Raw genomic sequence first — 56,899 nt, forward strand, 5'->3', positions numbered from 1 at the left:
TTGACCACCACGTCCACGCGCTGTCCGTTGATGAGGCCAGGAATGCCGCGCACGTCGTACTGCTTGCCACGGAAACGGATGATGCAGTCACGCACCGTGCATGCCTTCGGCGTGCTGGTAGCCAGCTGCCGCAGCACCTGGACGTCCGGAGCAATGCGCAGCTGTTCCGGGGTGATGCGCAGCCATCCATCGCGCCTGGTCATGCCTGTGCGGGTGTGGATGCGGGTAGCGTTGTACGCCCGCGCCCACTGCTGGGCCAGGGTGTTCATCTCCTCCAGGCTGGTGACCGGCGACCTGGCCTTGAGCATCGCTTCGAAGTGGGTCTCGATCAGGTAGTTCGCGTTCTCCACCTGGCCCTTCGCACGGGCATTGCCGACCTCGTTGATGATCACTTCGATGCCGCAGGCCGACAGGAAGCTGCGCGTCGTCGCCGCAACCATCGCGCTGCCCGGATCCATCATCAGCAGCTTCGGGATACCGTGCATCGTGCCCATCTCCCGCCGCGTCATCGCGTGGATCAGGGCCGACAGCAGATTGGCGCTGCTCTCGGCGCCCAACACGTAGAACACCTCGATCGCGCCACTCGCGTGGTCAGTGATCGCATAGCGCCACAGGCGGTTCTCGGCGATCTTGGTGAAGTTCTCCGGCTTGCCGCGATAGAAGCGGCGCTTGTCCATCACCTCGGTGCCATTTGCTGCCAGATAGAACTGGCGGCTCACCGAGGCGTCGATCTGCCAGAGGTGGTTCGGATGCGGCGATGCCAGGCGTGCAGCCGGAGTCGGTGCCGCCAGCTGGTCGCGATGGAACCCGTAGGCGCGAATGGCGCGGCAGATTGAGGACACGCTCAACGGCACCAGCTCGCCGGTTGCCTTGTCGACGCGCAGCGCTTCGATGCGGTCATTGGCGCGCAGAATCTCCACGGCATCCTCGACCGGCAGGGTGCCGGTGCCGGTAAGGCGCCGGGTCTCTTCGACCAGGGCCGCGATGGCGGCGGCTTCGTCGCGGGTAAGCGCGAGTTCACCGGCATCCGATCGCTTCTTGCGGGGCTTGATGCCGCCCGTCACCTGCTGCAGGCGACGGTAGGCGGTCTGAACCGAGCAACCCATCTGCTCGGCCAGCTCGGCCGCGATGCGGCTCTTGCTACCGTGCGGCGCCGCCAGCAGTTTGCCGGCCGCCGCTTGGATGAGGGCTTCGGCGGACATGCTCAGGCCTCCGAGCCGTCATGTACCAGCGGCAGGGAGAGCGGCAGCTCTTCGTCGTCACGCACGGTGCGCACTGCATTGAGCAGGCGGCCGATGGTGTCGCTGAGGAAAACCGCTGCGTCGGTATCCTGGTCGGTCTCGGAGGCGTGCGTGGCGCATGCACGGACTGCTGCCATCAAGCCGGCCTTGCCATTGCCCAAGGCAGCGAGGACTGCCTGCTCGGCTTCGGTGACGGCCTGCTTGAGGATGATCAGCTGTTGATCGGTTTCGGCAGTCTTCCAGCGGCGTTGTGCCTTGGTCGTCTTCTCATGTTCCCTGTTCAGGTCATCGGACAACTTGCTGATTCGCTGGTCTTTTGCCTCGATATCGGCGCGAGCGTTACGGACCGCGTCGCGCAGTTCGCGCACGGACATGTTGCCGACGTCATCGAGTTCCAGTTCGCCGGTCTCACCGGTCTCCGCCAACTCCTTGAACTGTTCCTCCGGCAGCGAAAGCAGCTCGATGAGCTTGCTCTCGCTCTTGATCGCGGTGACCAATTGCGTCGACGTCGACGCATTCGGCAATGCGGCCACGCGCCGGGCCGCTTCCATCATCCGCTGTGCCTGACGCGGTTCCATGCCCAGGCGCTGCAGCATTCCCGACCACTCACCGTGGACGCTGCACTCGCGAGCCACCAGCAGGTAGCTGCCAGCGCGCAGGAACGCTTCGCACCCACGATGCAGCTCGCGGCGGATCGCCGCTTCGTAGTGGTCCGGATGCCATGCAAGGCCCTCGCCGAACTGTTCAACCAGCGCAAGCTGACGCTCACGCATCTGCTCCATCTGAGCCGCGTCATTGGCGTCGGTCTTGCCAATGAACTCCGGCCCCACTACCTCGGCCTGTGCCACTGCCTTGCGGCCTGCGGTGTCTTTCTTGGTCATTGCTGTCCTCGTCGATCAGTTGGGGTTGCGGGAATAGCGCTGCTCGGTCTCTTCCAGGCGTTGGCGCACGCGCGCCAGCTCCTGTTCGTGAGCGCGAGCCAGCTGGATCAGTCGGGGGGAAAGGCGCCAGTACTCATCGCGGCCGGCGATGCGCTCTGCGATGCCTTCGTCGGCCAGCACCTCCAGATCACGCAGAACCGTCGAAGGCGTTGCCTTGATCGAATCGGCCAACTGCTTGAGGCGCAGCCCGTCGAAGGCGTGCCCCTGCAGGGCGAAGATCAGGCGCAATGCGCGCCGCACAGGCTGCTGTGCCGGGGCGTTCATGCCTGCACCTTGTCGATGCGGGCGGCCTTCATGATGCGGCTGCGCATGGCGCGGCCCTTGGGGCCATCCCAGGTGCCGAGCAAGGCGCCTCGGGCATTGGAAATGTGGGTTCCGTTCTCGCGGCACCACTGAGTGAGGGTGGTGCCCTGGAGCAGGAAGCCGGCGCGCACACGTTTGTGAAGATCAATGCCGGGGTCAGTGGAACGCATTGGGTTATCCTTCGGTTCTTATTGCCGGGGTGTAAAAGGGCCGTTGACGACTCCGGAACAATCCTAAGTGTAAAAAGTACACCTTGCAAGGGGTTCGTGTGGTTTCTTCACTCATCCGCCAGATCATGGAAGACGGGGGATTCAGGCAGGTCGACCTGGCTGAAAGGCTTGGTATATCTATCGATCGCGTAAAGAACCTGACCTCTGGACGGGTCAAGAAGCTGTCTTCGGACGAGATGCGCGGCTTGGTGGAAAAATTACACGTTCGCGCCGAGTTCCTCGCCACAGGCGGCGGGCCGGTGTTCGCCCAACCAGCAGAAGTCGAGCTGGGCCGTCGAGTGAAGCTGCTTTCGGATGCGTCACAGAAGGCATCGACCTTGGACCTTCCAGAGAGCTACCAGGCGCTCGTCCGCGACATCCTGGTCGGTGCGGCGCTGGGCCAGTCGGATCTGCTGCAGTCCACCATCGATGGTTTCGTTCACGACGTCCGTTCCGCTACGGATGAGTCCAGCGTCGCCGTCAAGCCCCGCAAAAAGACAAGGAGAAAGTCACCATGAAGAAGCTGTACTTCGCAGTCATCGCTCTGCTGCTACTGACCGCTGCAAAGGCGACGGTTGGGCAGGATTTCAACGCTGCCAACCTGGCTCAGTTGGAAGTCGGAAAGACCACGCTCACCGAAGCTGTCGCGCTGCTCGGTGCGGAGCCGCAGAGTTCGACCGTGGGCAGGAGCGGAGCAACCGCGTACCTATGGCAGCACGTCCAGTCGAAGTCCAGTGTTTGGACTGGGCGCTCTGACACCCAGCTCAAGCACGTGATGCTGGTGTTCAACACGGATGGAACCTTCCAGCGAATCCTGCAACTGCGCGGCATCGATCTTGATCCGGATGCGCGAAAGCGATTGATGGAACAACCTGCGGCGCTGCACGCCGCGAACTGACAGAAGGCCACCTCCGGGTGGCCTTCTTCGTTTCCTGCCCACTATCTCGCGCGCGCGCGAGGAAGGCTTGGAACGCGTGCAAATGACCTGAGCGCTGTCGAAATAGAGACTGCATCCCATCGATTCGGCGCGTTCGGGGCGCGCCTGGTCGACGGGCGCTCCTCGTCGTGTCCCGTCGGCCCTTCTATTCCAGGAGCAGGCCATGACGAACAAGATCGCGCGCGGTATCCGAAACAACAATCCGGGCAACATTGAGCGCAACTCCGCCAACAAGTGGCAGGGACGCATGCCCCGCGAGCGGATGACCGAAGAGCAGCGCAACGAAAAGCGCTTCGAAGTGTTCTCGACACCGGCCTGGGGTATCCGCGCAATGGCCCTGCTGCTGATCAACTACCAGGACAAGCACGGCTGCAGCACCGTGCAGCAGCTGATTGATCGCTGGGCGCCTCCGAGCGAGAACAACACGAATGCCTACGTCCGCGTCGTCGCCAATGCAGTGGGCGTCGCCCCGACGCAGTTCATCAACACCCACGAATACCGTCGGATGCGCCCGATGGTCGAGGCCATCATTCGCCACGAAAACGAGCAGCAACCTTACAGCTCGGACGTGATTGAGGAAGGCCTGCGCCTGGCCGGCGTCGTCAACCCCGGCGCGAAGCCGCTGGTTGCCGTGCCTGCGTCGGTCACCACGGCAGCCGCTACTGCAGCCGCTGCGGGCGGCACGATGGCCGCCGTGGAAGCAGCGCAGCAGTTGCAGCCGGTCATCCAGGGAGTGCTGCCAGCGATCCAGCAGGTCAATGCTGTGGCGCAGGCCACCACCGGCATGCCCAGCTGGTTGCGCCTGGCGATCGCCATCGGCGTGATGGCACTGGCCGGCGCCAGCATCTTCACCTGGTGGCGCCTGCGCCGTGCCCGCAAGGCGGTGAGTGCGTGAACCCGCACCTGACCGCCAAGCACGTCGTGGGCGCTGCCACGGGTCCGGTCGTGGTGCGGTTCGCCCTGGCCGTGGTGGTTGTCGCCTTCTTCTTTGGGCTCTGGCTGGGCCACCGGTGGGGCTCGGGAAACCAGGTCGATCGGGTCGACGCTTTGTCCGACCAGGTCATCGCACTCAGCGCGGAGCGCGACACCGCGCGCAGCGTCGCCGCCGGCAACGCCGATGCCGTTGCCACATTGCGGGCCGCCCTCAAACGGGAGGCGGACACGAAGCTGGCCCAGCAGCGCGCAGCAATCGCCGAGCTGGATGCCCGAGCAGACCGCATCGCTCAACTCGAACGCCTGGCGGCACAGCGCCAGCAGGCCCTGACCAAGAAGGTGGATTCCGATGAAGACTGCAACGTGCTTCGCACCACTCCTGTGTGCGCTGCTCTTGCTCGCGGGCTGTGGGGAGACCAAGCAACCGCTGACCCGCACTGAACTGGTCGAGTGGCCGGTGATGGTCTACGTCGAGCTGCCCCCGGCACTCACCGATCCGCTGCAGGCCCCGTCTCCACCGCAGCCGCTGTGCCGTCTGCACGACGGCACGCTCACTCCATGCGCGATCGACGCGATCGTGCGAGAGGCCGCGTGGCAGCAGCTGCTGCAGCGGGCCAACGACGATCGCGCGACATCGGGACGGCTCAGTGGCGCCAGAAAAATGTCACAGCCCAATCTCAGTGGCGGAGACGCCACGAAATGAAGATCCAACTGGAACTTTGGCAGGCCCTGTCGTTGGTGATCATGCTCCTCGGCACGCTGGTGGGCTTGGTCAAGTGGGGCATAGGCCAGATCAAGGCGAGCATTGATCAGCGAATGGCCGGGTTCGAAAAGGCGGCAGAGGGCTGGCGCAAGCAGGAGCTGGAGCTGGTAGGCCTGCGGGCGGAGTTGGCGGAAAAGTACGTGCGCAGGGACGACCACATCCGAAGCCAGACGGTAATCGAGGCGAAGCTCGACGCAATCAACTCAGAGATCAAGACGATTCAGATCCAAGGAGCAAGACGTGAGCATTAATTTGGACATGGATAAGGTTCGCCGGGAAAACCTGCGCTGGGTGATGCTGCTCGGGTTGCACAACGCCTCGCCATACGGCGCATATGAGGCGGTGCTGCTCAGCATTGCGCAGGCGTTGTACCCGGACGCCACCCAGCTGGAGCTGCGTCGTGCCCTGGACTACCTAGAAGACCGCCGCATGATCGAGCTGGACAAGCGCCCGGACGGGCGCTGGCATGCCGACATGACCCGCCTTGGCACCGACATCGCCGAGTACAACGCGAAGTGCGATCCGGGCATTGCCCGGCCCGAGAAGTGGTGGTGACACGATGCCTCCGGCCAGCAAGATCGATCAGCTTCCCCAGGACATCCGCGCCGAGCTGGACACCCGGCTGATTGCCTCCGGCTTCGGCGGGTACGTCGGGCTGGCCGAATGGCTCACGGAGAAGGGCTTCAGCATAGGCAAGAGCGCCGTCGGCGCCTATGGCCAGAAGCTGGAGCGGCGCCTGGCCGCAGTCAAGGCCAGCACCGAGGCGGCGCGCCTGATCAGCCAGGCTGCGCCCGATGATGCCGACGAGCGCAGCAACGCGATCATCAGCATCGTTCAGACCGAGATCTTCGACGCGCTGCTGGCGTTGCAGGAATTGGAGGAAGGCGACGCCGAGGGCATGGACCCTGGCAAGCGCATTGCTCTCCTGGGCAAGGCGGCCAAGAACATTGCGACCCTCAGCCGGGCCAGTGTGAACCGTCACAAGTGGGCAACCGAAGTGCGCGAGAAGGCACTCCTGGAGGCCGCCAGCCGAGTCGAGACTGCCGCCCAGGCGCGTGGCCTCTCCGCCGAGGACGCTCGATTCTGGCGCGAACAAGTGCTGATGGGGATTTGACCGTGGTCGACAGCTTGCGACCACTGCCGGATACCGAACGCCTCGTTGAATGGGACGAGCTGCCCGACTGTGTCCGCGAGATTCCGGCCGACTTCGATCCGCTGGCCGCCGGCGTGTTGATGGCTCACCAAACTGCGTGGCTGCGCATGCAGGCGCTGCTCGACATCGCAGTTTGTGAGAAAGGGCGTCGTACCGGCATTACCTTCGCCCAGGCGCTGGACGACACCATTACGGCCGCCACTTCGAAAGAGGACGGCGGTGACAACATCTGGTACATCGCCGACACCAGGGAAAAGGGCCTGGAGTACATCGGCTATGTCGCCAAGTTCGCACCGATCATCGCGCGTGGCCAGGCCACTCGGATCGAGCAGCACATCTTCCATGACCAGCTTTCCGACGGCACCAGCCGCCAGATCCAGGCATTCCGTGTTCGGTTTGCCAGCGGCTTCCGCATCACCGCCCTGTCTTCGCGGCCAGAGAACATCCACGGCCTGCAGGGCCGCGTGAACATCGACGAAGCGGCACTGCACAAGGACGTGGCCAAGGTGCTGGAATCGGCCACCGCGCTGCTCATCTGGGGGGGGCGCATCCGCGTTTGGTCGACCCATCGGGGCAAGAAGAACCCGTTCAATCAGCTGGTGCAGGATGTCCGCGCCGGCCGCTACGGCGCCAAGGCGGGGGTCATTCGGATCAGCTTCGACGATGCCGTGGCCAACGGGCTGTATGAGCGCGTCTGCGCCATGCGTGGCAAGGTGGCCACCGCCGAGGGCAAGAAGGAGTGGTACACCGGCATCCGTTCTGCCTATGGTCCTCGCAAGGCCGCCATGCGCGAGGAGCTGGACGTCATTCCCCGCGACGGTGATGGTTCGGCCATTCCTTCGGTTTGGCTGGACCGCGCTATGACGGAGACCCGCACGGTGCTGCGGATCGTCTTCGACGACGACTTCCCCAAGCGTCCCGAGAAGGAGCGCGAGGTCTGGTGCGCGTCCTGGATTGGCACCCAGCTGCTGCCGGCGCTCAAGGCCGCCGCCAAGGGCTTCAGTGGCCGCTGGGCGGTTGGCATGGACTTCGCGCGCCATCGCCACTTCTCAGTGATCATGCCGGCGCGAATCGAGCAGGATCTCCGCCGCGTGGTGCCGTTCCTGATCGAGATGGCCAATGCACCCACCCGCCAGCAGGAGCAGATCCTGTGGGCGCTGCTGGACTTCCTGAAGATGGAGGCTGCAGGCCGCTGGTCGTTTGCCGGGGATGCCACCGGCCCCGGCCAGACGCTGATGGAGTACACCGGAGACCGGTACGGCCGTGCCGAGCTGGACAAGGAGACCGGGCGCTACAAGGGTGGCCCCGTCCACGAGGTGACGCTGTCGCGGCCCTGGTACGGCGAATGGATGCCCAAGTACATCGCGCTGTTCGAAGACGGCTTCATCATCCTTCCCAGGGATGCCTCGCTGGAGGATGACCACCGCGCGGTCGAATACGTCGATGGCATTCCGATGGTCCCTAAGTTGGAGCGCAAGGATCTGCAGGATCCAGAGCTGGTGCGGCACGGAGACGGCGCTATCGCTGGCGCCCTGATGCAGTTCGCGGCGCTCAACCACGTGGCACGCGTTCCAATCGAGTTTCTGTCTACGGGTGCGCGAGAGAGTTTCGCCGGGTTGGGCGCTGGCCCCGTGCGCGTTGGCGACGACGGCTTCGGCACTGTGGCAGGTGGTAATGACTTTGGAGGGTTTGTATGAACCAGGCGCGCCCTGAGATCGGCCGGGAGATCGCTACCACCGCGGATGGCATCGACATCACTCGCGGCTACAGCGGCCCACTGCTGCGTCCCTACGACAGCGTGCTTCGCTCGCGAGGTACCAGTGACCTGCTGATCTACGAGCAGGTCTTCTCCGATCCGGAGGTGAAGTCGACCTTTGGCCAGCGCCAGCTGGCAGTTACGCAATGCGAGTACCAGGTCGACGCTGGCGGAGATCGCCCCATCGACCAGGAAGCCGCCGACTTCCTCAAGGCGCAACTGGACAAGGTTGGTTGGGACAACGTGACGACGAAGATGCTGACCGGCGTCTTCTATGGCTATGCCGTGGCCGAGTTGATTTACGAGCGCGTGGGCGATCGCATCGGATTCAAGGCGATCAAGGTGCGCAATCGCCGTCGATTCCGTTTCGGTAAGGAAGGCGATCTGCGCATGCTGACCATGAACAACATGTTGGAAGGTGTGCCGGCGGAGGCGCCTTACTTCTGGAGCTTCTGCGCCGGCGCCGATCACGACGATGAACCCTACGGCCTGGGCCTCGCACACTGGCTCTACTGGCCGGTGCTGTTCAAGCGAAACGGCATGAAGTTCTGGCTCATCTTCCTGGAGAAGTTCGGGATGCCCACCGCCGTGGGTACCTATGATTCGGATGCCACCGATCCGGAGAAGGCCAAGCTACTGCAGGCTACTCGCGCCATCACGACCGATGCCGGCGTGATCATGCCGGAAGGGATGAAGCTGACCCTCCTGGAGGCCGGCCGTAGTGGCACGGCCGACTACAAGGCCCTCCAGGATGCGATGGACGCGGCCATTCAAAAGGTCGTCCTGGGTCAAACAGCCAGCACCCAAGGCACCGCCGGACGGCTGGGGAATGACGACCTGCAGGCCGACGTGCGCGCTGACATCATCAAGGCCGATGCCGACCTGGTGTGTGAGTCCTTCAACACTGGTCCCGCCCGCTGGATCACGGAGTGGAACTTCCCCGGTGCTGCAATCCCTCGCGTGTACCGCGTCACAGAAGAGGCTGAGGATCTGGAAAGCCGAGCGAAGCGTGAAGAGACGGTATCGCGCCTTGGCTTCAAGCCCACCCTCAAGCACGTCCAGGACACCTATGGTGGTGAATGGGTCGAGGTGGGCGCTCCCGCCGCAGTGCCGCCTCTTGATTCCAGCGCGATCGCCGGACCGGCATTCGCGGACCCTTCTGCGTCCATCCTCTCACTGCTGCAACGCCATCATCCGGCCGCTTTCGCAGATGCGGTTGGCAGGGCGGCCGATAGCATGGCTGCCCAGCTCGATCGTGTGACGCGGCCTGCTGGTGAGCAATGGGTGGCCACCCTCCGTGGGCTTACGGAGGAGTCGACATCTCTGGAGGATCTGTACGAACAGGTGCTGGCACGGGCGCCGGATATGAGCCTGGAGGAGTTTGCGACGGCTACAGCCCAGGGCCTCGCAGCCGCGCACCTGCGCGGCCGCGATGACGTCCAGCAGTCGATCGGGAGCTGATCGATGGCTGGTGTTGGCTACGGCACAGTTCCCTTCGCCCAGCAGATCGCGTTCTTCCGGCGTAAGCGAAACATCGTCACGGAAAGCTGGCTGGACGTATGGGAGTCGGAACATGACCAGGGCTTCATGGTCGCCGGTGCCAACCGCGACGAGCTGGTGGCCGACTTCGCCGCTGCCATCCTGAAGGCTAAAGAAGATGGCACTACCCTGGAGCAGTTCCGCCGCGACTTCGACAGCATCGTGGCCACGCATGGCTGGGACTACAACGGTGGACGCAACTGGCGCAGCCGCGTCATCTACGAGACCAACCTCCGCCAGAGCTACAACGCGGGCCGTTGGCATCAGCTGCAGGCTCTGAAGAAGTCCAGGCCCTGGTGGCGCTACCGCCATAGCGACGCAGTCGAAACCCCGAGGCCCTTGCACCAGGCTTGGGATGGGATGGTCCTGCATTGCGACGATCCCTGGTGGCAGTGGTACTTCCCCGCCAATGGCTGGGGCTGCCAGTGCTATGTCGAGGCGCTCAACGACCGCGATCTGGCGCGGTTGGGCAAGGATGGGCCGGACAAGGCTCCTCCTATCGAGTTTGAGCAGCGCCTGGTCGGGCAGCGCAGCCCAGGCGGTCCGTTCCTGGTTGAAACGCCGATCGGTGTGGATCCAGGCTTCGGCTATGCCCCTGGCCGCAGCTTGGATGGTTGGCCGAGCAGCAGAGGCGGACCGCAGACACCGCCTGCGCTGGGCAGCGGCATCGAAGAGGCGCTGCAGGGTGCGCTGCGCAGGAATGTGCGCCTGCCTGCAAACCCGGCAGCACGTACTGCTGCCCAGGTGCTGGAGCGCCCCCGTGCGCTGGGCGCGATACAGGCCGGCCTGGCCGAGTGGCGTGCAGCAGCTGCAGCTGGCCGCACACACGCAGGCCAGTACCTCGTCGGTGCCCTACAGGCGAGTGCAGTCGATGCGCTGCAGGGCAAGGCGGCAGAGCTGGGCTCGGCGGCGATCGCCATCGAGTCCGCCGACGTACTGGACAAGGTGCCGCCGTCCCACTTCCCAACGCTGGCCAGCGCAATGCGCTCACCCTTTGCGCTGTTGTACGACGCTGCCGCCAGCATCGTGCGCTTTGTTCTTCAGGGGGATCGGCAGCGACAGCGCTTGATCGTTGACGTCAAGATCCAGGCAGAAGCAGGCGTTCCAAATCTGATCAAGCAGGCAGAAATGGTCGCAGCGAGGAAGCTCTACCGCCTGGTCGACGACGGGAGCTGGCAGCTGATTCAAGGTGAGATCCCCTGATGGCCGCGCGCGTTGAAATCACCAAGGACACTGCCGGCCCCGCGTTGCGTAATGCTGCCAAAGGGCTGCGCAACGACGCGTTGCAGCCGATGCTGGAGGATATCGGCGAGTACCTATTGCGCTCTACGCGCGACCGTGCCGCACGCCAGGTGTCGCCGGACGGCGCCCCTTGGGCACCACTCTCGCCAAGCTACCGGCGGTACAAGGAACGCAAGCGTCCGGGCGTTCCGATGCTCCGCTTCGACTTCCACATGCTCGGTGACCAGCTCGCGCATCAAGTGGTGGGTGACACGCTGCTGGTAGGCACCAACGCACCTTACGGCGCTATCCACCAGTTCGGCGGCGCGATCAACAGGCCTGCACGCTCTACCCAGGTGTACTTCCGTCAGGGCCGGGATGGCGAAGTCGGAACGCAGTTCGTGAAGCGGCGCCAATCCAACTTCGCTCAGTGGGTGACGTTGCCGGCGTACACGATCGGCATTCCCGCGCGCCCGTGGCTTGGCCTGTCCACCGAGGACGAGCAAGAGGTCATCCTCATTGCCTCCGATCACGTGGCAGGGTTGTTTTCGGAGTGAGCGCAACAGCGCGCCGCTGCGCCCGATGACGTGCTGAGTGGCACGGTGATGCATCGCTAATGTGCCGCAAGTGTCAGACACCGCTTTCTGCGCGATCCTTCCCGCTTCGAAGGCGATGATGCGGGTGGCCTGCCTACAGTCGCGCGCGTGCGACCCGAAAAAGCTGTGAACCCGTGCAAATGACCTGACGCGATCGCGACAGGAACATGGCGGCATGAACCAGCCCGCCGCCGCACTGCAAATCTTCAAGGCAGGAACCCACGTCGCCGAAGACGGGAATTCCTACACCTTCACCGAAGAGGACGTTCAGCAGATTGCACAGACGTACAGTGTCGATCTGCACGAAGCGCCAATCGTCGTTGGTCATCCCAAGGCTGATCTGCCGGCATACGGCTGGGGCAAGGCCCTGGAGTGCCGCGATGGCGTGCTGTTCGCCCAGCCGCACCAGGTCGACCCTGACTTCGCCAGCATGGTCAACAAGGGGCGCTTCAAGAAGATCAGCGCGTCGATCTTCCTGCCCAATACCCCAGGCAATCCGACACCAGGCAAGTTCTACCTGCGGCACATCGGCTTCCTGGGCGCCCAGCCGCCGGCGGTCAAGGGCCTCAAATCCGCGTCCTTCGCTGACGGCGAAGAGGCCGTCTGCTTCTCGCAGCCGCTCGCGCGCCTGGGCTGGACGTTTGGCTCCTTGCTGCAGTCGTTGCGCGACTACCTCATCGACCGTGATGGGCTGGAAACCGCCGACAAGATCATCCCGCAATGGCAGATCCGCGAGGTCACTGAAAGCACCCGTGAGCCGGACGACAGCGCGGGTCTTTCGCCGACGTCTTTTGCGGCACCCATTGATGAAACAACCTCGGAGAATCCCATGTCACAGCAGACCCCGGAACAGATCGCCCAGCGCGAGCAGGAAATCCAGGCGCAGACTGCCGCCCTGGACACGCGCGAGAAGGCGCTCGCCGCCCGTGAAGAAGCCGCGCGTCGCGAGGATGCGGCGAGCTTCGCCGAAACCCTGGTCACCGAAGGCAAATTGCTGCCGCGCCAGAAGGCGGGCGTCGTCGAGCTGCTGCTGGCGATGCCTGCCGGCGGCCAGGCGCTGAACTTCGCCGAAGGTGACAACCAGGTCTCCAAGCCGGCGGAACAGGTGCTGCGCGAGCTGCTCACGGCGATGCCGAAGGCAATCGACTTCTCCGAGAAGTCGGGCGACCAGGGCGTCGAATCGCCGGCCAACTTCTCGGCGCCGCTCGGCTCCACCGTGTCGCCGGACCGAGCGGTGCTGTTCAACAAGGCCAAGGCCCACCAGCTGCAGCACCCCGGCACTTCGTGGGCCGATGCGGTTGCAGCGGTTGGCGGCTAACCCACTTTCCCAGGAGAGAACCATGTCGCAGAACATCGCCCTGCTCACGTTGTCCGTGAAGGCCACCGCAGCGCTCATTGCCAACCGCTTCGTTTCGCCCGCCGGTGGTGTGGCTGCTGCCGGCGGCAACAGCTATGGCGTCACCCGCTCCAATGCCGCCATCGGCGAGCTGGCGCCGGTCGACGTCCTCGGTACCACCCAGGTGGTGGCCGGCGGTTCCATCGCTGCCGGCGCATCCATCCAGGTCGGTGCCGATGGCAAAGCGCTGACCGCCGACACCGGCAAGGTCGTCGCCCGTGCGGCGCCCGGTTCCAGCGCTACCGCCGATGGCGACGTGCTGGAAGTGATCCTCATCCCGAATTGATCGGCACCTCGCCGTAGGAGACCAAGTAATGTCCGCACAGATGACCCCCGGCCAGGTTCGCGTCGTTGACCCGATCCTCTCCGAACACGCCCGTGGCTACCGCCAGGCGCAGCTCGTCGCATCCGTCCTGTTCCCCTTCGCCGACGTTGCTGCCTACGGCGGCCGGGTCATCGAGTTCGGCAAGGAGTCCTTCAAGGTCTACAACTCCAAGCGCGCACCGGGCGCGGCCACCAAGCGCGTCCGCTTCGGCTATGAAGGCAAGCCGTACAGCATCATCCCCAGCTCGCTGGAAGCGGTGGTGCCGCGCGAACACATGCGCGACGCCAACGCAGTGCCGGGCATCAACCTGGCGACCCGTGCCGTCAATGTCGTGCTGCGCTCGCAGCTGCTGGAGTACGAAGTCGAATGTGCCGGCATCGCCACCAATGCCAGCAACTACGACAACGACCACAAGGTGACCCTGACCGGAACCGACGTCTGGTCGAACGATGCCTCCGACCCGGCCAGTGACGTCGAGACCGGTAAGGAAGCTGTCCGCGCCAGCATCGGTCTCTATCCCAACACGATGCTCCTGTCGGCCACCGCCTTCAGCAAGCTCAAGCGCCATCCCAAGATCATCGCGCGTTCGGCCGACAGCGGTATCCGCAAAGTCACCCTGGATCTGCTCCGTCAGGTGTTCGAGATCGAGAACATCGTGGTGGGCGCGGGCGTCGTCGCTGGTGCGAACGACGAGTTCGGCGACGTGTGGGGTACTTCTGTGGTGCTGGCCTATGTCAGCCCCGGTTCCGACGTGAATGCCAATGCCGAGGAGCCGAGCTACGGCTATGGCTACCGCATTGAAGGCATGCCGCTGGTCGAGGAGCCGTACTACGACAAGAACGCCAAGAGCTGGATCTATGGCGTCAGCAACGATGCGTCGCCGGTCCTTGCCGGAATGGCCGCCGGCTACCTGATCCAGGGCGCCGGCCTGTAATACGCCGCCGGCAACAGGACGTCGCCGGATTGGCTGTCGCTCATCCGTACAACCCAGCGAGCGGCAGCAGCAGGCGAACGCGGGCCTGATCGTGCACAGCACGAAGAACCATGCGTGACAGCCGGAGAGAACGGCACCACACCTATTCGGAGACCCCGTCGTGGCCAAGCCCCGCACCGCGCCGTCCAGCGCACCCAAGACCGTCCAGGACAGCAAGCCGGCCGCCGCGCCGGCCGTCACGGAAGAGAAGCCCGCAGAGGCCGCCACGGCACAGCTGGATCCCCCGGCCGATGCCGATGCCAAGATCGACGTCGACGCGGCCGCATCGACGAGCTTGGCCGCCGATGCGGCGCTGGCACCGGCCGAGAACGATCAGGCTCCTGGCGCCGACGGCGACATTTCCGCCTCTGCACCGCTGGCCACCGCTGAAGCCAGTGGCGCGGACGATGCCGCTGCTGGCCTTGGCGCCGACGTGAATTCGCACGACGACGATGCGCCGGCGCGCGTCTGTTTCGAGGTGCTGGCTCCATTCAAGTTCCGGGGCAGCGTCCGGAAGCCTCCCGCCTGGATCGAAATCTCCGAGGACGACGCGGCGATCTACCAGGCCGCTGGCTTGCTCGGCACCGAACCGGCCGAACCCTTCGACCACGTCTGAGGGCCGCCATGTCCTACTGCACGCTGCCCCTGCTGTCGGCCGCCAAACTCGCCAGGGAACTGGCCGAGGTGGCCACCCCGGAGCGCTTCCGCATCGTCGATGAGGCACTGATGGACGCCACGCTCCTCGGCGAGGACCGCAGTGCCTACGATCCTGCAGACGTTGCGATCGCCGATCAGGCTGCAGCGCACGTGCAGCGCGCCTTGGACGACGCCGACGGCGTGATCAATGGCTACCTGGTCGTGCGCAAGCCGGTGCCTTACACCGTGCCGCTCAACCCGGTGCCGACGATCGTCCCGACCTGGGCACGCTGGATCGCCCGCTACCTGCTGCACAAGGATCGGGTCAACACCGAAGACCGGACGGATCCGGTTGTGCGCGACTACAAGGAAGCACTGCGCTTTCTGGAACTGACGAGGGACGGCAAGTTCTCGCTCGGCGTTGACGATCCGCTTCCGCCTCCGAGCAGTGGCTCGCCTGAGTGGTGCGCGCCGGCACGACTTTTCACCCACGCCACGCTGGAGGACTACGGCAAGTGAGCGCCGCGCCCTTCGACGTCGAGCTGGTCCGCGAGCGCCTGGTGGCGGCCAAGTTGCTGGAGAACCAGACGCTGCGGTCTATCAAAGGAGCGGCCGACTACCACGCTGTGCAGTCGCTCCAGGACTTCCCGGCACCGTGCGCCTACCTGGTGCTGGCCCGAGAAAAGGCGCCTTCGCAGCAACAGGGCGTCGCCCCGCCGGGTCAGCAGGTGCCGAGCAGTCAGATCGCCTACGCCAGCTTTGGCGTGGTAGTTGCGGCGCGGAACTACCGCGATCAGCGCGGCGAGCAGGTCGCCCAGGATCTGCAGTCAGTGCTGGCCGCCATACGCGGAGCGCTGATTGGCTGGGTTCCGAACCTGCCGGGCGCACGCGCCTGCCAGTTCGTCCAGGGCGACCTGCAGGACTACAACGCCAGCATCGCGCTGTGGGCCGACATCTATCAAACGCAGCACATCATCAAAGGAGCAGCGCGGTGAACGAAGCACCCGTCCAGAAGCTGGTCGAGGTCACCCTCGACAAGCCCCACACCCACGCCGGCGTTCAGTACGACGCCAAGGCCAAGATCAAGGTGTCCGAAGCCGATCGCGAGTGGTTGATCGCGAACCGCGTGGTCGCCGATACGAAGGAGAAGTGACGATGTCCGGTACCGGTTCCCTTTTCTCGCTGCAGGGCTACATCCGCAGCGCCGACGTCCAGCCCGATGGCAAGATCGGCAAGCTGCGCTGGCTCGGCAACGTTCCCGAAGCCACCCTGGAGCTGTCCACCAACAGTACCGACAAGACCGACTCGTTCTCCGGCAAGCGCCTGCAGCTCGGCCGCCTGGACACCGGCACGACCGCCGCGCTGAACCTGACGCTGGACTACTGGTCCTCCGCCAACCTGGCGCTGGGCTTCCAGGCAACGGTCGCGGACATCGCCGGTGCTACGGTGACCGGCGAGGCGTTCCCCACCGGCCTGGTGGTGGGTGACCAGGTGCGCCTGGATCATCCGTTCGCGTCCGCCCTGATACTGACCGACAGCGCCACCACCCCGGCTACTGTGCCGCCGGCCAACTACGAGCTGGTCGGCCACAGCAAGGGCGTCGTCGAGCTGAAGAACATCGGCACTTTCCAGCAGCCGTTCAAAGCGGCCTACAGCTATGAGAGCGTGGAGAACACCGTGCTGTTCTCCGCACCAGGAAAGGTGCAGTTCCTGCAGTTCGACGGTATCAACACCGAGACCGGCGACGCCGTGGTCATCGAGCTGTGGCGCTCGCGTTTCGCGCCGGTGCAGTCGTTGGGCCTGATCAACCAGGAGTACGGCAACCTGGCACTGTCGGCCGCGATCCTGTTTGATCCGGCCAGGGCCAGCGATCCGGTGCTGGGCGGCTTCGGTCGCCTGCTGCAGAAGAAGGCCGCCTGATGGCCAAGAAGGTCGAGGCCCCGGATAAGAAGGGAGCGCCCAAGACGGGCGCTCCCGACGACCTGGCCATCCTGCACCCGGAGAGCATGGCGGTGATCGGTGGGCGCGAGATCACTGTCCGTGAGTACGGCTTCGTCGAGGCCGCACGTCTGGACCGTCACATTCGTCCGCTGGTCGAAGGGCTGCACCGCGTCTTCGGCGATGCGTCCGTCATCCCGAGCATGGAAGCGGTGGCCGAGGTTCTGGCCAGCAACATCGATGACGTGTTGGTGCTGATCGCCGCAGCGACCGACCAGGACAAGGACTGGATCAGCGGTCTCGGCTACCGCGATGGCGAGCAGCTGCAGCTGCTGTGGTGGCAGGTGAACGGCCATTTTTTCATCGAACGCCTGATGCGAAAGGCAGCGGCCGAGCGGCTGGCAAGGTCATTGGCTGGGCCCAGCTCTACTCAACCCTCATCCGGGCAGGGTACGGACGAACCCCCGCCGACATCGGGCGATATACCCAGCGGCAGCTGATGCTCTTCCTACGGGAAGAAGACAGGCGCAGCCGTAGGGAGCGCCGCGCCAGGCTGCACGACATCAACGCCGCATTCGCCGGCGGCGCCGTAGCCAAGGATCTATCCAAGCAACTGGAGTAATCACGTGAACCGCAACGCCGGCAACATGGAACTGGCCCTCAAGATCCGAGCGGACCTCGGCCAGGCCGGCAGCGCGGTCCAGGCCCTCGACAAGGATCTGGAGAAGATCGGCGGCTCGGCGCAGAAGGCGGCCGATGGCCTGGCCAAGGTCGGCAATGCCAAGGGCGTCGCCGAAACCGGCAAGGCGGCGGAGACCGCAGCCGCCGGCCTGCAGCGCCAGGGTGAGACGGCCGAGCAGGCGGCCAAGCGCATCCAGGACATGGTGCAGGCCTCGCTGGACTACAAGCGGGCACTGGACGCCCAGGTGCAGTCGAGCCAGTCCAACAGCGAAGCGGCCTCCCGGCATGCCGCCGCCACCGCCGCGCAGGCGCAGGCCTCCCGCGAGGCAGTTCAGGCTGCCTACGCCTCGCAGGCCACCACCACCCAGCAGATCCAGTCCATCTCTGAGCTGCAGCAGCGCGTCGAGCGCGGTGCCCGCTCGTTCGAAGACCTGGCCGAAACCGAGCAGCTGCTCGATCGGGTGATGCGATCCAACCTGATCTCGGTGGAGGAGCAGTCCGAGATCTTCGGCAAGCTGGACAAGCAGGAGAAGCAACTGCTGGCCAGCAAGGAACAGGCCGCTTCCGCCCGCGCCAAGGAAGAGCGTCAGATGCAGCAGCTGCTGCGCGTGTACGACCCAGCCCACGCTGCGCTGGTCCGGCTCGATGCCGATGAAGCCAAGCTCAAGCGATCGGTCGATGCCGGCACCATCTCGCGCGAGGCCTACAACCGGGCAATGGTGGGTATCGCCAGCCAGCGTGCCCATTGGCAGCAGCTCAGCGACGGTGTCGACCTTGCCGATCGGCGCATGCGCAATCTCAGCCTGTCGGCCCGCGAGGTCCGAACCAGCCTGGCTGGTGTCGGCGCCAACTTGCTGCAGGGTAATATGTCCGGCGCCGGCAGCATGCTGCTCAACCTGGGCAGTCGCAGCGCGGCCGGCTTTGGCGCTCTGGGCGTGGCCATTGGCGGTGCCGTGGCCACGATGGGACTGTTCGCGGCCGCCGCATACAAGGGCTATCAGGAGAACCGCGCCCTCGAGCTGTCCCTGATCGCCACCGGCAATGCGGCGGGGACGACGGCTGGGCACTTGGCCGAGCTGCGCAACCAGGTGGGCGGCGCCACCGGCGAGTACGGGAAAGCCCAGCAGGCCTTGAAGGGACTGGCCGGCTCCGGCCAGGTCGCCAGCGATTCGCTGGCGGAGGCAGCCCAAGCCGCTGTGGACATGTCCACGCTCACTGGCGACAGCATCGAGAAGACGACCGCCAAGGTCATCGAGTTGGCCAAGGCCCCGTCGGCGACGCTGGCCGAACTGAACCAGCAGTACAACTTCCTGACGCTGGAGGTGTACGACCACGTTCGCGCTCTGGAGGATCAGGGGCGCCAAACCGACGCCGCACGTCTGGCCATCAGCGCCTTTGCCGAAGTCCACAAGCAGCGTGTAGAGGAGGCCCGCCAGTCGGCCGGCTTCCTGGAACAGGCATGGGAAGGCGTCAAGGGCGCGGTGCTGCGCACCTGGCAGGCAATGAAGGACGTCGGCCGCACTGACGTCGAGGCGCGCCTCAGCTCGCTGCGTGAGGATCTGGCCTTCTTCCAAGCCTTGCGCAACAGCCCGATTCCGGGTGACGCCACCCGAGGCGCGGCGGGCGAACAGCAGACCAAGGCTCGCATCGCCGCGCTGGAGTCCGAGAAGGTTGCCCTGGAGCAGCGGGCGGCGGCCGATAAGGCCAACCAGGACGTGCAGAGCAAGGCTGTGGCCGCATCGAAGGCCATCCAGGACCAGCTCGATAGCGGCGCACCGAAGGCCGAGAAGCTGGCAAAGGCCGTCGACGAACTGGGCAAGAAGTTCCGCGCATTGCGTGACGGCGCTGCAGCTGGCAACACGGATCCGGCGCTGCTGCGCGACGTCGTCTTCGGCGCCGATGGCAGCATCAAGGGCGGCGCCTATGACAAGGCACTCAAGCAGCTGCAGGAGCAGTACAAGGATCGTAGCCGCACGCGCAAGCCGGGCAAGACCGAGGGCGAGAAGGCCGAAACCGCAGCCCAGCGCGAGCTGGACAACCTGGCCAAGCAGGTGTCCATGCTGGGCGACCTGCAGGAGGGCGAAACCAAGGCCGGCGAGGCCGCGCGTATCCGCTATGAGATCGAGGAAGGCGCCTACAAGAACGCCAGCGAGGGTCTGAAGTCCCAGCTGGTCGACCAGGCGCAGCTGCTCGACAGCGAACGCCAGCGCGTGGAGATGGCCAAGAAGATGGTCGACGTGCGCCTGCAGCTGGCGCAGCTGCAGGGCACCGGCACCGATGCCGAGGCGGCCAAGACGGTGAAGGAGCTGGGCCGCCTGCAGCAGCAGCTCGACAACGTAGGCAAGAGCGCCGAAGCGGCCGACGTGGCCAAGCTGATGAAGCTCACCGAGGCCAGTGCCCAGCTCAGGGGCCTGCAGGAGACCTACAACCGCACGATGGGCCAGGTTGCCTTGGAGCAGCAGCGCATCCAGGTCGAGCTGCAGGCCGGTCTCATCACCGAAGCGGATGCGCAGCAGCGCATCGTCAACCTGTACCAAGCCAAGCTGGTCACGTTGCGGGAACTGGTTCCGAAAATGCGGGAAGCCGCGACGGCCTTGGGCAACCCCGAGGCGCTGGCGGCGGTCGAACAGATCGAGCTGAAACTGCGGGAGATGGCGCAAACCACGGACCTCCTGCAGCAGAACGTCCGTACCACGTTCCAGAACGCCTTCAAGGAGGCGTTCATGTCGCTGGCCAGCGGCAGCGCCTCCCTGGGTGACATGGTGCGGGGCTTCTTCGTGACGGTGTCCACTGGCCTGGCCGAGTTCGTCGCCGATCAGTGGTCGCAGGCCCTGGCCAGCAAGATCACCTCGATGGTGTTCGACAAGGGCGTGGACGTCGGCGCTGACGCTGCAGCTGCAGCCGCCACCCAGGCATCGGCGGCGGCGCTGTCGAGCGCAGCTGCAGGCGTCACCGCCGGGGCCACGGCGGTGGCCACCAGTGCAACCGCGCTCGGCACCTCCGGTGCCGGCTTGATCAGCGGTGCGGCGGCGGTGACCGCTGCGGCCATCCAGATGCAATCGGCAGCAGCTGCGATGGCTGCCGCAAATGCGATCGGGGCCGCTTCCAGCTTTGCGGTCGGCGGCTACACCGGTCCTGGTGGCAAGTACCAGCCCGCCGGCATCGTTCACGCCGGCGAGTTCGTCCATCGCCAAGAGGTAGTCCGCCAGCCCGGCGCACTGGCATTCCTGTCGGCCTTCAACCAGGTCGGCATGGCGGCCATTGACCGGTGGCGCGGCTATGCCGAGGGCGGCGCGGTCACGCCGATGATTGCAAGCACCCCCATCTTCACCGCCGCGTCGCCCACGCCAATGGCCGCTGCCACGCAGCTGGGCTTGCGCGTCATCAACCAGGTATCGCCGGACCTGCTCGATCAGTACCTGGACGATCCAGGCAGCGACACCACCGTCATCAACAAGATCAGCCGCAACGCTGCGGCTGTCCGCCAAGTACTGGGACTCTGAACATGGCCTGGGTAACTGACACCGCAGCCGACATCACCGACCTCATGGCCCGCTTGCGGGACTTTCTGACTACCAACGCCGCCCTGGTGGCAGCGAACCAGCAGTGGCAGGTGGTGGGCGGTGTGGCCAGTGGACCGATCGTGGCTAACGATTTTGTGTCGCTGAAGGGACGCGGGCTCGCCGGAGAAGATGAGATCTACCTCTCTTTGCAGGCATGGGTCTTGCCGGCGAGCAACTACTACAACATGGCCCTTCGCGGCCACGTTGCGTACAACCCCGCGCAGCCGAGCATCGACCCGCCTGGCACCAATTCGAACTACATCTCGATCTTGGGCGTGAACTCGCCCATCAAGTACTGGTTCATCGCCAACGGCCGTTGTTTCAAGGTGATCACCCGCATCAATGGTCGCTACGACGCCATGTATGGCGGTTTCATCTTGCCTGAGCACCTTCCGGGGGATTGGAGCTATCCGCTGTTCATCGGTGCGTCCTTCCTGGGGAGGAACGCTCAGGCGTCACTGGACACCTACCAGCATTCGAACTTCTGGAACGCGAACGCGGACAGCAGCGGCAACCTGTCGTTTAGTCAGGCGTATCTGTTTAGTCCCGTCCAGGCGTGGATGCCGATTCGCAACTTCAACAGCGGCAGCACTCTGACCACCGCGCGCATGACCTTGCCGTGGTCACGCGGTGTCCGTCAGCAGAACTTCCGGAACTGCCTTGACGGTCAGCGCTGGCTGCAACGCGGCCAGCTCGTCGGCATTGGCTGGGTGCCTGGCAACTACGACCGAGGCGGGCAGGTCGGCGACATGCCCGAGCGCGGGCAGTTCTTCGGCAGCTTCGATGGCGTCTTCTACACACCATCCTTTGGCGCCACGGCAGAGCAGATCGTGACTGCGAATGGCGTGGACTACTTGCTGGTGCCGAACGTGTATCGAACCGGCGACGGCGAATACGCCGCCTTCGCTCTGGAGTGAAAAATGGCATACGCCGAGTTCAACAACATTCCGAACGTCCAAACGCTGATCGACCTGATTGTGCAGTTCGCGCAGGCCAATGGCTGGGTGGTCGAGCGAAACACGCTTGCCGGTGCCAACCGCACAGCCACGGTCCGCATTCCTGGGATCTCGGACTACGTGCACCTTTTCAATACCGACCAGCTGAGCCTGCGGTCACGAATCTCCATTGGCTACGATGGGAACGCGACTCCCGCGTTGCAACCGTTGGTGTCTCCACGCGACATTTCTTCCTATGAGCTGACTGGCCCCTTCCCGCGCCTGAAGCTCTTCTCTAACGGCACTGCAATCCACGTCGCGGTGGCCCAAGCCGTTGCCGGTGAGTATCGCCATCATGCCTTTGGCGTGCTGGAGAAGGCTGGTGCGTACGCGGGTGGAACCTATGTCGATGGGACCTACTGGGCGCGCACTGGCGGTTGGAGTGGCGTTCTCATTCCGAATGGAAACAATGTCGTGCTGTTTGGTAACAACTTCAACGGCACCGGCTGCGGCCACGTTCGCGCGGACTCTATTGAGGACAATCGGATCAATTGCTACCACCAGCTGTGCAACTACTTCGGTGGATCCTTGGGTGTGGAAGGTCAAGCTGGCAGCGGTGTGGGGTCGATTTACCAGGCAACAACATCCGACAGCTACGACAGCATGTGGCTCGGCTATGTTCTGGCCGGTGCAGATGACAACACGTTCTCTGGCCGCAGCGTCTTTCAACCCATCCATCTGACCGTCCGGCGCCCTGGCACCACACCTTATCTTTCTCCGATCGGTCAGGTCATCGGCCTGCGCGCCTGCTACATGGATAGGCTTGAGCCAGAGCAGGAAGTGACGATCGCGGACGAGACTTGGGTGGTGTTCCCTTGGCTGCGAAAGCTGGCGATGAACGACAGAACCGACTCACCGCCGGCGAGCGGCAACTACGGTTGGGCCGTGAGAAAGTCCTGATGACGGTCTTTCTCTCGACTCAGAGCAGCATGGGGCCAAACTGGCGCAGCGCCAACCTGGGTATCCCGCGCACCAGGATCCCGTTGCAGTTCCGCTCTGCGCTGGCCGGCGTTGGCTTCTACGTGGGGCCTGGCCATGAGGCCACGGTGGTGGAACCCGAGCAGCGGTCAGCTGGTCCGAACCTCCGCAGCTCGTTCGATGACTGGTACTACAAGATCCACGTCCTGCCTCTTCGCATTGACATGGGCAACCTGGTCACCAACCAGGTGCGCTACGTTCAGGTCTGGAACTCATACCTACAGCAGCAGACCCTGGCCTCGGTGACCCTTGAGAACGGCGAAGGCGTCGAGCTGGTAGGTCCTGGCGCGCCGCCGTTGGCATTCTCGGCCCTGCAGCTGCGCCGTTGGCAGCTGTCGGTCACGACAGAAGGTCCGCCGGTAATCGCGGCGTCGCTGTCCTACGACTTCGTGGCCCTGGGGCGCCGCACCGTCACGATTACCGGAAATCGCATGTCGGCGTGGATGCTGCCGCCGGATTGGGAGCGGCCTGTCACCGAAACGCTGGCCTGGGCGACCGACGTCCAGCAGTCGATCGGCGGCGGCGAAGCCCGATTCCCATTGCGTGGCTCGCCGAGGCGCTCTTGGGAGTTCAGCGTGCTGGCCGACCGGCGCGAGCGCCAGGTGCTTGAACACGCGCTGTTCGACTGGTCGGCGCGTACCTGGGCGCTGCCGGTCTGGAACGACGTGTCGTGGCTGAGTGCGCGCCTGGCGCTGGGTGTGCAGTCCATCCCGGTACAGGCCGCTACGCAGCGCGACTACCGCCCCGGCGGCCTGGCCATGCTTTGGAAGGACGTCACCACCTACGAGCTGGTGGAAGTGGCCGACATTGCCGCCGACAGTCTGCAGCTGGCCCGCCCCACGGCCAACGCCTGGGCACCTGGCACACGGGTGCTGCCCTGCAGGACAGCTCGCATTGCCGAGACCCCCAGCCTGGAACGCGTGACCGACCAGATCATGCGGTCGACCGTGCGCCTGGCTGCGGTGGAGACCTGCGACTGGCCAGCAACGGCGCCGGCGGCGGTCTATCGCGGTCGACCTGTGCTGGAGCAGCGCCCCGACCTCGACCAGGCGCAGACGGCCGAGTTCGGCCGGCAGCTGGTGGTGATCGATGGCGATATCGGCCCTGTTGCCGTCGATGACATCACCGGCAAGGCATGGCCACTGCAGTCGCACGCCTGGCAAACCTGGGGGCGCACCGAGCAGGCCAACCTGCGCAGCCTGCTGTACTGGTTGCAGGGCCGCGCGGCTGCGCTGTGGGTGCCGTCTTGGGCCGATGACCTGGAGCTGGTCGAGCCAGCCCTAACTACCTCCAGCGGCATCGTGGTGGCTTGGGCAGGCGTGGCCCGCTTCGGGCGCGCCCAGGCAGGTCGTCGTCACCTACGCATCGAGCTGTTCAGTGGCCAGGTGCTGTACCGGCAGTTGATTGAGGCCACGGAGCTGGATCCACAGCGGGAGTTCCTGCAGCTGGACGCGCCGCACGGCATCGCCCTGCAGCCGAGTGCCATTCGCTTGATCAGCTGGATGGTGCTGGCCCGCCTCAGTTCCGACACCGTGGAGCTGTCCCATGAAACCGATGGTGAGGGTGTTGCGCGTTGCCGCGTGTCCTTCGCCGGCATTGGTGCTGAGGAGAGCGAACCGTGAGCCTGTTCTCCCGCCATGTTGAGCTGTATGAGTTTGGGCGCGGTTCCCAGCGCTGGCGCTACACCTCCAGCGATCGAGCCGAGATCTACGATTCGCAGACGTTTACCCCCGAGGCGATCAAGCGCGGCCGGCTTGGCCAGTCTGCCCAGGAAGCCAGGTCAAACCTGGAGGTGACCGTACCGTTGTCCCTATCGCTCGCGTCAGTCTTGCGCCCCTATCCGCCGACTGATCGCATCGTCGTCCGGTGGCGGCGGGTGCGGAAGAGCGACGGCGCGATCCGTGGCACCTGGAATGGCATCCTGAGCGACTTCAGCGAGCGTAAGAACGATTTGCTCCTGACCTGCCAGAGCAACGCCGGCGCCGCCGCGACCAACGGACTGCGCCGATGCTGGCAGGGCCAGTGCCCATTCGCTCTCTTCGACGCAGACTGCGGCTTGAACCCGGAGCTGTTCCGAGTCGACGGCGTATTGTCGGCGGCTTCCGCCCAGACGGTCACGTCCAATGCCTTTGCGGCAAAGCCGGACGGCTGGTTCGTGGGTGGCTTCATCAAGTGGGTCCAGGGCACAGCGGTCGAGTACCGCTTTGTGGTTGGCCATGTCGGGCCGACCCTCACGCTGCTGACCGCAACGCCGCTCGCTGCCGGCGGGCTGGTATCGGCCTACCCAGGGTGTGGCCACGCCCTGCAGATCTGCCACGAGAAATTCAACAACGCGCTGAACTACGGCGGCCAACACACCATTCCGCCGAAGAACCCTTTCGGCCCAGATCCCATCTTCTAGAGGAGCCTTCCCGTGTGGGTTCAAATTGTCCTGATCATCGTTGCGCTGATCATCAGCTATGTGTACCGGCCCAAGCCCACGGTGCCGAAGCCGGCCGCGCTGGAGGACTTCAATGTCCCCACCGCCGAGGACGGTCGCGAATGCAGCATGATCTTCGGCACGGTGTGGATCGATGATCCCAACGTCCTGTACTACGGCGATCTGCGTACTACGCCGATCAAGGTCAAGGGCGGCAAGAAGTGATGGAGCGCCCTGTCCTGGTTACCGTCGATCACGCGCGCGCGGCCAAGCTGGGCGAGCAAAGTGGTGTCCTGTGCGCCGCCGGCATCCGCACCTGGATGGATCGTCATGGGCTCGATCTGCGCCAATTCCTGGACGAGGGCCTGCCGGTGGAGCAGTTCGAGGCGCTGGAAGACGCTTTCGCACAGCGCCTGGCAGCGATCGCTCGCGAGGAGGCCTGCCGTGGGTAGTGGCAAGAAGCAGACCGTTGGCTACCGCTACTACATGGGGCTCTACATGGGCGAGTGCCTTGGCCCGGTCGACGCGCTGCGGGAGATCCGCGTGGGCGATCGCAAGGTCTGGGACGGTAGCGCGCAAACGGCGTGGACCCAGATCCTCGGGATGAACATCCCCAGGACTATTCCTGCCACCGGTCCGATCACAGCGTCCCGCTCGATCACCATCCTCGCGCCAGAGATCTTCGGCGGTGACAAGGGCGAAGGTGGCATCGTCGGCACGCTGGAAGTGCGCATGGGTGAACCTACACAGATGCCCAGCACCTACCTGCAGTCGCTGGTGCCCGGCCCGTGGCCAGCCGCACGTGGCCTGTTTACCACGGTTTTCAACGGCCAGGTATCGGCCATGAATCCCTACATCAAGAACTGGACGAAGAAGGTCTCGCGCTGGCGCCAAGGCTGGAAGAAGGGGCTTTGGCAGGGTGACCTGGTGCAGATCGACGAGGGGATGAACCCGGCCCACATCATCTATCAGGTGCGCACTGAGGGCATGGGCCACCCGATCGACGTGATCAACGATGAGAGCTTCCGCAAGGCGGCGCAGACGCTGAAGAACGAGGGCTTCGGCCTGTGCCTGAAGTGGTCCCGATCGGTCCCTGCAGGCGAGTTCATGGACATGGTCTGCGACCACATCGGTGGCATGCGCATCGAGGATCCGGTGACGGGCTTGACCGAGCTGGTGCTGGTGCGGCCGGACTACGATCCGGCCACCCTGGAGGAAATCGGCCCGGCGAGCATCATCGAACTGATGGAGTGGCAGCAGCCGATGCTGGAGGGCAGCGTCAATGAAATCACGGTCGTCTACCGGGATATCGCCACCAACAAAGACGCGGCTGTCACCTACCAGAATCTGGCCAGCGTCCAGGCCCAGGGCCGCGTGGTCAGCACTCGGAAGAACTATCCCGGCCTGTGGAACGCTGCGCTCGCGGGGCGGGTTGCGGCGCGCGAAGTGGCCGCCGTGAGCAGCCTGCCATGCAGGGTCAAGATCCGGGTACGCCAGGATGCCGGTCCCTTTAAGCGCGGGCAGGTGCGCGCCCTGTCGTGGCCACGGCGCGGTGTGGCCCGCATGCCGGTGCGTATCCTGGACGTCGACGAGGGCACACAGACCGAAACGGCTGTGGTGCTGACCGTCGTCCAAGACGTCGCTGGCATGGCTTCGGCCAGCTACATCCAGCCTTCAGACAGCGCCTGGGTGGAGCCCGATACCAAGCCCAAGCCGGTCACCGTGCAGCGCCTGCAGGAGGCCAGCTACCGCGATCTGGCCACCACCCTTGGGGCAACGGAGCTGGCCGCCGTCTCGGCCGACGCCGGCTACCTGACCTCGATCGGCGTGCGGCCGTCCTCGGTGGCATTCGGCTACACGCTGCAGACCCGGCTGGGTAGTGCGGCGTTCGCCGAGGCAGGCGCGGCCGACTTCGCCCCTACCGGCTTGCTGATCACCGCAATGACGGCTACCACGACGGCCATCGCGCTGTCCGCCGGCATCAGTCTGGACATGATCGAGGTCGGCACCGAGGCGCTGATCGATGACGAGCTGGTACGGGTGGTCTCGATCGATCCGGTGGCGGCGACGCTTACCGTGGCGCGGGGCTGCGTGGACACTGTGCCGGTTCCGCATGCCGTGGGTACGCGGGTGTGGTTCACCGATGAGTATGTTGGTTTCGACGGTCGCGAGTACCTGGCCAACGAATCCCCCCAGGCCAAGCTGATCACCCGCACCAGCCAGGGCCAGCTGAACCCGGATCTGGCCACGGCGATCGCGCTGACGATGCGCCGGCGCCAGATCCGGCCGTACCCGCCGGGCCGGCTGCGTATCAACGGCGACGCCTATCCTGCCGAAGCGTGGGGCACTGGCGGCACCGTGGTGGCCACCTGGGCACATCGCGATCGCCTCCTGCAGGCCGACCAGCTGGTCGACTCCGAGCAGTCCAGCATCGGCCCAGAGCCAGGCACCACGTACATCGCCCGCTGGTACCTGCAGGACGCCCTGGTGCGCACGCAGACGGGCATCACGGCCGCAACCGACAGCTACCTACCGCCGGTCGGCAGCGGCGGCAAGACCCTGCGGGTTGAGATCGAGGCTGTCCGCGACGGCTTCACCAGCTGGCAGCGCCTGCAGCACACCTTCCTCTACCGCGCCCAGCTGGTGACCGAAGCGGGCGACCGCATCGTCACGGAAGCCGGCGACCCGATCATCCTGGAGTAACCCCAATGCCTGACGTCAAACTCTCCCAGCTCGCCGCCGCCAGTGCGGCCTCGGTCGCGGCCGGGGCCGGCCTGTGGACGATGGCTGGCCACATCCTCGGCCTGCGCATGGAGTACGTGGGGCCGGCTTCCATTCGCGTTTCCAGCGGCAGCGCGTGGATTCCGTCGTTGCAGCAGGCCATTGAGGTGCCGGCCGCGCTGACCCTCAGCGGCCTGACGCTTGCGGCGAACACTTGGTACCACCTCTATCTGTACCTCAACGGCTCGACGCCGGCGATCGAAGCCGTTACGGATGTCCCGGCCGCTCCCTACAGCGGAACAGCCCGCACCAAGGCGGGCGCCGCATCGCGGCGCTACATCGGAAGCTTCCGAACCAATGCAGCAGGACAGATCATTCGCTTCGTCCACGGCACCGGAAGCAACGCAATCAAGTACATGCAGGACATCAACACGGCGCCACTGTACGTACTGAACGGCGGCACGGCGGTGACCAGCACTGACGTGTCCTGCTCTGCGGCGGTACCCGTCACCTCGCGGATCATGTACGCATTCGCAGAGAACAATTCGACGGCCGAAACGGCAGTTGCATTCATTGCCAACTCCGAGGCCGGCCCCGCTAGCAGCACCGTCATTTTGGAGTTCCTACGCGTCGGCAGGATCATGTTCGGGGAGATGATCCTCGACGCCACCCAGCGGTTTAACTACTCGCGTAGCGGGCCGGTCGCAGACGGCGGCTTGGCCGTATGGTGCACCGGGTACCTCTACGAGAGGTGAGTAGCCGACCGTCCATCTAAGAACAGGGCGCCGGGCAGACAGCTGCAACTGCCTGCCCGGCGCCGCAACACACGCGTACAGCCCGCGTGCTATTGGCCGAGGCCCTGCTCCCCGCGCGGGGAAGACAAGCCTCGCCCAGACCCATCGCAGAGGCTGAGAATGAAGACGACCACGCTGTTCCCCTGGCCGGGCGGGAAGACCCGCCTGCTGCCCCACCTGCTGCCCCTGGTGGGCGATACCCCTCATCGCACTTACGTCGAGGCCTTCGCCGGCGGCGCTGCTCTTCTGTTCGCGAGGGAGCCAGCCAAGGCCGAGGTGCTGAATGACTGTCACGGCGAGCTGGTGCGCCTCTACCGGGTGGTAGCCAACCACCTTGAGGAGTTCGTTCGGCAGTTCAAATGGGCTCTGACGAGCCGGGAAATGTTCCGCTGGTGCCAGCTTCAGCACCCTGACACCCTCACGGATATCCAGCGAGCTGCGCGTTTCTACTACCTGCAGCGGCTTGCCTGGGGCGGCAAGGCGACTGGCCAGACCCCTGGGTTCGGCCGGGGCGGCAAGGGCCTCAATCTGCTGCGCATCGAAGAGGATCTGAGCGCTGCGCACCTCCGGCTCCACAAGGTCACCATCGAACACCTCGCCTGGCAGCAATGCTTGGCCAAGTACGATGCCGCCGATACCCTGTTCTTCCTGGATCCACCGTACTGGGAGACCGAGGGATATGGCACGCCCTTTGGGATGGAGCAGTACCAGGAGCTGGCGCGTCAGATGGCTCGGGTGCGTGGCTCTGCCATCCTGACGATCAACGACCACCCGGCCATGCGGGAAGTGTTCGGCCAGTTCAGGGACCGGGTGGTGCCAATCCGCTACACGATCGGCCGGCAGGCGGTGCAGCGGCGCGAGCTGATCTACACGACCTGGTAGTCCAGCCGGGGCACGGGGCGGTTTCCGCCCCGTGCAATTTCATTCCGGTGGGCGCAACATGGGCGCTCCACCGTTTATCTCACGTCTGGCGGGCGATTTATCGCGCGCCGTTACACGCTGCCGCAATTGCGCCAGGCCCTGGCGCCCCTGGTCGCGGCCTGAGCCGCACCCTCCCCCACCCTGCAAGGAGATTTCCCCATGACCCCACGTACCCTGTCCACCGCGCTGGCCCTGCTGCTGGCCGCCACCGCCGCTTCCACCCCCGTGTCCGCACACGAACGCGTTCCCTCCGGCCAGCAGGTCGGCACCAGCCCCTGGGGGCCGAAGGACGAGATCGGCCGCCTCAACCTGATCACCGAAGCCTCGCGCGCCGCGATCCTGTCGCGGGTCAGCGGCGGCAAGGCCTATGACCTGGCCACCGAATACTACGTCGGCATGCCCAGCTGGCAGGATGCCGGCGACCCGCACTACCAGTTCTGGATGACCCACACCCCGCGCGGCACGGTGATGGATGATCCGATGGGCGTGGGCGAAACCATGAACCTCACCCGCAGCTACACCGGCACCGCGTTCTCGATGTACAGCCACACCGGCACCCACATCGATGCGCTGAACCACTTCGGCATCCACGGGAAGATCTGGAACGGCTTCGAGGCCGACAAGCACCTCGGCGACCGTGGCTGGAATGTCACCGGCATCGAGAAGTTCCCGCCGCTGATCGCGCGTGGCGTGCTGATCGACGTGGCCGCCGCCAAGGGCGTGGACATGCTGCCGGACAGCTACCGCGTCACCCGCCAGGACCTGAAGGATGCGCTGGCACGCCAGAAGGTGAAACTGCAGCAGGGCGACGTGGTGCTGATCCGCACCGGCCGCATGCGCCTGTTCGAGCAGCCCAGGGCCTACATGGCCAACCCGCCGGGCATGGGCCTGGACGCGGCACGCTTCCTGGTCGAGGACGGCGGCGCGATGATCGTCGGTGCCGACAACCTCAGCTTCGAGACCTTCCCCTCGGAGGTGTCCGACGACTACGTGCCGCTGCACACCTACCTGCTGGCACAGCAGGGTGCGCCGATAATCGAGCTGGTGGCGCTGGACGAACTGGCCCGCGACAAGGTCTACGAATTCGCCTTCATCGGCGGCCCGCTGAAGATCCGCGGTGGCGATGCCGCGCCGCTGCGCCCGGTGGCGCTGCCGGTGCGCCCGTAACCAGGGGCATCCCCGGGTAGCGCCGGGCCATGCCGGGTGGGTGCCGACCTTGGTCGGCACCGCGCTTTACCGCTATCCACGCATGGCGTGGATCTACCAGGCTGCGGCATGGATTTGCCGGGGCTCTCTCCAGTAGATCCACGCCATGCGTGGATGCTTTCCCCCTTCAGCAACCTGAAACCGGACCCTCCGATTTCATTAGTAATTCTACTTACAACGCGAGTAGCATGTCTGGTCTCAGCCCCTGATACCGGCCCGTCGATACTCGCGCCATGCCCGCCGTTTCCGCCCGTTCCTGCCGCTTCCAGCCCGCCCGGCGCCTCCCCTGGAGGGCTGACTGATGGGTGCCGTCGTCGCCCTCGACCGGCTGCTGGACGGGCGCCAGCTGTGGCGTGGCCCGGCCCGCCAGGGCCCCGCCAGCGACCATCTGGCCAGCGGCCATCCGGCACTGGATGCACGCCTGCCCGGCGGTGGCTGGCCGGCCAGCGGACTGTGCGAGGTACTGCAGGCGGCGCCCGGCGTTGGCGAACTGGCGCTGGTCTGGCCGACACTGGCCAGGCTGAGCCAGCGCGACCGCCCGATCGTGCTGGTCGCTCCGCCCTATCGCCCGCACGCTCCGGCCTGGGCAGCGGCCGGGCTGGAACTGGCCCAGTTGCAGGTCATCCAGGCCACGCCGAAGCAGGCACTGTGGGCCGCCGAACAGTGCCTGCGCTCTGCGGCCTGCGCGGCGGTACTGTGCTGGCCGCATCAAGCCGACGACCGCGCCCTGCGCCGCCTGCAGGTGGCCGCCGACAGCGGCCAGTGCCTGGGCTTCGTGTTCCGCGAGGCGCAGGCCGCGCGCAATCCTTCCCCGGCCAGCCTGCGCCTGCAGCTCGACCACGGCCAGGTGCGGGTGCTGAAGTGCCGTGGCGGCCTGCCGCCGGCACAACCGTTGCCGCTGGCCATCGCCCACTGAGGACGCGCCATGCACTGGGCCTGCCTGTTGTTGCCGCAGTTGGCGCTGGACAGCGTGCTGCGCCTGCAGCCCGACCCACAGCGGCCATTGGTACTGCTGCAGGGGCCGGCGCAGCGTCGCGTGCTGCGCGCGGTCAGCCCTTCGGCACGTGCAGCAGGGCTGCGCCCGGGCATGCTGCTGTCGGCTGCACAGGTACTGGTGCAGGACATGCACCTGCACGACTACGACCCCAATGCCGAACAGCACACCCGGCAGCTGCTGGCCAGCTGGGCCTATGCCTACAGCTCGCAGGTCAGCCTCGATTTTCCGCATGCGCTGGTGCTGGAAATCGGTGCCAGCCGCGCCCTGTTCGGTGACTGGCTGACGATCCAGCAGCGCCTGCGCAACGAACTGCACGAACTCGGCTTCCGCCACCGCCTGGTGGCCGCGCCTACCCCACATGCCGCGCGCGTGCTGGCCAACGTCCACGATGGCCTCGGCCTTGATGCGCAGCAGCTGCCGGCGGCGCTGGCGCAGCTGCCCCTGGCACGTTGCGGCCTGCCCAGCGAGGCAGTGACCGTGCTTGGCCGTTCCGGCCTGCGCACGCTGGGGGCGGTGCTCAAGCTGCCGCGCGACAGCCTGGCCCGGCGCTTCGCCCCCGAGGTCCTGCAGCAGCTGGATGCATTGCGCGGGCTGCCCACCGCGCCATTGCGCTACTACCAGCCAGCGGACCGTTTCGATGCGCGCATCGAATTCGAATACGAGATCGAATCCAGCCAGGCCCTGCTGTTCCCGCTGCGCCGCCTGCTGCTCGACCTGGCCGCCTTCCTGTGCTCGCGCGATGGCGGCGTGCAGCGCTTCGACCTGCATTTCGAGCATGACCTGTTGCCGGCCAGCGTGCTGACCATCGGCCTGTTGGCGCCCGAGCGCGATCCCACGCTGCTGTTCGAGATCGCACGCAACCGCATGGAAGCGTTCGCCCTGCCGGCCGGCAGCCGCGCACTGCGCCTGCAGGCCGAACAGCTGCCGCCGTTCGTGCCCGCCGCGCGTGACCTGTTCGATACCCGTCCGGCGCAGGCGATGCCGTGGAACCAGCTGCGTGAGCGCCTGCGCGCGCGGCTCGGCGATGACGCCGTGCAGCCGCTGGCAGTGCAGGCCGACCATCGCCCCGAACGCGCCAGCGGCACCCAGCCAGCAGCCAGGCCACCGGCATACTGGCCACTGCGCCCCGGTTGGCTGCTGGACGCTCCACAGCCGCTGCGTGACCCGCGCCTGCGCATCATCGCCGGGCCGGAGCGGATCGAATCGGGCTGGTGGGACCAGGCTGACGCGCGCCGCGACTACTACGTGGTGGAAACCGCGCATGGCCAGCGCGGCTGGGCCTTCCGCGTGCGCAACGATCCGCATGCGCCGTGGATGCTGCACGGCTGGTTCGGCTGAGCCGCCATGCACAGCGAACTGCCCGGCTACGCCGAACTGCACTGCCTGTCGGCCTTCAGTTTCCAGCGCGGTGCTTCAACCGCCGAAGAGTTGTTCGCGCGCGCCGCTGGCCAGGGCTACCGCGCGTTGGCGATCACCGACGAATGCTCGCTGGCCGGCATCGTGCGCGCCTGGCAGGCAGCGAAGACACATGGCGTGGCGCTGATCGTCGGCGCCGAATTCCAGGTCGAGGACGGTCCGAAGCTGGCCCTGCTGTGCACCGACCAGGCCGCCTATGCCGGGCTGTGCCAGTTGATCACGACCTGTCGGCGGCGGGCTGCCAAGGGCGAATACCGCTGCCTGCGCGACGATCTGCTCGGCCTGCCCGACGGTTTGTTGTGCCTGTGGCTGGACCGGCAGCCATCCGCCACCGATCTCGAGTTGCTGCGCACCGGCTTCGATGATCGGCTGTGGCTGGCGGTGGAACTGCACCGCGAACACGATGACGCACGCCGCCTGCAGCAGCTGCAGGCCTTCGGCGAACGCCACCGCCTGCCCCTGGTCGCCAGTGGCGATGTGCACATGCACGTGCGCCGCCGCCGTGCCCTGCAGGACACACTGACCGCGATCCGCCACCGCTGCAGCGTGGCCGAGGCCGGCTGGCGCCTGTTTCCCAATGGCGAGCGCCACCTGCGCCCGCGTACCGCGCTGGCCCAGCTGTATCCGCCCGAACTGCTGGCTGAAACCCTGTGCATCACCGAGCGCTGCCACTTCACCCTGGAACAGCTGCAGTACACCTATCCGCGCGAGCTGGTGCCCGAAGGACACGATCCGGACAGCTGGCTGCGCGTGCTGGTCGAGCGCGGCATCCGGTGGCGCTGGAAAGGCGGCATCGAAGCGAAGCAACGCACGCAGATCGAGCACGAACTGGCGCTGATCAAGCAGAAGAACTACGCCTCGTATTTCCTCACCGTGCAGGACATCGTGCGCTTTGCGCGCAGCCAGGACATCCTCTGCCAGGGCCGTGGCTCAGCGGCCAACTCGGCGGTGTGCTTCGTGCTGGGCGTGACCGAGATCGACCCGGCACGCAGCAACCTGCTGTTCGAGCGCTTCATCTCCGCCGAGCGCGACGAACCACCGGATATCGACATCGACTTCGAGCATGAGCGTCGCGAGGAGGTGCTGCAGTACGTGTTCAAGCGCTATGGCCGCGAGCGCGCCGCACTGACCGCGGTGGCGATCAGCTACCGTGGCCGCAGCGCGATCCGCGACGTGGCCCGCGCGCTGGGCCTGCCGATGGACCAGGTCAACGAGCTGGGCGCGGCGATGGACCACTGGGGCGGCAACATCCCACTGCCGGAAACCCTGCGCGAGCGTGGCTTCGATCCAGACACGCCGTTGATGCGGCGCCTGCTGGCACTCACCGCAGAGCTGATCGATTTTCCGCGCCACCTGTCGCAGCATCCGGGTGGTTTCGTCATCTCCGAGCATCCGCTGTCGACCCTGGTGCCGGTGGAGAACGCGGCGATGGCCGACCGCACCGTCATCCAGTGGGACAAGGACGATCTGGATGCCACCGGCCTGATGAAGGTCGACTGCCTGGCGCTGGGCATGCTCACCGCCATCCGCAAATGCCTGGCGATGTTGAAGCAGCACGGCCTGCATGAAGGACGCATGGATGCGATCCCGCCCAAGGATGCAAAGACCTTCGACATGATCTGCGCCGCCGACACCATCGGCGTGTTCCAGATCGAATCGCGCGCACAGATGGCGATGCTGCCGCGCATGCAGCCGCGCACGTTCTATGACCTGGTGATCGAAGTGGCGATCGTGCGCCCCGGGCCGATCCAGGGCGACATGGTGCATCCCTACCTGGAGCGGCGGCGGATCCTGCGCGAACAAGGCCCGGAGGCACTGAACGACCCGGACAACCCGCTCTACCCACCGCAGCTGGAACGCGTGTTCGCGCGTACGCTGGGCGTGCCATTGTTCCAGGAACAGGTGATGCAGCTGGCGGTCGAAGCAGCTGGCTACACGCCTGGCCAGGCCGATGCCCTGCGCCGTTCGATGGCCGCCTGGAAACGTCGTGGCGGGCTGGAACCGCATCGCGAGAAGCTGTTGGCCGGCATGCTGGAGAACGGCTTCAGTCGCGAATACGGCGAGCACCTGTTCGAGCAGATCAAGGGCTTCGGCGATTACGGCTTCCCGGAAAGCCACGCCGCCAGCTTCGCCCTGCTGACCTATAACAGCTGCTGGCTGAAATGCCACCACCCGGCCGCATTCACTGCCAGCCTGATCAACAGCCAGCCGCTGGGTTTCTACAGCCCCGACCAGCTGCTGCAGGACGCACGGCGGCATGGCATTACCGTTCTTCCCGTGGACGTACGCCACAGCGACTGGGACTGCACGCTGGACTTCAGCAGGGGGCCGGCGGCGATCCGTCTGGGCCTGCGCCTGATCGACGGCTGCAACGAAGGTGCCGTGCAGGCCATCATGCGCGAGCGCGCGCGGCGCCCGTTCGACGACGTCGGCGACCTGTGCCAGCGCACCGCGCTGGACCGCCGCCAGCAGGGCCTGCTGGCCGATGCCGGGGCACTGCGCGGGCTCAGCGGCCATCGCCATCGTGCACGCTGGGATATCTCGGGCGTAGAGAACCGGCTGCCGCTGTTCGACCAGGCCCGTGCCACTGCCGAAGCACGCGTGCCCCTGCCACTGCCCAGCGCCTGGGAGGACATGCAGGCCGACTACCGCAGCACGGGCACCACCCTCGGCCGCCACCCGATCTCGTTCCTGCGCGCGCAGCTGCGCAGTCGTGGCTGCCTGGATGCCGCACAGCTGGCCGGGCACGGCCACGGCCGCCGTGTGCGCATCGCCGGACTGGTGCGCATGCGCCAACGGCCACAGACCGCCAGTGGCGTTACCTTCCTCACCCTTGAAGACGAGACCGGCATGGTCAACGCCGTGGTCTGGCGCCACCTGGCCGACCGCCAGCACCGGGTGCTGGTCGACACCCAGCTGATGCAGATCGATGGCCGCCTGGAGCGCGTTGATGGCGTGCAGCATGTCATCGTGCAGCGCATGCACTGCCTGGATGAGCTGCTGCAGGGACTGCGCAGCCACAGCCGCGATTTCCACTGACGATACAGATCGTCACACAACGAACTGGCCTTTGCCCGCCGGCATCCGCTATCGTCGGCCTATCCAAGGAAGGACGACCCGATGCCCCGTGTGCTGCTGCTGACCACCCTGGTGGTCTCGACCCTTGCCCTGCTCGTTTCCGGCTGGACCGCCTGGAGCCTGCATCGCAGCCAATCGCCTGAGCGGATCATCGAAGCGCGCGGCTTGGTCATCCACGATGGCACTGGCCAACCACGGCTGATCCTCGGCGCGCCGGTGCCGGACCCCCTCAGCAGGGGCCGCACCCAAGGACCGCGTGCAACCGCGCTGTCCGGCCTGATCCTGCTTGGCCCCGACGGGTCCGAGCGCGGCGGTTATGGCACCAGCGACCGCGGGGGCGAAGCCCTGCTCACTCTGGACGATGCCACCGGCACCACCGAAGTCTTCAAGGTCGTCGCCAATCCGGACCGTGGCGCCAGCCTGATGGTCAAGCACCAGAACAATACCGGCGCCATGCTCACGTCCTGGCAGGGCAAGCCGGAGCTGATGTTCGTCGATGACAGTGGCCAGTCCTACTACGTGCGCCCCGGCGCCAACGCCGCGCCCTGATCTGCTTGTGTAGAGTCGAGCCATGCTCGACTGCTTCTATCAACAGCAGCCGAGCATGGCTCGGCTCTACAAAGGCGAAACAACGTCGAGCATGGCTCGACGCTACAGACCACACACCGCCGCCAGGTCATCGGCCAGCTGCCGCAGCTGCGCCGCCCCCAGCGCCGCGCAGGTGATGCGCAGGCCATGCCCTGGTGCAGCCACCGCAAACACTTCGCCAGCACGCACATGCCATCCGCGCGCAGCCAGCGCCAGTACCTGTGGATGGCTGTCGGCCGGCAACGGCAGCCACAGGTTCAATCCCTCCATCGGCAACGGCGTCGGCACGCCACGCACGCGCAGCAGTTCCTGTAGCGACTGCAGGCGCTGCTGGTACCGCTCGCCTGCCGAGGCGATCTTTGCCCGCTGCGGCGCCGATGCCAGCACCGAAGTGGCGGCATCCTGCAGCAGATGACTGACCCAGCCGATGCCGGACGCCAACCGCAACCGCAACCGCATCGCGGTCTCGTCATCACAGGCCAGCCAGGCCAGGCGCAGGTCGGGGCCGAGCGGCTTGGACAGCGAACGCAGCAGCGCCCAGCGCCGGCCATCCAGCGGCAGTACCGAGTGGTAGGCCTGCTGCGAGAGCAGTGCGTAGTGGTCATCGATCAGCACCGCCACCTGCGGGTAGGCCGCCAGCAGCTGGCGCAACGCCCGTGCCCGCTTCGCATCCAGGCTGGCCCCGGTCGGGTTGTGCGCACGCGGGGTCAGCAGCACCGCGCGTGCCCCGGCCTCCAGCGCCTGTCGCAGCGATTCAACCTGCATGCCATGCGCATCCACCGTCACCGGCAACGGCGCATGGCCCACGGCATTGAGCACATTGAGGCTGCCGAGGAAGCATGGATCCTCCACCGCGATGCGATCCCCCGGCAGCAGCCATGCCGCCAACAGGCGCTCGATGCCATCGACCGCGCCATGGGTCAGCTCCAGCGCGTACCCCCCGGGGCAATCCGCATCCAGCGAGGCGCGTGCCAACGCCTGCAACCTCGGGTCGACCGTGCCCACGCCATACAGCCGTGGCGCCGGCGGGGCCAGGCGCAGGCTGGGCAGCAGGCGAGGATCCGGGTTGCCACCGGCCAGGTCCTGCAGCGCCAACCCCGGCGTACTGCCCTCGCGCGCCAGCGTCGGCGGCAGGCCACGCACCACCGTGCCGCGTCGGCCCGCGGTACTGGCCAGGCCGGCCGCATCCAGTCGCTTGTAGGCAGCAGCCACGGTGTTGCGATTGACCCCCAGCTGATCGGCCAGTTCGCGCACCGGCGGCAGCACGCTGCCCGCCGGCAGGCGGCCCTTGCCGATGCCATCACGGATGCTGTCGAAGATCGACTCGGCACTATGCCCGGTGATTTTCATTTTGTCCTATGCCAAAATAATTCTTGTCCTGTGCCAGTGTATCCCACCCTGGCCGTCCTGCATTGGAGGTGCCCGCATGCCCCTTGCCGCCGCCGACTGGCCCATCGCCCAGTCCGTTGAACAGATCGCCGCCAACCTGGTCACGGTGCGCCAACGCATCGCCGCTGCCTGCGCCCGCGTCGGTCGGGACCCGGCCAGCGTGCGCCTGCTGCCGGTCAGCAAGACCGTCGATGACGCACGCATCCGCATGGCGGTGGCCGCCGGTTGCCGCGAGCTGGGCGAGAACAAGGTGCAGGAGGCGCAGCGCAAGGCCGAGACGATGGCCGATCTGGGCGTGCACTGGTCGGTGATCGGGCATATGCAGACCAACAAGGCGCGCTACGTGGCGCGCTTCGCCAGCGAGTTCCAGGCGCTTGACAGCCTGCGCGTGGCCGAAGCGCTGCAGCAGCGCCTGCAGCTGGAAGACCGCACGCTCGATGTGTTCGTACAGGTCAACACCTCCGCCGAACCCAGCAAGTACGGTCTGGAACCCGCTGCCGTCGAGGCCTTTGTGCAGCAGCTTCCAGCGTTCGACCGCCTGCACGTACGCGGCCTGATGACGCTGGCCATCTTCACCCCCGAGGTCGAGCGCGTGCGTGCCTGCTTCGTGCGCCTGCGCGAACTGCGCGACCAGCTGCAGCGCACTGCACCTCCCGGCATCGACCTGTCGCAGCTGTCGATGGGCATGTCCGGTGACTTCGAAGTGGCCATCGAGGAAGGTGCCACCGTGGTCCGCGTCGGGCAGGCCATCTTCGGCGCACGCGCCACCCCGGACAGTTTCTACTGGCCCAGCAATGGAGCCCCGGCATGAAGCACGCGGTTGTCCTGCAACACGTTGCCTTCGAGGACCTTGGCACCCTGCAACCGTTGCTGCTGGCCCAGAGCTGGCAGCTGCAGGTGCTGCAAGCCGGTGTCGACGCCCTCGATCCGGCCGAAGCCGCCGACCTGCTGGTGGTGCTGGGCGGTCCGGTCAGCGTCAACGACGTTGATCTCTATCCCTTCCTCAATGACAGCATCGCGCTGCTGCAATGTCGGCTGCAGCAGCAGCGGCCCACGCTGGGCATCTGCCTGGGCGCGCAGCTGATGGCGCGTGCACTCGGTGCCGACGTCGCCGCCAGTGGCGGCAAGGAGATCGGCTTTTCGCCGCTGCTGCTCACCGATGACGGCCAGCGCTCGCCACTGCAGGCCCTGCAGGGCATTCCGGTGCTGCATTGGCATGGCGAGGCGTTCGAACTCCCGGCGGGTGCACGCCGCCTGGCCAGCACGCCGGCCTGCCGCCATCAAGCCTTTGCCATCGGTAACCATGCGTTGGCACTGCAATGCCATCCGGAGCTGGACGCGCGCCAGTTCGAGCGCAGGCTGATCGGTCACACCCTGGAGCTGGCGCAGGCCGGCATCGATCCGAACGACCTGCGCACGCAGGCGCGTCGCTATGGCGCGCCACTGGCCGCGGCCGCCACCGCGATGTTCGACCATTGGCTGCAGGACCTGCCGGAGCTACCGCGATGAACTACCGATTGCAGATCCACCGCGATGGCGCCTACTGGGGCCACTTCGACTGCAGCGGGCCTGATGCCCTGCAGCGCATGGACAGCATCGCCGCGCAGCTGCCTGCAGCCCAGGGCTTCCAGCTGAAACGGCAGAAAGGCATCAGCGAAGAGCGCATCCTGTCCAGCAATGCCGATGGCCTGCGCGTACTGGCTTCGCAGATCCAGTACCGCGACCTCTGACGATCATCACGGTAGTGCCGGCCAGCGGCCGGCACCCGACGGGAACAGATTTGCCGGCCAGCGGCCGGCACTACCCCGGCTGTTCGCCCGCATGCGAGGCTTGGCCCATGCTGACCCTGCAACGCGGCCGCCACCACGGACTGCTCATCGCACCGCGCTGGCCCTCCACCCGCATCCAACTGGAAGAAGAGGCACTGCAACGTTTGCTCGACGTGCAGGCATTGCTGCCTGCCGGGCTGCGCCTGCTCGTCACGCGCGGCTTCAAACCAACCCACAGCCGGCTCGGCAGCTTCCGTCGTGGCGTGCGTTGGCTCGGCATCGCGGTGTTCCGCGCCTGCTATCCGCAGCGCCATGATGAAGTCGATGCCATCTTCGGCGCCAACGGCCACGACATCGATGGCCGTCATATCGATGTCTCAGTGGTATTGCACGGCAAGCGGCTGCGGCTGCTGCCACTGGGCGTGTTCACCCCGCCGCGCTGGCAGCAGCGTCGCACCGCCCGCCATGCCGAAGCGATCGCCCAGGTGAAGCGCAGCCTCCAGCACTGCGGTTTCGAGCTGCATCGCAACCCCACCGAAGCCCTGCAGATCCACTGCGATTATCGTCCGCGCTGACCTCGCAGTCGGCCATGCACGCCGCGCCTTGCGCCCATGGATGCAAATGATTCTCTTTTGCTGTAAGGTGCAGCCGCTGCCCTTGCCGCCGCGGGCTGTTCCCTTTCCCAGTTGTCGCCCGCCCCGTGTCCACGCCTGTCGAACCGACGGATGTCGCGCAGCTGTGCGCGGCCCACTACCGGCCGCTGCACGCCCATGTCCGCCGTAAACTCCCGCAACGCAGCGACGCCGATGACGTCGTCCAGGAAACTTGGCTGCGCGTCGTCAGAATCGCCGCCAGTGGCCTGCTGAGCAACGGCCGCGCCTACCTGTACCGCGTCGCCCACAACCTGATCGCCGATCATTACCGGCAACGCCAACGCCGGCGCGAAGACGCTCTGGATGACGCGCAGCTGCTCGCCATTGCTGATCCTTCGCCCCTTCCGGAGCAGCGCCTGCTCGATGCCGAACAGCTGCGCCACCTCGACGCGGTCATTGCCGCCTTGCCGCCCCGGTCGCGCCAGGTGTTCCTGCTGGCACGGGTGGAGCAGATGGCACTGGCCGAGATCGGCCGACAGCTGGGGATCAGCCGGCAGACCGCGCACGGCCATCTGCTGCGTGCGCTGGTCGCGCTGCAGCAGGTACCCAGCGCATGAGCCAGGAGGCGATCGCACGCGAGGCCGCACGCTGGTGGCTGGACGGCCGCGACGGCGGCCGTGACGAGCGTGCGTTCAGCCAGTGGTACCACGCCGATGCGCGCCACGCCGCGCAGTACCAGCACCTGCAGGCGCTCTGGCTGGCCGGTGATGCAACACCCAGCCTGCAGCGGCACCAGCTCCGGCGGCAGCGCCGGCGCCTGCACGACGCCGGTACGGCCGTGCTGCTGCTCTGTGCGTTCGGCCTGTATACCCACCAAGCCGCGCCACCGGCCGCGCAGATGATGCGGACGGCGGCAGGCGAGATCCGCGAGGAAGTACTGCCGGATGGCTCGCGCGTACTGCTCTCGCCCGGCAGCGAAGTCCATGTCCGCATCGATGCACAGCGCCGACAGCTGCAGCTGGAGCGCGGCCAGGCCTGGTTCCAGGTCAGCGCCGACGCTGCGCGACCGTTCCAGGTGCATACCCCGCACGGTACTGTCACCGCGTTGGGCACCGCATTCGATCTGGCGGTACTGCGCGGCGACAGCGTGGTCACGGTCACCGAGCACCGCGTCAACGTGGTGTCCGGCAGCAGCACCCGCCAAGCATCCGAAGGGCAGCAGATGCGATTCGACGCGAAGGCATCCGCCGCGCTGCTTCCAGCGGAGGGGGCTGCCCTGGCCTGGCGCGAGCGGCGCCTGCACTGGGTCTCTGCACCCTTGGCCGAGGTCACCCAGGGCCTGGATCGCTGGCATGGCGGCCACACCTGGATCATCGGCGCACAGCTGCGCCAGCAGCCGGTCACCCTGCTCGGCAGCGCTGACGGCGCGGCGCGCAGCCGCGACCAGCTGGCCACACAACTGCGTGTGCGCGTGCTCCGCCTGGGCGCGGGCGTGCAGGTGTGGCTGCCGCCACGCGGGCGACATCGCGATGCACCCTGACATCGGCCCTGCCGCTGCGTCTACCCGGGATGACGACGCGCTGCGTCAGCCCCTGGAGCTCCCGATGCCGTTTCACCGCCCCCTTGTCCTCGCCCTGTCACTGGCCTGCGCCATTCCGCTTCCACTGTTGTCGGCCAGCGCGCACGCGCAGACCGTCACGCGCCACTTCGATCTTCCTGCACAACCGCTGGCCAGCGCGCTGGATGCGTACAGCCGGCTGACCGGTGTCGATCTGGTGATCGGGGAGGCATTGCCGAGTGGCCAGACGGCACCGGCGCTGCGCGGACAGTTCGATGATGCGCAGGCGCTGTCGCGCCTGCTGGTCGGCAGCGGCCTGCGCCCCCGCTTCATCGACACACGCCGTGCCACGCTGGAACCGGCGCCGGCCAAACCCACCGACGGCAGCCGTCGAACCGGCCCGCTGCGCGTACAGGGCGATACCGCGCGCCGCCCGGCACCGGGTGCCGGCGCCAGCCAATATGTACCGGCCACCGGCGATGGCTTCGCTCCCTCCGTCGGCAGCGAACGCGTAGCCATGGCCGAGCGCCAGGACGGCAACAGCCTGCTGCGCTCGATGCCCGGCACCCACAGCTTCCATTCGCGCAGCCAGCCCGGCCTGCAGGTCAACATCCGCGGCATGACTGGCGCCGGGCGGGTCAACACCATGATCGATGGTGTCACCCAGACCTTCCGCAATAACGCCGGCCATGGCTCCGGTGGTCCGTTCGCCTACGTCGACCCGTTCCTGCTGGCCGGCGTGGACGTGCAACGCGGTGCGGTCGCCGGTGGTGATGGCGCAGGCACGCTGGCCGGGAGTGCCAATTTCCGCACGCTGGATATCGATGACCTGCTCGGTGACGACCGTCACTGGGGCCTGCGCGCCGGCTATCGCCATGGCAACAACGGCTATGGCAGCGGCCGCACCTTCGCCGGCGCCTGGCGCCACAGCGAAGAAGGTGGCGACCGTCAGTTCGGCCTGCTGGCCGCCGCCAGCAGCAGCCGCAGCAGCGAATACGCGACCGCGCGTGGGCAGAAGAACGACGCCGACCCGGGCAGCCAGCAGCCCAGCAGCTGGCTGCTGAAAGCACGCCTGCAGCCGAGCGACCAGCATCGGCTGGACCTGAGCCACATGCACTACGAAAACGACTTCTACCACAACTACCCGTGGCAGATTTCCGCACGCAACCAGCGCGCCAGCTACCACTACACGCCCTATTCGCCGTGGATCGACCTGCGCGCGACCTTTGCCAGCAACAAGACCCGGCTGTTCTATCCGCCCGTGGAGGATTCCAGCTACATCGGTCGCCGCACCCACAGCAGCCTGAGCAGCTGGACCCTCGACAACACCAGCCGCTTCGATATCGGCGCGCTGCAGGCGCGCTGGAACACCGGCATCAAGCACCAGTCGGATATCCATGTGGCCGACACCCCCACCCTGCGCGGCGCGAACCCGCAGGGCCGCAGCCAGCTGGACAGCGTGTTCAGCACGCTGGAACTGCAGTACGACGTCTACGCGCTGACCGCAGGCCTGCGCCAGGACCGCTTCGGCATCCGTGGCCACATCCCGGTGTGCTCGGATGTCCCCGGCCAGTGCGCGGAGATCAATGGCGGCGGCATCGACGTGCGCCGCACCCAGCACGCGCTCAGCCCCAGCCTGGCGGTTTCATGGCAGGCCACCGACTGGCTGCAACTTTTCGCTGAAGTCTCGCGCACCTCGCGGCCGCCACGCGTCCAGGAGATGTTCTTCGAGAAGATCCCACTGGAAGGCATCAGCGATGCCGATGGCGTCGGCGCCAACCCGTTCCTGCGTCGTGAGCGCTCGCGCAACCTGCAGTTCGGCGCCAACCTCAGCACCGACTCGCTGCTGGTCGACGGTGACCTGGCCCAGCTGCGGGTCACCCGCTTCGACAACCGCATCCGCGACTACATCAAGCCGCAATACCTGCTGATCGTGCATCCACCGGAAGTGGAGCCAGTCGTGGTACCGATCGACAGCGATCCGCAGCTCACTGCCTGGACCGACGCACTGGACGTGGACGACTTCAGTACCACCACGCGCTGGATGAACCACCCGGGCGTGGTGCGCATGCGCGGTATCGAGCTGGAAGCGCACTACGCCAGCGCGCACCACCACGCGACGCTGAGCTGGACCCGCTCGCACACCAGCGCGCCCGCCATCGAATTCGTCAACCTGGAAGACATCACCGCCCTGCCCGACCGCTACTGGACGCTGGACGTGGGCGGCCGCTGGTGGCAGCAGCGCGTGCAGGCCGGACTGCGTGCCGAATACTCCGGGCCTACCGAAGAAGGCTACGACTTCTTCCAGACCCGCAAGACCGGTGGCACCGGTGTACTCCTCGACTTCTACGCCAGCTTCAAGCCCCAGCCCAACACCACCCTGTGGCTGAACATCGAAAACCTGCAGAACAAAGCCTATGACAACAATGCCTCGATCGACAGCATCTTCAGCCCGATCCTGGACCGCGGCAACGGCCGTGGCCGCACCGTCTCGATGGGCGTCAATGTGGCGTTCTAGCCGTCGCTGGCTGCCGCTGTACCTGCTTGCGCTGGCCGCAATGGTCAGCGCGCAGCCGATGCCCGGCACAGTGATCGACCTGGCCAGTGGCCAGCCCCTGGACGAAGCCGCATTCGTGAAGCGCGCAGCGAATGCCCCGCGAGTGCTGCTGGGCGAACGCCACGATCTGGCCGGTGACCACACCGCCCAGCGCTGGCTGCTGCACGCGCTGCAGCAGCAGCGTCCACAAGGCGCGTTGGTGCTGGAGATGATTGCCAGCGAACGCCAGCCGCGCCTGCAGCGGGTGCAGCGCTGGCTGGCCAACGGCAACCATGCCGACGGTGCGCGCCTGCAGGAGCTGCTGGGCTGGGATACACGCTGGCCGTGGGTGGCCTATGGCGGGCTGGTACAGGACGCCACCGCTACCGGCATTCCCCTGCTCGGCGGCAACCTGTCGCGTGCCGAGGTCAATGCGTTGCTCGCTTCCGACAGGTCGGTACGGTTCCCGATGCCCACCGCCCTGCACCGCCTGTCGGCCGTGGTGCTGGCCCAGCATGCGGACGCAGCACCGATGCTGGAAGGGATGCTGGCCGTGCAACAGGCCCGCGACACGCGCATGGCACAGGTAATGACCGAGGCACCGGCACCCACGCTGCTGTTGGCCGGTCGCTGGCATGTACTGCGCGGTACCGGCGTGCCGGGCTACCTGCCAGCGGACACACCGGCGCTGGTGATCGCACTGGCCTCGCCCGGTGAATCCGTCGAGGCGGCCGACGTCGACCTGCTATGGGTGCTGGACGATGAGTGAGCGCGGCCAACACTGGCAGGCGATCGCCATCAGCATCGGGCTTCACCTGTTGCCCCTGATGCTGTTGGTGCACTGGGTGGCCGCGCCGCCATTGCCGACGCCGCCGGAGAAGGACGTGCGCATCAGCCTGCGCCTGCTGGCACCGGCAACGCCGCCGCAGCCACTGGAAGAACGCCAGGCCGAAACCCCCAGCCAGGCGCAGCAGGCCCGCGCATCCCAACCCACGAAGTCGCCCCCTCCACCGAAACCCACCGCCGCACGCGAGGGCGAGGTAGCCGCCAGCGAACGCGGTGGCGCTGGCCGGCAAGCCCTGCCGGTCGCCCCGCCTGCGGCCGCGACCGATGCAAGTCCCGCACCGGCATCGGTCACGGCCGCGCCGCCCGCTCCCGACGCCCCACCGGCGGACTTCCAGGCCGGCGCCGCCAGCGACCAGTGGGAAGCCCGCCTGATGGCGCGGCTGGAGCGCTATCGCTACTACCCTGCTGCGGCCCGCGCACGGCGCCAGCAGGGCACTGCCTGGGTCAGGGCCAGCATCAATCGCGAGGGACGCCTGCTGGCCCTGCGGTTGGAGCAGTCCAGTGGCCAACCGATGCTTGACGGCGCCGCACTGCAGACCTTCCGCCGCGCGCAGCCACTACCGCCCATTCCCGATGAACTAAAGGCACCACAGGAACTGGTGGTGCCGGTGGAGTACTACCTGCGCTAGGCGTTGTGGAACTGTGCTGCAGTCTGCAACCTCAACCCAGGTTCAGGTCAAACACATCCGGCGCAACAGAGCAGTCCGCCGTGTGCAACGATCGCGGCGTGCTGTATCGCCGGGCCCATGCCCGGCTGCTCCATGCGAACGGCAGCCGAGCATGGGCTCGGCTCTACAGGGGAACAGAACCTGGCCGGGCGAGGCCCCGGCGCGAAAGAGGCAGGGCTACGTCCACGCCGGATCCGCAGTGAAATCGATGGTCAACCAGAACGTGCTGCCCCGCGCATCCAGCCGCACGGCGATCTCATCGCGCATCGCATCGACCTCGCCCACCGAGCCCAATGGCGTGCCGGGGTCTGCCAGCACATGGATCTCGATGAAGCGCATCCGCCCCATCTTCGCGACGTGGCTGGTGAAACCGGCATAGCCACGCTCAGACACGAACGCCTGCATCACCTGCTGCACGCGCCGGTCCAGGTCATCCGGCGCCACCTGCAGCACTTCGCGCATGGCCTTCCATGCACTGCGCGCCGGCACTGGCAGTACCGCCAGGCTGATCAACGCCAGCACGATCGAATCCAGGTACGGGACCCAGTGGTGCCACTGGCCGCCATGCAGGACCAGGGCCAGCACGAAGGCCAGCACCACCGCCAGGCTCATCAACCCACCCAGCAACCAGCCTCTTACATCCAGCCACAACAGCGCCGAGCGCAGGCTCCGCGCACGCTGCGCGACGAACGTCGCCATTGCCAGGTTGCTGGCACTCAGCAGCGCCGCCCACCACAGCGCGGGCCCGAACTTCACCTCGTGCCCGCCCGTGGTCAAGCCAATGACCGCGTTGGCCAGCGCATACACGCAGGCCAGCGACAGGATCACGCCGCCCAGCGCCTCGACCATCGGCTCCAGGTGCCAATAGCCGTACTGGAAGCGCGGGCTCTGCTCCCGCGCCACCAGCCGCAGTACCGACAACGACACCAGGGTCAAGGCAACGTCGACCAGGCTGTACACGCCGTCGAACAGGATGGCCTGCGATCCCACCAGCAGGCCACCGATGAAGCCGACCGCGCTCACCGCGATGGTCACCCCGATGGAGAACTTCAGGATGCGTTGCTCGCGCGCGGTATCCATCGCTCGCCGAAGGGCCGACCGTCGCCGGTCAGGCCTTCAGCACCTCCACCTTGTACGAGGTCACATCGCCATCGTGCTCGATGATGAGCCCGTGCACATCCGACTCGAAGCCCGGGAAGCGCGCATTCTGTTCACGGGCAATACGCAGAGACTGGATGATCGGTTCGTCGCTGTCGCCGAATCGCTCGCCCGGCATGATGGTCGGAATGCCCGGCGGATACGGCACCAGCATGGTCGCCGCGACGCGACCACTGAGCTGCTCGATGTCGACCCGCTCGATCTCGCCCTTCACCAGATGGTTGTAGGCATCGGCCGGGGTCATCACCGGCGTCGGCAGATCCACGTACATCTCGCGCATCACCTTGGCGACCTCGAATTCCTGGTTGAACGCGTGCAATGCATCGCACAGGTCACGCAGTCCCCAGCCGGCGTAGGCAATCGGATAGTCCGCCGCCAGCGTCGGCAATGCCTGGCTCAGCGGCGCGTTGCAGTCGTACAGCTCCTTGAAGGCCATCAGCTCTGTGACCAGCGTGCTCCACTTGCCCTTGGTGATGCCCATCGAGAACAGGAACAGTACCGAATACAGGTTGGTCTTCTCCACAGTGATGCCGCGGCCCCACAGGAACTTGCTCAGCACCGCCGCCGGAATGCCCAGCGTGCCCATGCTGCCGTCCATCGTCAGGCCTGGGGTCAGCAGGGTCACTTTGATCGGGTCGATCAGCACGTAGTCATCGACCAGATTCTCGAAGCCGTGCCAGTGCGCGTCCGGCTGCAGGTACCACTCCTCGCGCTTGGCCACCAGCGGCGCCGGCGTATCGCCCTTGTCCAGGCTGCGCTCGACCTTGGTCGGCTGCCACACACTGAACCACCAGTCGTCGCGCCCGAGGTCGTCACGCACGTGCAGCATCGCGCGGCGGAAGGCGATCGCCTCGTCATGCATTTCCTGCACCAGCGAACGGCCGGCCTCGCCCTCCATCATCTTCGAGGCCACGTCACAGGCCGCGATCACCCCATAATGCGGGCTGGTCGAGGTGTGCATCATGAACGACTCGTTGAAGCGCTCGGCATCCAGGTCGCGCTGCGCCGAGTTGCGTACGTGGATCATCGACGCCTGCGAGAACGCGGCCAGCAGCTTGTGGGTGGAATGCGTGGTGAAGATGATCGCATCCTGCTCGCGCGGCTTGCCCTTGGCCATGCCGTAGTGGTTCTCATAGAACGGATGGAACGCGGCGTAGGCGTACCAGGCTTCGTCGAAGTGCAGGAAGTCGACCGCGCTGCCGATTTCGTCGGCGATCTTCTCGGCGTTGTAGCACAGGCCGTCGTAGGTCGAGTTGGTCACCACCGCAATGCGCGGCTTGGAACCGGCCTTGTAGGCCTGGCTGGCCAGCGGGTTGGCGGCGATGCGCTGCTGCAGCGATTCCGGTGTGAACTGATCCAGGCTGATCGGGCCGATGATGCCGTGTGCGTTGCGGCTTGGGGTGAAGTACACCGGCACCGCGCCGGTCATGATCAGCGCGTGCAGCAGCGACTTGTGGCAGTTGCGGTCGACGAACACCACGTCGCCGCGGGCCACCGTGCCATGCCAGACGATCTTGTTGGCGGTGGAGGTGCCATTGGTGACGAAGAAGGTATGGTCGGCACCGAAGTTGCGCGCCGCCTCTTCCTCGGCATCCTTGATCGGGCCGGTGTGGTCCAGCAATGAGCCCAGTTCCGGCACCGAGATCGACAGATCGCTGCGCAGGGTGTTCTCACCGTAGAACTGGTGGAACGCACGGCCGACCGGCGACTTGGTGAATGCCACGCCGCCTGCATGGCCCGGCGTATGCCAGGAGTAGTTCGACTCTGCCGCATGATGGATCAGCGCCTTGAAGAACGGCGGCAAGAGATTCTTCATGTAGTCTTCGGCCGCGCGCATCACCTGCCGCGAGATGAAGCTCTTGGTGTCTTCAAACAGGAAGATGAAGCCGTGGATGTACTTGAGCAGCTTGCTCGGCACCTTTTCGATGGTGCGGCGCTCGCCGTACAGGAACACCGGCAGGTTGGCGCGGCGCGCACTCTGCTCGCGCAGGAAGGCGGTGAGGCGCTGGAACTCGCCATCCACCTCTTCGCTGCCATCGATCGAGATCAGCACCGCCGAGGCCGCCACGTAGGTACGGGCTCCGGCGCGCGCGTCATCCAGGTTGAGCCCGCACAGCACCCGCTGGTCGTTGCTGCGCAGCTCTTCCACCAGGGCGCGGATCAGGATGCCGCCGATGCGCGGCGACTCGTAGTCGTTGTCGATGACAATGACCGGGTAGTCCAGGGACTTGAAGTACACGTTGATTCTCCTTGTCGAATTCAGGAACGCTGGGCGCCGGCGCTGATGGCCGATGCCTCGCGGGCGCGCTGCCGCTGCTGGCGGCGCTCCTCGCTGAAGAAGGGATAGAACACGGTGATGAACAGCACGAACAGGAAGGCGTACTGCACGATGGTTCCCGACGAGCCGTAGATTGCCCACAGGCAGTACACGACGGTCAGGCTGGTGAGGGTCCAGAACGCACCGGTATGGACCAGGGTGTGCGAACGCTCGACCACGAAGTAGCAGGCCACGCACGAGTAGATGTAGGGCAGCAGGGTCAGCACCACGGCCGCCGACGTGATCACGTCGAACTGGGCCGACGCGGTTTCCGAGGTGGACGTCACCAGCACCGCCAGGGTCATCAGCACCGCCACGATCAGCACGCCCTTGACCGGCACGTCGTCCTTGTTGGTCTTGCTGAAGATGCTCGGGAACAGGCCATCATCCGAGGCCGCCTTGGCACTCTGCGCGGTCAGCAGGATCCAGCCGCCCAGCGAACCGGCAGCGCCGATGAAGGCGCACAGGCTGACCAGCGCGCCGCCCCAGCCGCCGACCGCCTTGGCCGCCGCCAGCGCGAACGGCGCGTCGGAGGTCTGCAGCTCGCCATTGGGCACCATGCCCATGATCACTGAGGAACTGGCGATGTAGGCGATGGCAGCCAGGAACACACCGGCCAGAGTGGCACGGGCCACGTTCTTCTCCGGGTTCTCGACCACGCCAGCCGTGACCGAAGCCGATTCGACACCGATGAAAGCCCACAGGGTCAGTGCCGCGGCACTGGAGATCGCACCGAAGTTGGACTCACCGGACACGTTGTAGGCGCCCTTGAAAATGTCGGCATCGAAGAAGAACCAGCCGAAAATGGCGATGCCCAGGATCGGCACCAGCGCGAAACTGGTGGTGACCGTCTGCACACGGCTGACGAAGGCCGGGCCGATCACGTTGGCAAAGCTCAGCGCCCACACCAGGATCAGCACCGCGATGCAGCGCACCAGCGGCTCGGACAGAATCGGGAAGAAGTAGCTGAAGTAGCCCACCGCGGCGATCGGTATGGCAACGTTGCCGATCCAGTTGGCGAACCAGTAGATGGTATTGGTCTGGAAGCCCATGTAAGGCCCGAACCAGTCACGCGCATAGGCATACGGACCGCCCGCCTTCGGCGCCAGCTTGCCCAGCTTGGCGAATACGAAGGCCAGCAACAGCGCACCGGCCGTGGTGATCAGCCAGCCCCAGATCGATGCGGTACCGATCTTGGCCAGGCTGGACGGCAACAGGAACACGCCTGAGCCCATCATGTTGCCGGCGACGAGGAAGGTGGCTCCGACCACCCCGATTTTCTTTGCTTCTGCCATGACAATCTCCTGTACTGGCATGAGCCCGGTGCGGCCGGGCGTGGGGACGGTTGCGCTGGCGTAACGCCGCTGGCGCTTACTTGATGAAGTTGTATTGCAGGCTGCCCTGCACCCGGACCGTGTCGCCGCGCGCGCCGCCCTGCTGTTCCAGGCGGCCGTACAGCAGCTCCATGCCCATCGTCCACGACGGCGCCGGGCTCCAGATCAGGTTGAACACGCCGTATCGGCTCTGCCGGAAGGCGTCGGCAGCGAGTGCCGCGTTCCGCTCCAGGGTCAGCTGGCCGAAGATCAGGTTCGAACGCCACAGCTCGGACCAGTAATGCGTGTAGCCGACGAAGCCGCCGTGCAGGTCCAGCGCGTCGAGACGGCCATCTGCACCGACCACCGCGTCCAGCCCGGAGCCGGTCAGGTCCGCGGTGTAGCGGCTGAGGCCGCGCCCGCCGAGCGCGCCGAACAGCAACAGATCGCGCTCGCCTACCGATGCCGAGCCACTGAACTGCAGGCCGCCGGCCATGCGCCGGTCGCGCTCGCCCTCGCCGTCATAGGCCAGGCTGCGCGCCACCGCGCCCAGCTGAAGATGGCCCCAGTCACGCTCCATGCGTGCGGTCACGGTCACATCCGGCAGCCGGTTCACTGCGGCCCGTTCATCACTGGCACCGGCCAGTTCGGTCTTGGGGTCTTCGGCGGCCAGCGTCAGGTTGTTGCCCTTGCCCATCGCGAAGCTGTGGTGGATGCCGGCCACCAGCAGATAGCCGGCGCCGCCGGGACCGGCGAAGTCGAGCGTGTCGGGCAGGCTGTCCGGGTCCATGAAACTGGAGTAACCGTAGCCGGCATAGGTATTGCCAAGCTGGCCATACGCGTGGCGCAGGCGGAACGCGTAGCCATCGCTGCTGCCGAAGAAATCATTCTCCAGGTAGAAGCGCAGGTTGCCGTGCGTGGTCGGGCGCCGCGCCTCGAAGCTGAAGCGGGTCTGCTTGGCGTGGATATTGAAATTGGAAACATCGCGATGGCTGCCGCCCACCGGCATCGACGAAGGGATGAACTGATCCTCGTCACCGGCCGCGCGCGAATCTGCAATCGCATCGAGCTTGGCATAGCCGCCAATGCGGATCACCGTGTCAGTACCTGGAATGGCAAAGAAGCCCTTCAGATCCGGGTCGGTCGGCCCAGCGGCGCTGTCGGGACGCGAGGCCGCCGTTGAGGGATCGGCCACCGATTCGCGCTGCGGCAGCACCGGTTGCGCCACACCCGGCACCTGGGTGGGATGCAGCAGGTTGGCGCTGCTGCCAGGTGGTGTCACCGGCGCCGCTACCTGCGCAGCGGCCGCGACAGCGCCCTCGCGTTGTTCGAGCTGATCCAGGCGCTTCTGCATGCCCTCCAGTGCCTGCCGCATGGCAGCGATTTCCTGGCGCAATGCGTGCGCATCCTCCTGGCCATTCTGCTGCGCATATGCTGGCGTGACCGCCAGCGCGGTCAGGCAGGCCAGACTCAGTACCGCAAAGCGCATTGCATCCTCCCTGGACGAACATTCGCAGCGCACTGACGGCGCGCGCGCAGGCGCAGCTCCGACGTTGCGTTGCCGTTGCTGGAAATGCGGGTACTGCGTCGACGACACCGGCCAGCCTGCGCGTGGCAGGCAACAGGACGATGACACTGCCCCGCCCGTACCGATATCGACGCCATCAGGGCCGCACTGCCGGAGAGGTGGCGACCGCAGCAGTCTGGGTAACAACCAGGGAGTGAGAACGTCGTGAATGGCTGTGCCGACTGCCCCGGTTCAGTGCGTGTCAGGCGCGGCATCCCTGGCGCGTTGACGCTGTATTCCATGCGTCACAGGCTAATCCGCCTGTCGTTTTTGGCCTTGATTGGAATCAAGGCGCGATGCTTGATGTCAGTCACGATTCAGACGTGACGACGAACAGGAGGTGCGCAGCCCGCATCACCCGCACAGGTGACAAAAAGCAAAAGGCCCGCATGCTGCCATACGGGCCTGTGGTGTCGCATCACGGCATGGGTGCCGGTCAGCGCGGGCCCAGCACCGTCTGCAGGTCAGCACCCTGTGGCAGGCCGGCGCGACGCTGCACCTGGCCCTGTGCATCCTGGAACAGGATGCCCGGCGTGCCCTGGAAGCCCATTTCAATCATCAGCACCTGGTTGGCATCGAGCTTGCCGGCGATCTCGCGGCTGATGCTCGGCAGGGCCTTGATGCCACCACGGTCGAACTGGTGTTCGTTTTCCAGCAAGGCCGCACTCGGGTCACGCGCAGACAGGATGGCCGCAGCCTTGGCCGGGCTGTCCTCGCGGATCACGCCGACCATGATGTGGCGCAACTGCACCTTGCCTGCGTCGACCCACGGACGCGCCGCTTCCCAGAACTTGTGGCAGTACGGGCAGTTGGCATCACTGAAGGTATAGACCACGCGCGGTGCATCGGCCTTGCCGTCACGCACCCAGGCGCTGGCTTCCAGCTTGGTCCACATCTTGGCCGACATGGGTGCAGCGACCAGCTTCTCCACCGCCTCGGCGGCCACGTCGTTGCCCTCGGCATCGAACAGGCTGCCTACCAGCACATGCTTGCCGTCGGCGGTGACATAGGCGGCGGCCGGCTGCTGCCCACCCACCACCCCAGCGAAGCCACGCAGGCCACCCGGTGCATCGAACTCGGCAACAACTTCGAAACCGTGCTTCTCGATGCCTTTCAGCACTGCGGGGCGGTCCCCCTTGGCCGCGGTGGCCGCAGCACTGGCGGCCGGTGCTGCGGCCGTCTTGCCCGGCGGGGTCTGGGCCTGGCTGCAGGCGGCCAATGCCAGCATGACCGGCAGCAACAGCACCGCCGGAGCGATGCGCAGGGAAGTCGACAACATGGGAACTCCGTAGTGAGATGCCCGCGCAGGCTACCGCAGCCGGCGCAGTTTGTGTTCAAGACCCGCCGCCGTCAGTTCGCCAAGGTGCAGTTCACGCAGGCGGCCTTCGGCGTCGAAGAACAGCGTCGACGGATAGGCCTGTACACCCAGCACGGTTGACGCCGAGGCGGTATCGTCCAGCAATACATTGCCCAGCCGGAGCTGTTCGGATGCGATGAAACCCTTCACTTCGTCCAGGGTTTCTCCCTGGTTGAGGAACACGAACTGCACGTCAGTGTGGGTCTGCTGTGCGGATGCCAGTACCGGCATCTCGCGGCGGCAGGGACCACACCAGCTGGCCCAGAGATTCAGCACCACCGGTTTGCCACGGAACTGCTGCAGGTCGATCCTGCGCCCCTGCAGATCGGCCACCGGGACCGCCGGCAGCGGCATTCGCCGCTCCTGCCATGCTGCGAGCAGGTGGCTGCCCGCCGCCCACAGCACCACGCCCACCAGGGCTCCCGCCAGCACCGGCGCACGCAACGCGCGCCACAGCCGCAGCCGCCAGGTGCCCCACGCCAGGCCCGCAACCAGCACGACGGCAAGGTGATACCCACCGTCGGCCATCTGCAGGATGCTCCAGGGGGCCTCACGGTAGAGCGCGAAGTTCAAGGCCACGAAGCTGATGCGTCCACACAGCAGGCCGATCAGCAACATGTCCAGGACCAGGCTGGCCGCGGAAGGCACTGCCATCCCGTCCTTCGGCCGCGGCCACAGGTGGGCCACCGCCATGGCCATAAGCACGCACATCAGGATCAGCACCACCGGCATCGGCACCGGTCCAACACTCGACATCAACCCACCTGTCACATCATCTCGTTGCCTGCATGGTCAAAGCGTCGCGCCCAGGTTGCAAGTGCGACGCCCACCGCAGGCTTCAGGCCGCGCTGCGCGGCATCTGCATGCCAGGCGCCGGTTGCAGCCCGCGCAGGCTGCCCGCCACCGACGACAACAGCGGTCGTTCGCGCCGATTGTTGTTGACCTGCCGGCGATAGTTGGCCGGCGTCATTCCGACAATGCGCAGGAACAGGCGGCGGAATGCGCTCTGGTCTGCATAGCCCACGCCCCAGGCCACTTCATCGATACCCGCCCCCTGCTGCAGCAATGTCTGCGCCTTGGCGATACGCAACCGCTGGCAATACTCGATCGGACGCAGGCCGGTGGCCTTCAGGAAGCGCCGCTGCAGAGTCCGCGGTTCCAGTCCGGAAACCTCGCAGATCGCTCCGAGCGTGGCCCCACGCGCAGCGGTGGTATGCAGCCAGCGTTGCGCCTTCAGTACATCGCGATCGCCGTGGGCGAAGTTGGCACTGAAACGCTCCAGATCCTGCTGGATCGCCGCTGGCACCGTGATCCCCAGCTGCTGCGCCACGGAGCTCGCCACGCCCTGACCGTACAGCCGGTACAGCAGGCGCAGGGCGAGGAAGCGCCAGGCCTGGGAACCGGCCACCGTCAGCAGGTCACCGTCGTCGACCAGCGCACGCTCACTGGGCACCCAGCTGGCCGACGGTCCCTGCAGGCCCGGATGACGCCCGAGGTCCGGCCCACTGACGGTGCGGCCGGCAAGCAGACCCGCGCGTGCCAGCATGCTGACACCATCGCTGGCAGCTGCCAGCAGACTGCCGCCATCGTAATGCGCGCGCAGCCAATCCAGCAGGACCTCATCGGCGCGCAGGCAGACGCCTTGACTGATCTGGCCAGGCACGGCGATCACGGCGGGAATGTCCGCCTCCAGCATCTCCGCGCCGGCAATGCGATGCACGCCGGTCTGGCTGGCTGGCACGACCCAGCGGGTCACCAGGACACGCTTGAACGGGCGACGCTGCTGCTGGGCAAGCCGGTTGGCGACGTGTGCCATTTCGGTCAGCACCGAGGCCGCCGACGGGTCCCCTCCCGGGTACTCGACCACCGCGACCTCTACGAATCCCTCGTTCCTGAATCCTTCCACAGAGCATCTCCTCGGTTCGTTGCAGGCCATCCAGCGGCCGGTTCAGGCGCAGGGTAGGAACTGCCACGACGGCGGGGCTATGAAGAAAGTTGCAAAGTGCGCTGAATGCGCCGTCAGCGCCGGGAGCTTGACCCTGGACCTGACTCCAGGCTTCAGAATGACCGGCAGCATCCGCAGGAATCCGCCATGAACATTGGTCAACTGGCGCGCCAGGCCGGCGTACCGATCGATACCGTGCGCTACTACGAGCGCCAGCAGTTGCTGCCCACCGCGGCACGCTCGGCCGGGGGCTATCGCATCTTCGGTGAGCCGGACCTGCGCCGGCTGCGCTTCATCCGCCGCGCCAAGACGCTGGGCTTCAGCCTGGAACAAATCGCCGGACTGCTGGCACTCAGTGATGGCCATCCGCAGGACATGGGCAGCGTGCGCGACGCGGCGCAAGCCCGACTGCAGGACATCGCGCAGCGCATGGCTGAACTGCAACGCATGCACAGCGCGCTCTCGCAGCTGGTCGACGCCTGCCCCGGCCACGGCACCTTGGATCAGTGCCCAATCCTGGCGGCGCTGACCGACGGCGCCGACTAAGTACGTGCGATCGTCGTTCCCTTCGCAACGCGCGTGAAGAAAAGTGCAACAAATGCTTGCCAACCCTCTGGGGCAAGGCTATTATTTCGCTCCTCAGCGACGTGGGGCCATAGCTCAGCT

General features: G+C 66.1%; 58 protein-coding genes and 1 tRNA gene (2 of these 59 cut by a window edge). 47 read left to right on the plus strand and 12 right to left on the minus strand.

What is annotated here, in order from left to right:
- The 4 genes in view from ACM0PY_RS02040 to ACM0PY_RS02055 are tightly spaced (at most 48 nt apart) and all read right to left on the minus strand, a layout consistent with a single transcriptional unit that may run on beyond the window.
- Positions 1–1,202, minus strand: partial view of a TnsB C-terminal domain-containing protein gene (locus ACM0PY_RS02040; RefSeq protein ID WP_032960496.1) — the 5' portion only. It extends 604 nt beyond the left edge of the window; 1,202 of the gene's 1,806 nt are visible here — the first part of the coding sequence; it begins with the start codon at positions 1,200–1,202; its stop codon lies beyond the left edge, outside the window.
- A gap of 2 nt (positions 1,203–1,204) precedes the next feature.
- Positions 1,205–2,089 (minus strand): hypothetical protein, encoded by an 885-nt coding sequence (locus ACM0PY_RS02045; protein ID WP_414609363.1) that lies wholly within the window; start codon positions 2,087–2,089, stop codon positions 1,205–1,207.
- 48 nt (positions 2,090–2,137) lie between these two features.
- Entirely contained in the window at positions 2,138–2,446 is a 309-nt protein-coding gene (locus ACM0PY_RS02050; protein ID WP_032960500.1) for a helix-turn-helix domain-containing protein, read from the minus strand.
- Positions 2,443–2,655, minus strand: coding sequence for a helix-turn-helix domain-containing protein (locus tag ACM0PY_RS02055; RefSeq protein WP_032960502.1), 213 nt, complete (start codon positions 2,653–2,655; stop codon positions 2,443–2,445). Before ACM0PY_RS02055 ends, ACM0PY_RS02050 begins: the two co-directional genes overlap by 4 nt.
- A gap of 98 nt (positions 2,656–2,753) precedes the next feature.
- Between ACM0PY_RS02055 and ACM0PY_RS02060 the strand changes: the two genes are divergently transcribed.
- The 36 genes from ACM0PY_RS02060 (at position 2,754) to ACM0PY_RS02235 (ending at position 37,178) form a co-directional block, all read left to right on the plus strand.
- Positions 2,754–3,212: a helix-turn-helix domain-containing protein gene (locus ACM0PY_RS02060; protein WP_032960504.1), complete on the plus strand. Its 459-nt coding sequence runs from the start codon at positions 2,754–2,756 to the stop codon at positions 3,210–3,212.
- The gene (locus ACM0PY_RS02065) at positions 3,209–3,592 is read left to right on the plus strand and encodes a hypothetical protein (RefSeq protein ID WP_032960506.1); all 384 of its coding nucleotides are present in this window, start codon (positions 3,209–3,211) and stop codon (positions 3,590–3,592) included. Before ACM0PY_RS02060 ends, ACM0PY_RS02065 begins: the two co-directional genes overlap by 4 nt.
- A gap of 202 nt (positions 3,593–3,794) precedes the next feature.
- Positions 3,795–4,526: a hypothetical protein gene (locus ACM0PY_RS02070; protein ID WP_080281892.1), complete on the plus strand. Its 732-nt coding sequence runs from the start codon at positions 3,795–3,797 to the stop codon at positions 4,524–4,526.
- Positions 4,523–5,005, plus strand: coding sequence for a hypothetical protein (locus tag ACM0PY_RS02075; protein ID WP_032960508.1), 483 nt, complete (start codon positions 4,523–4,525; stop codon positions 5,003–5,005). Before ACM0PY_RS02070 ends, ACM0PY_RS02075 begins: the two co-directional genes overlap by 4 nt.
- Before the next feature lie 19 nt (positions 5,006–5,024).
- Positions 5,025–5,267 (plus strand): hypothetical protein, encoded by a 243-nt coding sequence (locus tag ACM0PY_RS02080; RefSeq protein WP_032960510.1) that lies wholly within the window; start codon positions 5,025–5,027, stop codon positions 5,265–5,267.
- The gene (locus tag ACM0PY_RS02085; RefSeq protein ID WP_032960512.1) at positions 5,264–5,578 is read left to right on the plus strand and encodes a hypothetical protein; all 315 of its coding nucleotides are present in this window, start codon (positions 5,264–5,266) and stop codon (positions 5,576–5,578) included. The genes ACM0PY_RS02080 and ACM0PY_RS02085 overlap by 4 nt, the downstream gene beginning before the upstream one ends.
- Positions 5,568–5,882 carry a DUF4423 domain-containing protein gene (locus ACM0PY_RS02090; RefSeq protein WP_262204784.1) on the plus strand — a complete coding sequence of 105 codons (315 nt, stop codon included), beginning with the start codon at positions 5,568–5,570 and terminating at the stop codon, positions 5,880–5,882. The genes ACM0PY_RS02085 and ACM0PY_RS02090 overlap by 11 nt, the downstream gene beginning before the upstream one ends.
- 4 nt (positions 5,883–5,886) lie before the next feature.
- Entirely contained in the window at positions 5,887–6,441 is a 555-nt protein-coding gene (locus ACM0PY_RS02095; protein WP_032960517.1) for a DUF3486 family protein, read from the plus strand.
- A gap of 2 nt (positions 6,442–6,443) precedes the next feature.
- Positions 6,444–8,177: a hypothetical protein gene (locus ACM0PY_RS02100; protein WP_080281894.1), complete on the plus strand. Its 1,734-nt coding sequence runs from the start codon at positions 6,444–6,446 to the stop codon at positions 8,175–8,177.
- Complete coding sequence (locus ACM0PY_RS02105) at positions 8,174–9,697, plus strand: DUF935 domain-containing protein (RefSeq protein WP_032960521.1); 1,524 nt, start codon at positions 8,174–8,176, stop codon at positions 9,695–9,697. The genes ACM0PY_RS02100 and ACM0PY_RS02105 overlap by 4 nt, the downstream gene beginning before the upstream one ends.
- 3 nt (positions 9,698–9,700) lie before the next feature.
- Complete coding sequence (locus ACM0PY_RS02110; protein ID WP_032960523.1) at positions 9,701–10,978, plus strand: phage head morphogenesis protein; 1,278 nt, start codon at positions 9,701–9,703, stop codon at positions 10,976–10,978.
- Positions 10,978–11,553, plus strand: a complete 576-nt coding sequence (locus ACM0PY_RS02115; protein ID WP_032960525.1) for a phage virion morphogenesis protein — start codon at positions 10,978–10,980, stop codon at positions 11,551–11,553. Before ACM0PY_RS02110 ends, ACM0PY_RS02115 begins: the two co-directional genes overlap by 1 nt.
- Before the next feature lie 214 nt (positions 11,554–11,767).
- Positions 11,768–12,910 carry a hypothetical protein gene (locus ACM0PY_RS02120; RefSeq protein WP_032960527.1) on the plus strand — a complete coding sequence of 381 codons (1,143 nt, stop codon included), beginning with the start codon at positions 11,768–11,770 and terminating at the stop codon, positions 12,908–12,910.
- Positions 12,911–12,932: 22 nt separating this feature from the next.
- The gene (locus ACM0PY_RS02125) at positions 12,933–13,274 is read left to right on the plus strand and encodes a capsid cement protein (protein WP_032960529.1); all 342 of its coding nucleotides are present in this window, start codon (positions 12,933–12,935) and stop codon (positions 13,272–13,274) included.
- Between the two features lie 28 nt (positions 13,275–13,302).
- Complete coding sequence (locus ACM0PY_RS02130) at positions 13,303–14,247, plus strand: major capsid protein (protein WP_032960531.1); 945 nt, start codon at positions 13,303–13,305, stop codon at positions 14,245–14,247.
- Positions 14,248–14,407: 160 nt separating this feature from the next.
- Complete coding sequence (locus tag ACM0PY_RS02135; protein WP_414609361.1) at positions 14,408–14,902, plus strand: hypothetical protein; 495 nt, start codon at positions 14,408–14,410, stop codon at positions 14,900–14,902.
- Positions 14,903–14,910: 8 nt separating this feature from the next.
- Complete coding sequence (locus ACM0PY_RS02140; protein ID WP_032960535.1) at positions 14,911–15,441, plus strand: DUF1320 domain-containing protein; 531 nt, start codon at positions 14,911–14,913, stop codon at positions 15,439–15,441.
- Positions 15,438–15,917 carry a phage tail terminator protein gene (locus ACM0PY_RS02145; protein ID WP_032960537.1) on the plus strand — a complete coding sequence of 160 codons (480 nt, stop codon included), beginning with the start codon at positions 15,438–15,440 and terminating at the stop codon, positions 15,915–15,917. Before ACM0PY_RS02140 ends, ACM0PY_RS02145 begins: the two co-directional genes overlap by 4 nt.
- On the plus strand, positions 15,914–16,075 hold the full coding sequence (locus ACM0PY_RS02150; protein WP_155029304.1) for a DUF7210 family protein: 162 nt from the start codon (positions 15,914–15,916) through the stop codon (positions 16,073–16,075). Before ACM0PY_RS02145 ends, ACM0PY_RS02150 begins: the two co-directional genes overlap by 4 nt.
- A 2-nt stretch (positions 16,076–16,077) precedes the next feature.
- Positions 16,078–16,842 (plus strand): phage tail tube protein, encoded by a 765-nt coding sequence (locus ACM0PY_RS02155; protein WP_032960539.1) that lies wholly within the window; start codon positions 16,078–16,080, stop codon positions 16,840–16,842.
- Entirely contained in the window at positions 16,842–17,360 is a 519-nt protein-coding gene (locus tag ACM0PY_RS02160) for a DUF6631 family protein (protein WP_032960541.1), read from the plus strand. Before ACM0PY_RS02155 ends, ACM0PY_RS02160 begins: the two co-directional genes overlap by 1 nt.
- Positions 17,361–17,486: 126 nt before the next feature.
- Entirely contained in the window at positions 17,487–21,044 is a 3,558-nt protein-coding gene (locus ACM0PY_RS02165) for a phage tail length tape measure family protein (RefSeq protein ID WP_032960543.1), read from the plus strand.
- Between the two features lie 2 nt (positions 21,045–21,046).
- Complete coding sequence (locus ACM0PY_RS02170) at positions 21,047–22,021, plus strand: hypothetical protein (RefSeq protein WP_414609360.1); 975 nt, start codon at positions 21,047–21,049, stop codon at positions 22,019–22,021.
- Between the two features lie 3 nt (positions 22,022–22,024).
- Entirely contained in the window at positions 22,025–22,999 is a 975-nt protein-coding gene (locus ACM0PY_RS02175; RefSeq protein WP_032960546.1) for a hypothetical protein, read from the plus strand.
- Positions 23,000–23,028: 29 nt separating this feature from the next.
- Complete coding sequence (locus ACM0PY_RS02180) at positions 23,029–24,699, plus strand: hypothetical protein (protein ID WP_050483565.1); 1,671 nt, start codon at positions 23,029–23,031, stop codon at positions 24,697–24,699.
- The gene (locus ACM0PY_RS02185; protein ID WP_032960548.1) at positions 24,696–25,478 is read left to right on the plus strand and encodes a phage BR0599 family protein; all 783 of its coding nucleotides are present in this window, start codon (positions 24,696–24,698) and stop codon (positions 25,476–25,478) included. Before ACM0PY_RS02180 ends, ACM0PY_RS02185 begins: the two co-directional genes overlap by 4 nt.
- Before the next feature lie 12 nt (positions 25,479–25,490).
- Positions 25,491–25,721 (plus strand): hypothetical protein, encoded by a 231-nt coding sequence (locus ACM0PY_RS02190; RefSeq protein WP_032960550.1) that lies wholly within the window; start codon positions 25,491–25,493, stop codon positions 25,719–25,721.
- Positions 25,721–25,948, plus strand: a complete 228-nt coding sequence (locus ACM0PY_RS02195; protein ID WP_032960552.1) for a hypothetical protein — start codon at positions 25,721–25,723, stop codon at positions 25,946–25,948. The genes ACM0PY_RS02190 and ACM0PY_RS02195 overlap by 1 nt, the downstream gene beginning before the upstream one ends.
- The gene (locus ACM0PY_RS02200) at positions 25,941–28,199 is read left to right on the plus strand and encodes a hypothetical protein (RefSeq protein WP_049440508.1); all 2,259 of its coding nucleotides are present in this window, start codon (positions 25,941–25,943) and stop codon (positions 28,197–28,199) included. The genes ACM0PY_RS02195 and ACM0PY_RS02200 overlap by 8 nt, the downstream gene beginning before the upstream one ends.
- A 5-nt stretch (positions 28,200–28,204) precedes the next feature.
- Positions 28,205–28,972, plus strand: a complete 768-nt coding sequence (locus ACM0PY_RS02205; RefSeq protein ID WP_032960554.1) for a hypothetical protein — start codon at positions 28,205–28,207, stop codon at positions 28,970–28,972.
- 159 nt (positions 28,973–29,131) lie between these two features.
- Positions 29,132–29,893: a DNA adenine methylase gene (locus ACM0PY_RS02210; RefSeq protein WP_032960557.1), complete on the plus strand. Its 762-nt coding sequence runs from the start codon at positions 29,132–29,134 to the stop codon at positions 29,891–29,893.
- A 198-nt stretch (positions 29,894–30,091) separates the two neighbouring features.
- Entirely contained in the window at positions 30,092–31,099 is a 1,008-nt protein-coding gene (locus tag ACM0PY_RS02215) for a cyclase family protein (protein ID WP_072167459.1), read from the plus strand.
- A gap of 340 nt (positions 31,100–31,439) precedes the next feature.
- Complete coding sequence (gene imuA / locus ACM0PY_RS02220; protein ID WP_180886329.1) at positions 31,440–32,054, plus strand: translesion DNA synthesis-associated protein ImuA; 615 nt, start codon at positions 31,440–31,442, stop codon at positions 32,052–32,054.
- Positions 32,055–32,063: 9 nt separating this feature from the next.
- Positions 32,064–33,473 (plus strand): Y-family DNA polymerase, encoded by a 1,410-nt coding sequence (locus ACM0PY_RS02225; protein WP_180886327.1) that lies wholly within the window; start codon positions 32,064–32,066, stop codon positions 33,471–33,473.
- Between the two features lie 6 nt (positions 33,474–33,479).
- A complete protein-coding gene (locus tag ACM0PY_RS02230) occupies positions 33,480–36,590 on the plus strand; it encodes an error-prone DNA polymerase (protein WP_180886326.1) in 3,111 nt (1,036 codons plus the stop codon).
- An 81-nt stretch (positions 36,591–36,671) separates the two neighbouring features.
- Positions 36,672–37,178 carry a hypothetical protein gene (locus tag ACM0PY_RS02235; protein ID WP_069138254.1) on the plus strand — a complete coding sequence of 169 codons (507 nt, stop codon included), beginning with the start codon at positions 36,672–36,674 and terminating at the stop codon, positions 37,176–37,178.
- Positions 37,179–37,280: 102 nt separating this feature from the next.
- Here the strand turns inward: ACM0PY_RS02235 and ptsJ are convergent, their stop codons facing one another.
- Complete coding sequence (gene ptsJ, locus ACM0PY_RS02240; RefSeq protein WP_180886325.1) at positions 37,281–38,567, minus strand: MocR-like B6 salvage transcription factor PtsJ; 1,287 nt, start codon at positions 38,565–38,567, stop codon at positions 37,281–37,283.
- A gap of 76 nt (positions 38,568–38,643) precedes the next feature.
- Here ptsJ and ACM0PY_RS02245 point away from each other — a divergent pair, with 76 nt between their 5' ends.
- The 9 genes from ACM0PY_RS02245 (at position 38,644) to ACM0PY_RS02285 (ending at position 46,537) form a co-directional block, all read left to right on the plus strand.
- Complete coding sequence (locus ACM0PY_RS02245; protein WP_134972631.1) at positions 38,644–39,417, plus strand: YggS family pyridoxal phosphate-dependent enzyme; 774 nt, start codon at positions 38,644–38,646, stop codon at positions 39,415–39,417.
- On the plus strand, positions 39,414–40,115 hold the full coding sequence (locus ACM0PY_RS02250; RefSeq protein ID WP_414609359.1) for a glutamine amidotransferase: 702 nt from the start codon (positions 39,414–39,416) through the stop codon (positions 40,113–40,115). The genes ACM0PY_RS02245 and ACM0PY_RS02250 overlap by 4 nt, the downstream gene beginning before the upstream one ends.
- A complete protein-coding gene (locus tag ACM0PY_RS02255) occupies positions 40,112–40,336 on the plus strand; it encodes a hypothetical protein (protein ID WP_072167453.1) in 225 nt (74 codons plus the stop codon). Before ACM0PY_RS02250 ends, ACM0PY_RS02255 begins: the two co-directional genes overlap by 4 nt.
- A 107-nt stretch (positions 40,337–40,443) precedes the next feature.
- Positions 40,444–40,950, plus strand: a complete 507-nt coding sequence (locus ACM0PY_RS02260; RefSeq protein ID WP_134972633.1) for a hypothetical protein — start codon at positions 40,444–40,446, stop codon at positions 40,948–40,950.
- Positions 40,951–41,075: 125 nt separating this feature from the next.
- Positions 41,076–41,585 carry an RNA polymerase sigma factor gene (locus ACM0PY_RS02265; RefSeq protein ID WP_134972634.1) on the plus strand — a complete coding sequence of 170 codons (510 nt, stop codon included), beginning with the start codon at positions 41,076–41,078 and terminating at the stop codon, positions 41,583–41,585.
- On the plus strand, positions 41,582–42,508 hold the full coding sequence (locus ACM0PY_RS02270) for a FecR family protein (RefSeq protein ID WP_180884010.1): 927 nt from the start codon (positions 41,582–41,584) through the stop codon (positions 42,506–42,508). Before ACM0PY_RS02265 ends, ACM0PY_RS02270 begins: the two co-directional genes overlap by 4 nt.
- Before the next feature lie 64 nt (positions 42,509–42,572).
- Positions 42,573–45,044 carry a TonB-dependent receptor gene (locus tag ACM0PY_RS02275; protein ID WP_180884008.1) on the plus strand — a complete coding sequence of 824 codons (2,472 nt, stop codon included), beginning with the start codon at positions 42,573–42,575 and terminating at the stop codon, positions 45,042–45,044.
- Entirely contained in the window at positions 45,031–45,831 is an 801-nt protein-coding gene (locus tag ACM0PY_RS02280) for a ChaN family lipoprotein (RefSeq protein ID WP_180884006.1), read from the plus strand. Before ACM0PY_RS02275 ends, ACM0PY_RS02280 begins: the two co-directional genes overlap by 14 nt.
- On the plus strand, positions 45,824–46,537 hold the full coding sequence (locus ACM0PY_RS02285; RefSeq protein WP_180895477.1) for an energy transducer TonB family protein: 714 nt from the start codon (positions 45,824–45,826) through the stop codon (positions 46,535–46,537). The genes ACM0PY_RS02280 and ACM0PY_RS02285 overlap by 8 nt, the downstream gene beginning before the upstream one ends.
- Before the next feature lie 216 nt (positions 46,538–46,753).
- Here the strand turns inward: ACM0PY_RS02285 and ACM0PY_RS02290 are convergent, their stop codons facing one another.
- The 7 genes from ACM0PY_RS02290 to ACM0PY_RS02320 all read right to left on the minus strand — a co-directional run bounded on the left by ACM0PY_RS02290 (position 46,754) and on the right by ACM0PY_RS02320 (position 56,194).
- Positions 46,754–47,656 (minus strand): cation diffusion facilitator family transporter, encoded by a 903-nt coding sequence (locus ACM0PY_RS02290; protein ID WP_180884003.1) that lies wholly within the window; start codon positions 47,654–47,656, stop codon positions 46,754–46,756.
- Between the two features lie 28 nt (positions 47,657–47,684).
- Positions 47,685–49,973 (minus strand): Orn/Lys/Arg family decarboxylase, encoded by a 2,289-nt coding sequence (locus tag ACM0PY_RS02295; RefSeq protein ID WP_111201501.1) that lies wholly within the window; start codon positions 49,971–49,973, stop codon positions 47,685–47,687.
- A gap of 20 nt (positions 49,974–49,993) precedes the next feature.
- Positions 49,994–51,346, minus strand: a complete 1,353-nt coding sequence (adiC, locus tag ACM0PY_RS02300) for an arginine/agmatine antiporter (RefSeq protein ID WP_005410068.1) — start codon at positions 51,344–51,346, stop codon at positions 49,994–49,996.
- A gap of 76 nt (positions 51,347–51,422) precedes the next feature.
- On the minus strand, positions 51,423–52,853 hold the full coding sequence (locus ACM0PY_RS02305) for a DcaP family trimeric outer membrane transporter (protein ID WP_180884001.1): 1,431 nt from the start codon (positions 52,851–52,853) through the stop codon (positions 51,423–51,425).
- Between the two features lie 514 nt (positions 52,854–53,367).
- Positions 53,368–54,210, minus strand: a complete 843-nt coding sequence (gene dsbG / locus ACM0PY_RS02310; RefSeq protein ID WP_180884000.1) for a thiol:disulfide interchange protein DsbG — start codon at positions 54,208–54,210, stop codon at positions 53,368–53,370.
- Positions 54,211–54,240: 30 nt separating this feature from the next.
- Positions 54,241–55,044 carry a TlpA disulfide reductase family protein gene (locus ACM0PY_RS02315; protein ID WP_180883998.1) on the minus strand — a complete coding sequence of 268 codons (804 nt, stop codon included), beginning with the start codon at positions 55,042–55,044 and terminating at the stop codon, positions 54,241–54,243.
- Between the two features lie 82 nt (positions 55,045–55,126).
- On the minus strand, positions 55,127–56,194 hold the full coding sequence (locus ACM0PY_RS02320) for a GlxA family transcriptional regulator (RefSeq protein WP_134971808.1): 1,068 nt from the start codon (positions 56,192–56,194) through the stop codon (positions 55,127–55,129).
- A 186-nt stretch (positions 56,195–56,380) separates the two neighbouring features.
- Here ACM0PY_RS02320 and ACM0PY_RS02325 point away from each other — a divergent pair, with 186 nt between their 5' ends.
- Positions 56,381–56,779 (plus strand): heavy metal-responsive transcriptional regulator, encoded by a 399-nt coding sequence (locus tag ACM0PY_RS02325; protein WP_134971806.1) that lies wholly within the window; start codon positions 56,381–56,383, stop codon positions 56,777–56,779.
- 103 nt (positions 56,780–56,882) lie between these two features.
- Positions 56,883–56,899, plus strand: a tRNA-Ala gene (locus ACM0PY_RS02330); it runs 59 nt beyond the window's last position.

This window comes from Stenotrophomonas sp. BR163, assembly GCF_047520985.2.
GTDB lineage: Bacteria > Pseudomonadota > Gammaproteobacteria > Xanthomonadales > Xanthomonadaceae > Stenotrophomonas > Stenotrophomonas sepilia.

Bases quoted from the DNA above. Each gene is read 5' to 3' on its own strand.
- ACM0PY_RS02315 (WP_180883998.1), bottom strand. From the start codon at position 55,044: ATGTCGAGTGTTGGACCGGTGCCGATGCCGGTGGTGCTGATCCTGATG.
- ACM0PY_RS02230 (WP_180886326.1), top strand. From the start codon at position 33,480: ATGCACAGCGAACTGCCCGGCTACGCCGAACTGCACTGCCTGTCGGCC.
- ACM0PY_RS02195 (WP_032960552.1), top strand. From the start codon at position 25,721: ATGGAGCGCCCTGTCCTGGTTACCGTCGATCACGCGCGCGCGGCCAAG.
- ACM0PY_RS02155 (WP_032960539.1), top strand. From the start codon at position 16,078: ATGTCCGGTACCGGTTCCCTTTTCTCGCTGCAGGGCTACATCCGCAGC.
- ACM0PY_RS02305 (WP_180884001.1), bottom strand. From the start codon at position 52,853: ATGCGCTTTGCGGTACTGAGTCTGGCCTGCCTGACCGCGCTGGCGGTC.
- ACM0PY_RS02095 (WP_032960517.1), top strand. From the start codon at position 5,887: ATGCCTCCGGCCAGCAAGATCGATCAGCTTCCCCAGGACATCCGCGCC.
- ACM0PY_RS02175 (WP_032960546.1), top strand. From the start codon at position 22,025: ATGGCATACGCCGAGTTCAACAACATTCCGAACGTCCAAACGCTGATC.
- ACM0PY_RS02245 (WP_134972631.1), top strand. From the start codon at position 38,644: ATGCCCCTTGCCGCCGCCGACTGGCCCATCGCCCAGTCCGTTGAACAG.
- ACM0PY_RS02055 (WP_032960502.1), bottom strand. From the start codon at position 2,655: ATGCGTTCCACTGACCCCGGCATTGATCTTCACAAACGTGTGCGCGCC.
- ACM0PY_RS02050 (WP_032960500.1), bottom strand. From the start codon at position 2,446: ATGAACGCCCCGGCACAGCAGCCTGTGCGGCGCGCATTGCGCCTGATC.
- ACM0PY_RS02215 (WP_072167459.1), top strand. From the start codon at position 30,092: ATGACCCCACGTACCCTGTCCACCGCGCTGGCCCTGCTGCTGGCCGCC.
- ACM0PY_RS02115 (WP_032960525.1), top strand. From the start codon at position 10,978: ATGGCCGCGCGCGTTGAAATCACCAAGGACACTGCCGGCCCCGCGTTG.
- ACM0PY_RS02225 (WP_180886327.1), top strand. From the start codon at position 32,064: ATGCACTGGGCCTGCCTGTTGTTGCCGCAGTTGGCGCTGGACAGCGTG.
- ACM0PY_RS02275 (WP_180884008.1), top strand. From the start codon at position 42,573: ATGCCGTTTCACCGCCCCCTTGTCCTCGCCCTGTCACTGGCCTGCGCC.
- ACM0PY_RS02105 (WP_032960521.1), top strand. From the start codon at position 8,174: ATGAACCAGGCGCGCCCTGAGATCGGCCGGGAGATCGCTACCACCGCG.
- ACM0PY_RS02110 (WP_032960523.1), top strand. From the start codon at position 9,701: ATGGCTGGTGTTGGCTACGGCACAGTTCCCTTCGCCCAGCAGATCGCG.
- ACM0PY_RS02085 (WP_032960512.1), top strand. From the start codon at position 5,264: ATGAAGATCCAACTGGAACTTTGGCAGGCCCTGTCGTTGGTGATCATG.
- ACM0PY_RS02130 (WP_032960531.1), top strand. From the start codon at position 13,303: ATGTCCGCACAGATGACCCCCGGCCAGGTTCGCGTCGTTGACCCGATC.
- ACM0PY_RS02065 (WP_032960506.1), top strand. From the start codon at position 3,209: ATGAAGAAGCTGTACTTCGCAGTCATCGCTCTGCTGCTACTGACCGCT.
- imuA (WP_180886329.1), top strand. From the start codon at position 31,440: ATGGGTGCCGTCGTCGCCCTCGACCGGCTGCTGGACGGGCGCCAGCTG.
- ACM0PY_RS02205 (WP_032960554.1), top strand. From the start codon at position 28,205: ATGCCTGACGTCAAACTCTCCCAGCTCGCCGCCGCCAGTGCGGCCTCG.
- ACM0PY_RS02325 (WP_134971806.1), top strand. From the start codon at position 56,381: ATGAACATTGGTCAACTGGCGCGCCAGGCCGGCGTACCGATCGATACC.
- ACM0PY_RS02280 (WP_180884006.1), top strand. From the start codon at position 45,031: ATGTGGCGTTCTAGCCGTCGCTGGCTGCCGCTGTACCTGCTTGCGCTG.
- ACM0PY_RS02160 (WP_032960541.1), top strand. From the start codon at position 16,842: ATGGCCAAGAAGGTCGAGGCCCCGGATAAGAAGGGAGCGCCCAAGACG.
- adiC (WP_005410068.1), bottom strand. From the start codon at position 51,346: ATGGCAGAAGCAAAGAAAATCGGGGTGGTCGGAGCCACCTTCCTCGTC.
- ACM0PY_RS02235 (WP_069138254.1), top strand. From the start codon at position 36,672: ATGCCCCGTGTGCTGCTGCTGACCACCCTGGTGGTCTCGACCCTTGCC.
- ACM0PY_RS02255 (WP_072167453.1), top strand. From the start codon at position 40,112: ATGAACTACCGATTGCAGATCCACCGCGATGGCGCCTACTGGGGCCAC.
- ptsJ (WP_180886325.1), bottom strand. From the start codon at position 38,567: ATGAAAATCACCGGGCATAGTGCCGAGTCGATCTTCGACAGCATCCGT.
- ACM0PY_RS02125 (WP_032960529.1), top strand. From the start codon at position 12,933: ATGTCGCAGAACATCGCCCTGCTCACGTTGTCCGTGAAGGCCACCGCA.
- ACM0PY_RS02285 (WP_180895477.1), top strand. From the start codon at position 45,824: ATGAGTGAGCGCGGCCAACACTGGCAGGCGATCGCCATCAGCATCGGG.
- ACM0PY_RS02070 (WP_080281892.1), top strand. From the start codon at position 3,795: ATGACGAACAAGATCGCGCGCGGTATCCGAAACAACAATCCGGGCAAC.
- ACM0PY_RS02210 (WP_032960557.1), top strand. From the start codon at position 29,132: ATGAAGACGACCACGCTGTTCCCCTGGCCGGGCGGGAAGACCCGCCTG.
- ACM0PY_RS02290 (WP_180884003.1), bottom strand. From the start codon at position 47,656: ATGGATACCGCGCGCGAGCAACGCATCCTGAAGTTCTCCATCGGGGTG.
- ACM0PY_RS02120 (WP_032960527.1), top strand. From the start codon at position 11,768: ATGAACCAGCCCGCCGCCGCACTGCAAATCTTCAAGGCAGGAACCCAC.
- ACM0PY_RS02270 (WP_180884010.1), top strand. From the start codon at position 41,582: ATGAGCCAGGAGGCGATCGCACGCGAGGCCGCACGCTGGTGGCTGGAC.
- dsbG (WP_180884000.1), bottom strand. From the start codon at position 54,210: ATGTTGTCGACTTCCCTGCGCATCGCTCCGGCGGTGCTGTTGCTGCCG.
- ACM0PY_RS02080 (WP_032960510.1), top strand. From the start codon at position 5,025: ATGGTCTACGTCGAGCTGCCCCCGGCACTCACCGATCCGCTGCAGGCC.
- ACM0PY_RS02250 (WP_414609359.1), top strand. From the start codon at position 39,414: ATGAAGCACGCGGTTGTCCTGCAACACGTTGCCTTCGAGGACCTTGGC.
- ACM0PY_RS02260 (WP_134972633.1), top strand. From the start codon at position 40,444: ATGCTGACCCTGCAACGCGGCCGCCACCACGGACTGCTCATCGCACCG.
- ACM0PY_RS02170 (WP_414609360.1), top strand. From the start codon at position 21,047: ATGGCCTGGGTAACTGACACCGCAGCCGACATCACCGACCTCATGGCC.
- ACM0PY_RS02180 (WP_050483565.1), top strand. From the start codon at position 23,029: ATGGGGCCAAACTGGCGCAGCGCCAACCTGGGTATCCCGCGCACCAGG.
- ACM0PY_RS02140 (WP_032960535.1), top strand. From the start codon at position 14,911: ATGTCCTACTGCACGCTGCCCCTGCTGTCGGCCGCCAAACTCGCCAGG.